We start from the raw sequence: 57,671 nt of genomic DNA, 5'->3' as shown, positions 1-57,671 counted from the left end.
ACCGGCGTCGCGCCGGTGAGAGCGACGGAATTGCCTGTGGCGGCGAAAGTGAAGGAGGGGACGATGACCTCGTCGCCCGCCCCCACGCCGCAGGCGAGAAGGCCCAGGTGCAGGCCGGCCGTTCCCGAATTGACGGCGACCGTCGGGCGCCCCGCCACGAAGTGCTCGGAGAATTCCTTCTCGAAGGCGGCCACCTCCGGACCCTGCGCCACCATGCCGCTGCGCAGCACGCGGTCGACAGCCGCACGCTCTTCGTCGCCGATGAGGGGCTTCGCGGGGGGAATGAACTCTGTCACTTCTCGGCCTTCCTGAGTGTGCCATGCGACTCGATGTACCGTTCGCCGGTGGACGGACACACCCACTCGCCGGAGTCCGATTCGCTGAGGGGCACGCCCGCGGTGCCGACCCAGCCGATTCGTCGCGCCGGAACGCCTGCCACCAGCGCGTGGGCAGGGACATCCTTGACGACCACAGCACCGGCGGCGACGGTGGCCCACTCGCCGATCTGCACCGGAGCGACACACGTTGCACGCGCGCCGATCGATGCACCGCGCCCGATCGTGACACCGACCGGCTTCCAGTCGTGAGCGCTCTTGAGCGAGCCGTCGGAATTGATCGCGCGCGGGTAGGTGTCATTCGTGAGGACGACCGCGGGCCCGATGAAGACGCCGTCGGCGAGTACGGCCGGCTCGTAGACCAAGGCGTAATTCTGGACCTTGCAGTTGTCGCCCATCACCACGCCGGTGCCGATGTACGCGCCCCGTCCGACGATGCAGTTCTCGCCCAGCCGTGCGCCCTCGCGAACTTGGGCCAGGTGCCAGATCGAGGTGCCGTCCCCGAGAACCACGTCTGCCGCGACGTCGGCGCTCGAAACAATGCGGACTGAGTGAGGGGCAGGAGACGCCGGTGACACGTCCCCAAGTCTAGTCGGGGGCCCCTCCAGCCGATGGCCACGGGGAGGTCACCACTTCAGCTCCCGCGCCGGGTAGCGCAGGCCGGCGCCCACGCCGCGCAGAGCGGCGCCGATCTTCTTGCCACGGTCGCGCTCCGCGACCAGCAGCTTCGTCCACGCCTTGACGGTGAACCAGACGTCCTCCCAGAACCAGCGGCCGATCCCGTACCTGCGGATGACGATGACCCGGTTGCGAGCCGCGTAGAAATGGCGCATCGGCGAGTAGTTGGCGAGGTAGACGGGTTGACCGAAGAGTCGCACCGGGTCGGAGTCCCCGAAGCGATGATCGAGGATCGCATCGAAGACCTTGAGATTGCGGAAGCCGCGCTTGCGTGCGCGGAGGCAGATCTCGTGGTCGACATAGTCGATGAACAGCGGCTCGTCGTGCAGTCCGACGGCCTGGATCAGCGCACGGGAGAAGAGCGACCCCGAGCTGATCAAGACATCAGTGTCCTTCGCGCCCAGGCCCGTTTCGCGCCTATAGACGATGCCGGTCGCCCGAGACCGGAGCGCCGGCGCGATGACACCCGCCGTCGGTCCCGCCATCTTGTGGGCACCGAGGAGGCGGTCGAGCATGCCGTCCGTCACGGTGCTGTCCTGGTCGAAGATCCAGGCGAAGGCGAAGCCTTCGTCCATCGCCGCGCGCATTCCGGCATTGAATCCGGCCGCCACCCCCACGTTGCCGTGCTGATCGAGGATCGAGATAGCCGAGTCATCCTGGAGCGACGCCAGCACGGCATCCGTGTCAGGTCCCGGCGAGTTGTTCACGACGAAAACCCTGTCGACCTGGTCTCGCAGTGCGCGGATGTTCGCGACGACGTCCTCGTCGGGGCGGTACGCCAAGACCACTGCGGCGACATCCCCGCGCCGACTTTCATCCATCCCGGTATCCTCCCAGACGAATCTGCGAGTCCGTCCAGGGGGCGGGCGTCAACCCTGTCGACCCGACCGTCCGACCGGTTCCGACAGATCGGATTCCCCGACTTGTGGCGCCTCGTCGGGGAAGACCCAGCGGTCATAGGTGAAGTAACGGAACAGGGTCGCCAGGGCCTGACCGACCAGCGTTCCCGAGATGTTGTCCGCGACGATCCCCTCGAACCCGAGAACGTAGCGGGAGAAAGCGAGACAGCCGAGCTGGATGCCGATCGCCGCGATGTTGAGCAGCACGAAGATCACATACCGCGAGAACCGGCGCTCGATGTGGCGTGAGGAGAACGTCCAGTAGCGATTGCCCACATAAGTGACGACGGTCGCGACGAGAATGGCGATGGTCTTGGCGACCAACGGGAGGTCGTACAACGGCCCGCGCGTCGCGGTGAAGCCGAATGCGAGCAGATTGAAGGTGAGCGCATCCACCAGGAACGCGATCCCGCCGACGACCAGGAAGGCCCCGCCTCGGCGCAGGTGGCCGGAGAGCTCGGAACTGCCGACCATCGTCCCCCTCTTCCGCGCGGGCGCCCCGCAACCGGCTCATGATACCTTGGAACCCGCCTCGGAGCCTGGTCGAGCCTGGGCGGGGCCGTTTCCGAAGGAGCCATACGTGTCCACCCAGGCACCCGCCATTGCCGCGATCGTCCCCTGCCACAACGAGGAGCTGGCGATCGCGAAAGTGATCTCGGATCTGCGTGCCGCAGTCCCTGAGATGACCATCTACGTGTACGACAACGCCAGCACCGACCGCACCGTCGACGTGGCGCGCGAAGCCGGCGCGGTGATCCGCCACGAGCACACCAAGGGCAAGGGCAACGTCGTTCGACGCGCTTTCGCCGACGTCGAGGCGGACATCTATGTGCTGATCGACGGCGACGACACGTACGCCACAGCGGACCTTCCCGCGATGATCGAGATGCTCTGGGAAGGCCCGTACGACCACGTCCTCGGAGTGCGCCGCGAGGACGAGTCGGGCGCGTACCGACCCGGACACGAACTCGGCAACAAGGGCTTCAACTGGTTCGTGAGCAGCGTGTTCAAGTCTCCCGTGAGCGACATGCTCAGCGGCTACCGCGTCTTCTCACGGCGATTCGTCAAGAGCTTCCCCGCGCTGTCCCGCGAGTTCGAGATCGAGACCGAGCTCACCATCCATGCCATGAGCCTCAGGGTCCCTCAGGTCGAAGTCCCAGTGGGATTCAAAGATCGCCCGGCCGGGAGCGAGAGCAAGCTGCGGACGTACCACGACGGGTTCCGGATCCTGTCGCTCATCCTCGGACTCATCCGCCACGAGCGGCCGATGATGTTCTACGGGATCGTCGGCGTCGTGCTCGCGGCGATCGGCGTGCTGCTCGGCATACCGGTGGTCATCGACTTCATCAACACCGGATTGGTACCTCGCCTGCCCACCGCCGTCCTCACGGTCGGCGTCGTGATCGTGGCATTCATGGCCTGGATGATCGGGCTCATCCTCGACGGCGTTCTGAAGTCCCGCCGCGAGATCAGTCGCCTGAACTACCTCACCTACCCGGCACCGCGCCTGCACGGGCTCGACGTCGCATGAGCGGCGACGCCTCGGATTCTCCCTCGTCCACGGCTGAGGTGCCTCAGTCCGACTTTCGGCGCTGGTGGGCGGTGTGGCGGCCCCGCGCCGTCTTCCTGGGACCCATCGTCGTCTATCTGATCCTGGTGCTGCTCGGGGTGACCAACTCGAACATCGGGATCGACAGTCTGCGACAGGACCCCGCGCAGCCGAATGGGCTCCAGATCGGGTCCTCGCAGGCCGTGCGGGGCGACGAGTACGGCACCGAGTCTCCGATCTGGCTCGGCGAGCTCGCCCGCAGCGGCGAGGATGCGATCACGCCGCTGAGCTCGTCCAACGACTTCTTCGCGCAGCTCCCCGACGGGGTCGTCTCGGCGATCGTCTTCCTCGACGGCACCGCTTTCCGTCTCGGCGACTGGATCCCCCATCAGATGCTGTTCGCGGCGAAGTGGTGGCTTCCGACCCTGATGCTGTTCCTCGGGCTCCCCGTCTGGTTCCGCCAGATCACCGGTCGCCTGAGGTGGGGATACCTCGCCGCCGTCCTGACGGTCGTCGCGCCGGCGAGTATGTGGTGGTCCGGACGGCCCGTCAACACGCTGGGCTTCGTCGCCGCAGGATGCGCTCTGGCGATCTACGGCGCCGCCGCGATCGGCCGGCGCGCGTGGATCAAGGCGGCAGTCGCGATCGTGGTGGCCGGGATCGTTCTCGCCCGCTTTCCCACCTACTATCAGCCCCTCGCCATCGTGATCGGCATCCCCATCGTCGTCGCGACGGCCGCTTTCCTGCTCTGGCAGCCGACCGGCTGGCGACACAAGCTGGTCAGCCTTGGCGCCATCGGGCTGTCGGGCGCCTTCTGGACGGGCCTGCTGTTCTGGGAGAGCCGAGAGGCGATCGCGGCAGGGCTGTCCACCGTCTACCCCGGCGACCGCAAGAGCACGGGCGAGACGATGGACATCGGCCTCGTATTCGGTGCCACCAACCTCGGCCCGCTGAAGCTCGTCGGCAGCACCGCCGCAGCCCCTCAATCGGAGTTCGTGACCTCGTTCACTGTGCTGCTTCTTGTGCTCGCCGTGCTGTTCGCGGCAGGCAGATGGAGAGGCGGACGCCTTCACGCCGCAGCGATCATTCCCATCATCGCCTTCGCGGCCTTCTGGCTGAGCTGGGCGACCATCAACTGGGGCACGCTCGGCGCGTCGATTCCCTTGGCGAACCGGGTGCCGAACTCGCGTGCTGCGCAGGGCGTGGGCTTCCTGGCCGTCATCGCCTTCTGCTTGTTCATGTCGCAATGGCGGCCTCGACGTCGCATCGCACCGCCGCTGATGGCGGGCGTCCTCACAGCCTTCGTGTCTGCGTATGCGGGCTCGCAGCTGCAGAGTGGTCTTCTTCCCGGTTTGACGGTCTGGATGGTGTGGGGGAGCGCATTGCTCACCGGCGCGATCGTGTTCCTCATCGTGCGGTGGCCACACAAGTGGTGGTCGTTGACGGCAATGGGCGCGGCCGCCCTCGCCATGACCCTCACGGCCGCGCCGATCCTGTTCGGCTTGGGAGACCTGCGGGCGAGCGACACCGCGCAGAAGTTCATGACCTGGGGCGAGGAGGCGCGCTCCGACGGAACTGTCTGGGCCTCGGACTCCCAATACGTGGACTCGCTCATGATGGCGACGGGCACTCCTTCGCTGAGCACACGCCAGCAGGTCGGACCCGATTTCGAGGCGTGGAAGCGTCTGGATCCGGACGCGGATGCCGCAGGCTGGTGGAACCGCGGAGGACTGCACATCACCTTCGACTGGACCGCCGATGATGAGGTCACCATCAGCCAGCCCGTGGCAGACGTTGTGATCATCCATGGTTCGCCGTGCGCCGTCGCGGAGCTGATGCCGGAACTCACACACGTCGCGTCGAGTCATCCGCTCGACGACGCCTGCCTCACGCCGTCCGACGAGTTCAAGTGGTCGGGTGAGGATTTCACCGTCTACGAGATCGCACCGCGCTGATCATCGGAGCGGCTGGCACCCTGTTGCTCAGTTCCCGCCGGTCGTCTCGACGACGGTCACTCGGGCTGCCACCGTGCCCATGGTGGTCCGGTCACCGCGCACCGTGAGCATCGCACCCTGCATGAGCCCATGACTGCTCGGCTCGCTGACGCCGGCGGCGTTGGCGTTGACGAAATACTGGCCGGGACCGAAATGCACCTCGGCGATATGCAGATCGACGGTCGTGGGCCCGGCGATCGGCGCGAGCCGAGTGCTCAGGATGTCGGTGTTCGAGGCGAGCACCATCTGTCCGAGCGGTGTGTCGACGCTGAAGCCGATCTCCCAGCGCTCGATGGGCCGCAGAGCATCGACGTGCACGCGGATGACGACGGGGTCGCCCTCATCGATCTCGGTCGTGGCTTCGCCGTCCGATCCGATGAGCTCGATGCTCTTCACCTGGATCGGGTGGATCGTCTGGCCGGATGGTTTCTCGCCCGCCAGCCGCCCGGCGAGGACGTCGCGCAGCGCTCCGATCGCGTCGTTCGGTTCGCCATCGAACACGACCTTGCCGCCGCTCAGCACGACGCCTCGGTCGCAGAGCTCCGCGACCTGCTGAGCGGAGTGGCTGACGAGGATGATCGTGCGTCCCTCTTCGCGGAACTGGGTGATCCGCTCCATGCACTTGCGCTGGAAGGCTTCGTCACCGACCGCCAGCACCTCGTCGACGAGCAGGAGATCGGGATCGGTGTGCACAGCCACCGCGAACGCGAGCCGGACGTACATCCCGGATGAGTAGAACTTCACCGCGGTGTCGATGAAGTCGCCGATGCCGCTGAACGCGACGATGTCATCGAATCGCTCGTCCACCTGCGCACGGCTGAGGCCGAGGATCGAGGCGTTGAGGTAGACGTTCTCACGTCCGCTCAGATCGGGGTGGAACCCGGCACCGAGTTCGAGGAGCGCTGCCATTCGCCCGCGACTCTGCACCGTCCCCGAAGACGGCGACACGATTCCGCCGATGAGCTTCAGCAGCGTGCTCTTGCCGGAGCCATTGGCCCCCATGAGGCCGACGGTGGTCCCGGCCTCGATCGACAGGGTCACGCCGTCGACGGCGTAGAAGTCCTGACGGTGCGCCTTTCCGAGCCGCCCGAGGTGGACGATCCGGTCCTTGAGGCTGTTGTCTTTGCGCACACGGAAGTACTTCGTCACGCCGTCGAGACGGACGATGTCGGGCCGTGGTTCGGTGGCGTCGAGCGCACCGATCGTGTCGGTCATCAGAGCTCCTGCGCGAAATTGCCTTGAAGGCGAGTGAAGATACGCTGGGCGACGGCCAGCAGGATGACGCCCACGACGCCGGCGATCAGCATGCGAAGGCCGAGGTTCGGCGGATAGTCGGCCAGCGTGCCCGCACCCCAGAATGCCCGGTGGAAGCCCAGCACACCGATTGTGATCGGGTTGGCCGCATAGACCTCCAGCACCCAAGAGGGCAGCGAGAGGCGCGCGATCGCGTCAGTGACCATCTGCCACGAGTAGACGATCGGTGAGGCCCACATCGCGAGCATCATGACGACCTCGGTGAGGTATTGAATGTCGCGAAGATACACATTGAGCGCGGCGAGGAGCAGGCCGATGGCGACACCATAGACGAGGATCAGCCCGACCGATGGGAAGAACCACAGCATCTCGGCGGGGGCGGGCAGCGCCTGCATCACGACGGCTGCGAGGATCAGGATGCCGAGCTGGACGATGAACATGAAGCCCGCGCCGCCGATACTCGCGAGCGGGAAGATCTCGCGGGGAAGATAGATCTTCTTCACGAGGCCCGCGTTCCCGATGATCGATCCCGTCGCCCCGAACACCATGTCGCTGAAGAACACGAAAAGAGTCAGACCGGAAAACAGGTAGATCGCGAAGTCATCGATCCCCTGGGCCGCCCGGAGGAACTGACCCAGCACGATGTAATACATCAGGAACTGGATGAGCGGCCTGATCACGGTCCAGAGGAACCCCAGGAAGCTGTCGCGGTAGCGCGCCTGCAGGTCGCGGCGCACAAGGAGGTTCAGCAGCTCACGACGGGCGAGGATCTCCCGCAGCTTGCCGCCGCCCTTGCTCATGCGCATTCCGTCGGAATCGACGGTGATGAACGGCTCGGCGGCGAGCCGGGCGAAACGTGGGGAGGTATCCAAAGGCTTACTCAAATCTCAAACGATCAATGCACTCTATATCGGCGGGAGCGCTGCTCAGCGTCCAGCCAGCCGGCCGACGGCGCGGCGCGCCGTGGCCCGTGGGTGCCGAAGGCGTCGCCACCATCGGCCGATCGTGCGGTCCGGCTCGAGCGCGCGCCTGATGCGGGCACCCGTCCCCGGGTGGTGGAGGCGCATGTAGATCCGCGCGAAGTCCCGAAGCCGCCCGTGCCCGACGTACCCCGCGAGTTTGAGGAACTCGATCTGCTCGTAAGTTGCACCGGGAATCGTCGCCGAGAGCTCATCGAAATTGAACTCGAACGCCGTCTGGCTGATCGCGAAGTGCTCGGTCGTCAGCACGGTGCGGGTGTGATACCCGAGCTCGGCCGCCGCGTAGGACGGGACCCGTTCCAAAACGTGCGCGAGTCCGCCATCGCGGTATGCCTCGGCTCCCCCGAAGTCCTCGTACCGCCACTCGTGCTCAACGAGCAGTCGCAGCGCCTCCGGCCGGGCGATGTACATGGAACCGTAGGGCGCGAGGGGCGAGATCTCGTCGAGCGGCACGCGGATGCCGAGCTTCGCCGCGAGCACTTCGAAGGCGGGCTTGTTCGACCACCATCCGCGTCCCATCGTGGGGTAGCCGATGTGGATCGTCGGTGGATATACGAGTCCGAGGCCAGGCTCTTTCTGGAAGAGCGCGAGCACGTTCGCGGTGTACCCCGGGCTGTCGAGGAGGTTCTCGAACTGCTGCGACTTGAAGTGCCGCCCGACGTTGAAGCCGTCCTGAGGGGTCTTCTTGGAGTGAAGTTTGACCACCAGGTCGTATTCCCCGCCGAGCAGCACATCGCGGCACGCGATGAGGAACGCGCTCTGGTCGCGCCCATCGTTGGAGGGCAGGATGCGGACCTCGACGCTCCCCCTTCGACTCGGGCGCGCCGCGATCAGCTCGCGGATCGCCTCAGCCTTCCGCGAATCCGGGGTGGTCACGACCAGGTCGTACGGCCCTGGAAGGGTGTCCGCGAGATCGAGCATCTCGTCGGTCATGTCCTCATAGAAGATGTGCGCCACGACGACTGTGCGGAAGGGCCGGGACGGGTCGTACGACACATCCACGTCGGGCAGCACCTCGAGCATCCCCGCATCCGCGTTGAGGTCTCGCGGCGGAACGTTTCGGGCGAGGTTCCGCCAGATCACATCGAGCGGATACCCATACGAGGCGGCCTTGTCGAGCACCCAGCGACCGACGACTGCTTTGTGATCCATGTAGGGCGGCCACTGGAAGAAGACCCGGCGTTTCAAGACAGGGCAGCCGTCGTCGAGCAGACGCTCGGCGTTGAGCAGCGACGGGTTGCTCGTGTCGTAATCACGGCAGCCGAACGCGACGTCGTGGGTGTAGCCGGCGTCGGCGAACGTCTCGGTGAACACCGTCTCGTGCTTGAGCACCGCGTCGAAATACCCCGGCATCGCCGGAAGATCCCGCCAATACGACGCCCACACGTCCGACAGGAACATCTCCCGCCGCACCGCAATCCAGAACGACTGCAGGTGATACGCCAGCACACCCTTATGCGTGAACGGATTCGGCTCTTCCCGCGCATGATCGGTCATGCCCCAGAAATGGACCGGCCGCTCCCCCATCCGCTCGAACACCGGACCATACGGACGCACCGGACCGAACCACGTGTCATTCGTCAGAACGACCTCATCGAACTCCGCCAGCCCCGCACCCACATGATCCAGCGCATCCTTATGCGCCCAGATATCGAACCCGACATTGTCCCGCACCAGGATCTCGTCGCACACCGGCTCCAGCTTCGCCCGGCCCGCATCCGACAACGACCCGTTCACCACCACCAGAATCCGCGACGCATCACCACGCAGCCCCGCCAACGCCACCGGAATGAAATCATCCACCCCGCCACGCCGGTCGAACACCACATAGATCACCAGCCGGCGACCACCCACCGGAAACACACCCGCAGGCACCACAGCACCGGGACTCGCCATCGACGCACCTCTCACCTCAGCCGCCTCGCTGCGGGATCGAACGCTCCCGGGTGCAGAGGCAGAGTCTGCGGTACGGACACGACGGTCGAGCCTAGCCCGCACGCCCGCCGTGACCCTGGGCGAGTGCCTTGAGGAGGTAGGCGCCGTACCCGCTCTTGACGAGAGGTTCGGCGAGCGCCCGCAGCTCGTCGTCCGTCAGGAACCCCATCCGCCATGCCACTTCTTCGGGGCACCCGATGGAAAGACCCTGCCGCTTCTCAACGGTGCGGATGAAGTCGGTCGCCTCGCTCAGCGAGTCGAAGGTACCGGTGTCGAGCCACGCCGTTCCCCGGGGAAGCAGCTCGACCTTCAGGTTTCCTCGCTCGAGGTAGACCTTGTTGATGTCCGTGATCTCCAGCTCCCCGCGCGGCGAGGGCTCGAGTTCCTTCGCGATCTCGACGACATCGTTGTCGTAGAAGTAGAGACCGGGCACCGCGTAGTTGCTCTTCGGCTCGGCGGGCTTCTCTTCGAGCGACACGACGCTGCCGTCGGCATCGAACTCCACCACGCCATACGCCGCGGGGTCGTTCACCCAGTAGCCGAAGACCACGCCCCCCGAGAGGTTCGTGTACTGCCTCAGCCGCGTCCCCATCCCCTGTCCATAGAAGATGTTGTCGCCGAGGACGAGAGCCGCGGAGTCCGACCCGATGTGCTCCTCACCGAGGATGAAGGCCTGCGCCAGGCCATCCGGTGACGGCTGGGTCTTGTACGTCAGCGAGACGCCGAAGCGCGACCCGTCGCCGAGCAGCCTCTGGAACTGGTCCGAGTCCTGCGGGGTGGTGATGATCAGGATGTCGCGGATGCCGGCAAGGATGAGCGTCGAGAGCGGGTAGTAGATCATCGGCTTGTCGTACACCGGGACGAGCTGCTTCGAGATGCCGAGGGTGATCGGGTGCAGCCGGGAGCCGGTCCCGCCTGCCAGGATGATGCCGCGCATGCCTCTAGTCTCCGGTATGCGGCCGGATGCGACAAACGGGCCGCAGGTCGGCGGCCGGTATCCTGGAAGGATGCGCAGACTCCTCGTGACCGGGGGTGCCGGCTTCATCGGCTCCAACTTCGTCCATCACGTCATCGACCACACCGACGACCATGTGACCGTCCTCGACAAGCTGACGTACGCCGGCAATCGTGCCTCGCTGGACGGTCTGCCTGAGGACCGTTTCGAGTTCGTCAAGGGGGACATCGGCGACGCGGCCCTCGTCGACGACCTCTTCGCGCAGGCCGACGCCGTGGTGCACTACGCGGCGGAGTCGCACAACGACAACTCGCTCAACGACCCGCGGCCCTTCCTCGACACGAACATCGTCGGCACCTACACACTGCTGGAGGCCGCGCGAAAGCACGGCACGCGCTTCCACCACATCTCCACCGACGAGGTGTACGGCGACCTCGAGCTCGACGATCCCGCGCGGTTCACGGAGAACACGCCGTACAACCCCTCTTCGCCTTACTCCTCGACGAAGGCGGGGTCGGACCTGCTCGTGCGCGCCTGGGTGCGCTCGTTCGGCGTGCAGGCGACCATCTCGAACTGCTCCAACAACTACGGGCCCTACCAGCACGTCGAGAAGTTCATCCCGCGGCAGATCACCAACGTGATCCGCGGCATCCGTCCGAAGCTCTACGGGGCCGGCGAGAACGTGCGCGACTGGATTCACGCCGACGACCACTCCTCGGCAGTTCTGACGATCCTCGACAGCGGCCGGATCGGCGAGACCTATCTCATCGGCGCCGACGGTGAGAAGAGCAACAAGGACGTCGTGGAGCTGATCCTCGAGACGATGGGGCAGCCGAAAGACGCCTACGATCACGTCACCGACCGTGCCGGGCACGACCTCCGCTATGCGATCGACTCGTCGAGGCTGCGCCGCGAGCTCGGCTGGGCACCGCGGTTCCAGGACTTCGAGGCCGGCATCGCAGCGACGATCGACTGGTACCGCGCCAACGAGGACTGGTGGGCCCCCGCGAAGGACGCCACAGAGGCGTTCTACGCATCGAAGGGTCAGTGATGATCGAGTTCGGCAAGGCGCTCGGCAGCACAGAGACGCCGATCCCCGGACTGGTCGTGTGGGACCTCCCGGTGCACGGCGACAGCCGCGGCTGGTTCAAGGAGAATTGGCAGCGCGCGAAGATGACGGCGGCTGGGCTGCCCGACTTCGCCCCCGTGCAGAACAACATCTCGTTCAACGATGCCGTCGGAACGACCCGGGGTATCCACGCGGAGCCGTGGGACAAGTTCGTCTCCGTCGCTGCCGGGCGCATCTTCGGCGCCTGGGTCGATCTGCGCGAAGGCCCGACGTTCGGCGCCGTTTACACCACCGAACTCGATCCGTCCCGCGCGATCTTCGTGCCGCGGGGCGTCGGAAATGCCTATCAGACGCTCGAACCCGACACCGCGTACGTGTACCTCGTCAACGACCACTGGTCGCCAGAGGCCGCCTACACGTTCCTCAACCTCGCGGACGAGGCATCCGCCGTCGAGTGGCCGATTCCGCTCGACACAGTGGAGATCTCACCCAAGGACCTCGCCCATCCGCGGCTGGAGGACGTCATTCCAGTGGCGCCCCGAAAGACGCTCGTCATCGGATCGAACGGACAGCTCGGCCAGGCCCTGCGTGCCGAATTCGGCGATGCGCCGCACCTGGAGTATGCGACCCGCGCCGACCTCGACCTCGCATCCCCTGACCTGCCGACGGCACGTCGATGGCGCGACTACGGCACGATCGTCAACGCCGCCGCCTACACCGCCGTCGACCTTGCCGAGACTCCCGAGGGGCGGCGGGATGCCTGGCTCGCCAACGTGACGGGCGTCGCGACCCTTTCCGGGATCGCCGCGCAGAACGGCATCACCCTCGTGCACGTCTCGAGCGACTATGTCTTCGACGGGTCACTCGACCGCCCGTACCGCGAGGGCGACGCCTTCGCTCCACTGGGCGTCTACGGACAGACGAAGGCAGCCGGTGATGCCGTCATCGCGACGGTCCCCCGCCACTACGTCGTTCGCACGTCCTGGGTCATCGGCGAGGGGAAGAACTTCGTTCGCACGATGGCGTCGCTGGCCGAACGTGGCATCGACCCCAGCGTCGTCGATGACCAGGTCGGCCGCCTCACCTTCACCGAGGACATCGCGCGTGGCATCCGGCATCTGCTGGACAGTGGCGCGGAGTACGGCACGTACAACCTCACGGGTGCGGGCGATCCCACGACCTGGGCGGACATCGCTCGGCGTGTCTACGAGCTGACCGGGCATGATCCGGCGCGCGTCACGGGCGTCCCGACGGACGAGTACTTCGCGTCCGCCGCAGGCCCGGTCGCCGCGAGACCACGCAACAGCGTGCTAGACCTGTCGAAGATCGAGCGGGCCGGCTTCGCCCCGCGTGACCCTCAAGAAGTGCTGATCGGCTACCTGGCGTAGGAGGAACGGGCCTCGTCAGGGGACCGTCACGTCTCGACAGCCCAGCCAGGTGTTGCCGCCTGCACCGGTGTTGATCGGATAGACGCACACGCGGTGCGCGCCTGACGACATCGGGATGAACTCCACGAATCCGTGCTTGTCGCCATAGCCGCTGTAGACGGCTGCGACATCGGCTCGGCTCTTGTCCGCGGTGTAGGCACCGCCCGTCGAATCGACGTAGATGTGCACGCTGATGGATGCCGTGGTGTCCTGGTCGATGGCCCACCCCGAGACCGTTGCGCCACCGGCCGCGGCCGTCGCCGCTTCGAAATTGCCGATCGGAGCGCGACCCAGGTCCGGCATTCCACCGACGTCGACCGTCCGGCATCCGAGGAAGGTGTGCCCACCCGCACCGGTATTGATCGCGTAGGCGCACACACTGCTGCGTCCGGCAGGCAGTGTCAGCTGCTCCGCGAACCCATGGTTCGCGCCGTAGCCGGCGTACACGGCTCCGACGTCGTTGCGTGGCTTGTCCGCCGTATAGGCCTTGCCGACGCTCCCGACGTAGATGTGCACGGGAATCGACGAGGTGGTGTCGGGATCCAATGCCCACCCGGACGCGTTGGCCACGTTGCCGTCGACCGTCAGGCCCTCGAAGTTTCCGACCGGAGCACGACCGAGGTCGACCGACCCCGGCACGATCACGGTTCGGCAGGCGAGCGCAACGTTGCCCCCGGGCCCGCTATTGATGCCGTAGGCGCACACCGAGTGGGACCCGGGTGAAGCGGGGACGGTCGTGGCGAAGCCGTGCGCCTCGCCGTAGGCCGGGTACCGCGCGGCGATATCCGGCCGGGCGCCATCCGCCGCGAGGCCGACACCCGTGGAGTCGACATAGACGTGGACCGCTGCGGGCGACACGGTGTCGGGATCAATGGCCCACCCGGTGACCTGCACGCCGCCGTCGACGCCGACGGCGGTCTCCAGTTCGCCAGTCGGCGAACCGCTCATCGCCGTGACGGAACGGCAGCCGAGCAGGACGTTGCCTCCGAATCCGACATTGATGGCATAGATGCAGACGGAGACCGAACCCGAACCGCTCGCGGGGAAGCTGGCCGAGAACCCGTGCTTCGTCCCCAGCCCGGGGTACGCGGCGGCGACGTCGGCACGGTCGATGTCGCCCGCGATCGCATAACCCGCAGAGCCGACGTAGACGTGCACCGCGAGCGGGTCGGACGTGTTCGGATCCGCGACCCAGCCGCTGACGGCGAACTGCCCCGGACGGGCCTCAACGAGTTCGATGTTTCCGAAGGGGCTCTGGGAAGTGCCGAACCAGTCCGTGAAGTAGTTGTAGAAGTTGCGATTGCCATACGCCGAGCAGCCGTCTCCCTCGCCGGTCCCCGCGCGCAGCGCGGCGGCGTTCGGCTGGTACGGCGTGTAGTAGTAGAGGTTCGCCGTGGCCTGGTTCTGGATGAGGACGGGCGAGGACCCGCAGTCGACGTTCGGGTGGTAGCGGACGTTCCAGGTCTTTCCCGGTGCGAACCACGTGAAGTACTGGCTTGTCCCCGGCGGGTTTCCGTAACGCTTCAGCTGCCACGCAGCACCGTAGACCTGGTTGAAGAAGCCGTAGTAGCGCGTGTCGCATGCTGCCGTGTCAGGGCAGCCCTGCCCCATGGCGATCGTGTAGCGCCAGTCGCTCGGCCAGGTGTGGGTGACCAGTCCCTGCTCCTTCTGGAGCATCACGACGAGCACCTGCGGATTGATCCCGCAGGCCTGGGCGACCTTGAAGATGATTGTCGACGCGCGCTCGCGCACACCGCCGGAGTACGCCCCGCACATCGCATCCGCCGTCGTCGTGCGCGACGTGTCGTACCAATCCTTGAGGCAGGTGTACCCCGACTGACAGGTCGGCACCTTGGACTGGAGGAACGCCTGGATCTGATCGGACGACATCGTGTTCTGGTTGTAGAACACTGCGTCGCTGATGATGTTGCCGGCTTGGAATTGCGAGAGGTCTGCGGCCTTGACGACGGAATCAGCCGCCTGGCCCGTTTGCACGGACTCCACGGCAGCCGCCGAGCGGTCCCGAACCACCGCCTGCGCCGTCCCGCCCGCTAGCAGTCCGAGCGTGACGATGACCGTTGTCAGCCAGGCCAAGGGCGCCGCGACGCGCGCGTGCGGACGCCGGGCTCGCATCGTCGCCATGTCACCAGTGTCGTCGAATCCACGGATGATCTCGATGTGATCTCCGGCGACACGCCGGGCCGAGCCCTCAAAGGTCCGCGTGCAGTCCCCACACCCGGTCGGCGGCTGCACGCCACGAGAATGCCCGCCCGCGATCGCCCGCGAGCACCGCGAGGCGATCCGCGGCTGAGGTCGAGCCGAGCGCCTGCACCAGCGCATCGCCGAGGGCCGCGGCATCCGCTTCGATGAGCAGACCGCCCTCGAAGATGACCTCCGCGTGCACCGCGGACTGCGCGGCGATCACGGGGACGCCGGCGGAGAGCGCCTCGACGACCCGCCAGGGGAAGGCCGAGCGCACGGACGGCGCGAGCAGCGCCACGGCTGCGCCGAGCACCGCCCCCCGATCAGGGCCGTCCAGCGCACCGCGCACGTGCAGACTGCGCTGCGGGATGCCGGCGGCCGAGGCGAGGTCGGCGATCGCGGGTTCTTCGCCCTCCTGCGCGTCGATCACGACGACCGGCACCTCGAGTCCGGACCGAGCGATCGCGGCGAAGCCGAGCGCCAGACCGTCGGATTCAGCGGTGCCGCCGGAGAGCAGCACGAACCCTTCCGGGACGTCGAGCACCCGGCGGCGCCCCACCTCATCGGACGGCACGGCGAATCCGGTTGGCGCGGCGCCTGCGATGACCCGCACCCGGTCGCCCAGCTTGGCGAAATCCGCGAGACGTTCGGCCATCGAGTGCGTGGGCGCGACGACGGCGTCGGCGAACTTCGCGGCGCGCTTGAGCATGGCGCGGTGCCAGCCGACGACCGAGCGCGGCAGTTCGGCGGGCGCCTCCCATGGACGCAGGTCCCAGACGGTGACGACGGTCTGATCGTGGTCGTGGACGCGGTCATGCTTGATCAGCGGGGCGAACAGCGACGGCGAGTGGATCATGCCGCCGCCGATTCCGGTGGCGACACCGAGCTGAAGGGCCGCCGACAGCTCGCGCCTCGGCAGAGCGACCTTGTGCAGGCGCGCGATTCCGGAAAGCTGCGCGGCCACCTCGTCGACACGACCCGACGAGACGCCCGGGATGACGCCCTCGACCTCGCAGCCCTGCGGCGCACTGAGGATGAGGGCGCGGGTGAGCTCGCGCGAGACCATCTCGAGATCGGCGTCGGCGGGCGCGGCCAGCTGGTCGAGCACGACGCGCAGTGTCGCGACCACGTCAGCCCTCCGGCGTGGGGGTGGGTGGGTGCAGCGCCTGCTGCACGAGCTGATGGACGTACGCGAAGTCGGGGTCCTGGTCGTCGACGCCGCCTTCGGGTGTCAGCTCGATCGTGGTGACCGGCTGCTCCTTCGCCTTCAGCGCGAGCTCCGCGAAGTACGGGAGCATCGACTGCGGCAGATCGGTCCGGACGAGGTCGGCGCCCGCCGCAGCGACCTGGTTGAAGTGGGTGAGGACGTTCGTCGGGGTGAACTGCTTCAGGATCGCCTCCTGAAGCTGGCGCTGCCGCTTCATGCGGTCCCAGTCGCTCGTGGTGTACCGCGAGCGCGCGAACCACTGGGCGGTGTCGCCGTCCATGTGCTGCGCCCCGGCCTCGATCCAGCCGCTCGCCCACTCCTCGGCCGGCTGGCCCTCGTACGCGGGACCGCCGCCTTCCGGAAGCCGCTGCTCGACCGTGACATCGACACCGCCGAGTGCGTCGACGAGATCGGCGAAGCCCTTCATATCGAGGAACACGTAGTACGGGATCTGGATGCCGAGCACGCCCTCTGCGGCGTCCTTGGTCGCCTCGACACCAGGTGTCGAGCCGTGGGCTTCGGCATCCGGATAGAACTCGGATCCGTCGCGGCAGACCTCCAGCTCGGTGTTGAGCTGGTTGATCGCGCTCGTCCAACCGCAGGTCGCGCTGGCCGTGCCGGTGTGGCCGTCGGGGTAGAGGGCCAGCATCGGGCTGTCCGCGGAGAACGGCACGTGCGGCATGTCGCGCGGGATGCCGGTGATCGTGACGGAGCCGGTCTCGGCGTTGACCGAGACCACCGAGATGCTGTCGAACCGCATCGAATCACGGCCGGCGCCGCTGTCGGCTCCCAGCAGCAGGATGTTGTAGTAGCCGTCGGAAGGCTCGACCGCCGGACCGCTCGCGCCGAAGATCGAACCCAGCGTTTCCCGCGTGGTGCCGGCCAGCTGCGCCGCGTACGCCGCGCCTCCGCTCGCCACCACGAGGAGCGCCACCGCAAGCCCCGCGATGCCGACTCGAGCGCCAGGTCCGGTGCGCACGAGCCGGACGAGCCGGAGCGTGTCGACGGTGAGGACGATCCAGAGCACGGCGTAGGCGATCAAGACGCCTTGGGCCACCAGCAGGAAGAACCAGTTGGTCGCGAGCGTCACGAGCGCCGGTCTCCACAGGACCGCGGTCAGGATGCCGAGGACGATGACCAGCCACATCGCGAGCGTGGCACCCAGGCCGAACCGGCCGAGCCTGCGGTTGCCCGCAAGCACCTGCGCGGAGCCCGGGAGCAGGAAGTTGAGGCCGACCAGCCACCATCCGCGTGCGGTCATCACCGCTCGCGAGGTCTTGTCGGGATAGCGCAGCGGCTGCTCCTCGACGAGGCCGCGCGGTGCGGACGCCGGCGTCGCCCGAGGCGGGCTCAGGACGCTCACAGCGATTCCTTCAGGCGTTGGTTCTTCGCCTCCACCTGCTGCTCGAGCTCTCGAGCGTAGGCCTCGACGAGATCGCCGATCGCGGCATCCGTCGTCCCGAGAATCCGCGCGGCGAGCAGGCCTGCGTTCTTCGCACCGTTGATCGACACGGTCGCCACCGGGATGCCCGCGGGCATCTGCACGATGCTCAGCAGGGAGTCGAGGCCCTCGAGCGTCGCCAGCTGCACCGGAACCCCGATGATCGGCAGCGCGGTGACCGAGGCGAGCATGCCGGGCAGGTGGGCGGCGCCGCCGGCTCCGGCGATGATCACCTGGAGGCCGCGACCCCGCGCTTCGCGGCCGTAGCGGATCAGTTTGTCGGGCGTGCGGTGGGCCGAGACGACCTCGACCTCATGCGCGATGCCGAAGTCGGTGAGGACCTGCGACGCGTCGCYCATCACGCGCCAGTCCGAGTCGGAGCCCATGACGACGCCGACCAGGGGCGCGTCTGAAGAATGCAGCGGCCGGGTCACCCGTCAAGGCTAGGGGTCGTGCCTGGAAGAACCCCGCAACGGCGCGGGTCAGTCCAGGAAGAAGGATGCCGCGGCCCGGGCCTGGTAGGTCACGTCGTCGAGGTCGCTGCCCACACTGTTGACGTGCCCGACCTTGCGCCCGGGTCGGGGCGCCTTGCCGTACGTGTGCACCTTCGCGGAAGGGTGCGCGGCCATCGCCGCGGTGAAGCGCTGGTCGAGCGATCCTTCCGCCGGTCCGCCGAGGATGTTGACCATGACCGACCACGCCGCGAGCGGCGCGGGGTCGCCGAGGGGCAGATCGAGCACGGCCCGGACGTGCTGCTCGAATTGGCTGGTGACGGCGCCGTCCTGGCTCCAGTGCCCGCTGTTGTGCGGGCGCATCGCGAGCTCATTGACCAGGAGCCGCTCGTCGGTGGTCTCGAAGAGCTCGACGGCCAGCATCCCGGTGACGCCCAGACCCTCCGCGATCGCCGTGCCGATCTCGGCGGCGACCCGCACGAGCCGCTCACTCGAGTGCGGCGCGGGCGCGATGACCTCGGCGCAGACGCCGTCGCGCTGGACGGTCTCGACGACCGGGTAGACCCGCATCTCGCCGGAGGGGCGGCGCGCGACCTGCTGGGCGAGCTCGCGGGAGAAGTCCACGAGCTCCTCGACGAGCAGCGCTCCGCCGCGAGCGTCCTCGGCGAGCGCGGCGAACCAGTCGTCGGCCTCTGTCGCGGCAGAGACCACGCGCACGCCCTTGCCGTCGTAGCCGCCGCGCGGCGTCTTCACGACAGCGCGCCCGCCGTGGGCATCGAGGAAGAGCTGCAGCTCATCCGCCGAGGACACGGCCGCCCAGTCGGGCTGCGGCATCCCGAGCTCCTGCAGGCGCGCGCGCATGACGAGCTTGTCCTGCGCGAAGCGCAGCGCGTCCGGGCCAGGGTGCACCGCGATACCGGCGTCGACGAGGGCTGTGAGCACCGCCTGCGGCACGTGCTCGTGGTCGAAGGTGACGACGTCCACCTCGCGGGCGAACGCCAGCACCGTGGCGAGGTCGCGGTAGTCGCCGACGGCGGATGCGGCGAGGGATGCCGACATCCCCGGCTCCTCGGCGAGCACCTGCACCTCGACGCCGAGCTCCACCGCCGGAGCGATCATCATCCGGGCCAGCTGCCCTCCGCCGACCACTCCGACACGCAGCGCCATGGCGCTCCTTCCCTCGCCTCCATCATCCCATCGCGCCGACGCGCCCCACCCCGCCGCCGGGAAGGGCTGGGTCAAGGCTCGGTGGAAGGCGGGGGCAGAAGGGGCTGGGCGTCGCGGTGGGCGAGGATCTGATTCACCTCGACCTGATCGACGAGGCACTCGTGGACGAGATCCACGCTGGGGATGTTCGCCAGTCGCATGGGTTCGTCGACCCCGTTGGAGAGGGTCAGCGTCCCGGTGCGCCACATCCGCTGCACCGGACCGCGCTTGATCTCGATCGAGTAGCCGCGCACATGGGTGAGCTCGCGCCGCCGCGCGGAGAGGATCCCGGAGCGCTCGATGACGCGGCGGGTCGTGATCGTGTACGTGCGAGACCACCACGACAGGAACGGCAGCAGCACCAGCAGGAAGACCACGAGCGCCGCCGCCGCGAACAGCATCCAGTTCTCCAGCGGCTCCGGCAGGTTCCCGTAGAAGTACCCGGCGGCGCCGGCGACCACCACGAGGACCGCGGCCGACCAGCCGAGACGTCGAGCGTGGCTGCGGAAGCGGGCGACGCTCAGCTCGGGCGTGGGCACGCCGGGGGCCGGAGTCAGGGGGCGTCCCCCGAACGTCGTCGGCTGGGTCACATCACCATTGTGGTGCGCTGACGAACCTGGCGGGCCCGCCACGCGCGAGGTCAGCGCACGTGAACGACATCGCCAGCCGAGACGAAGGTCACCTTCTCACCGGATCGCACCACCAGGCGTCCATCCGGATCGATCCGCTCGGCGCGCCCGGCGAGCCGCGTTCCGTCCGGGAGCGACACCGTCACATCGCTTCCGATGGTGGTGCACAGCTCCTCGACGGTCTTCAGCAGACCTGCCGCTGCGGCGTCCCCGTCCGCTTCGGCGAGCGCCGCCAGCAGCTCGTCGAGCGCGGTGAGGTAACCGGCGAGCAGCCGGTCCTCGTCGCATTCGAGACCGACGGCCGGGAACGAGACCGCCGTCTCGACCGGCAGGTCCGCGGCCGTCATCCGCGTGTTGACCCCGGCGCCGATGACGACGGTGTCGGGTCGTCCTGGTACGACCTCGGCGAGGATCCCGCATACCTTGCCTGCGTCCAGCAGCACGTCGTTCGGCCACTTCAGCCCGGCCGAGTGTCCGGTGGCCAGCACCTGCTCCCCCACGGCCCGCGTCATGGCGGCGCCCGCGAGCAGGGGGACCCACCCGCGCGCTGCCGCCGGAACTCCGCCGACCTCCACCAGCACCGACACCGCGAGCGCGGTCCCGGGCGGCGCCGTCCAGGTCCGGTCCAGCCGCCCTCGGCCGGCTCGCTGGTCGTGGGTCAGCAGTGCGGAGAGGTGCGGCCAGGCCGCGGCATCCGCGGTGGCCGCGGCGACGAGGTCGGCGTTCGTGGAGCCGGTCGTGGACACGATCTGCAGGCGCGGGGCGATGGCGGCGGCGAGCGGATAGCCCTCGTCCGGGGCGCCAGGAGTGGACATGGCCACACGCTACCGTCGCACCGGGCGTGGCACACGGCGCCCGCAGTCGACAGCGGATGCCGCGAGCCCTTGTGGGAACCCTCCAAGCGCCACCGAACCCCCGCCGATAAGGTTGAACGCGTGACCGATCAGCCCGACCTCTTCACGACCGCCGGCAAGATCGCCGACCTGCGTGCGCGCTACCAGGAAGCCGTCGTCGACGCCGAGGCCGCCGCGCGGCAGAAGCAGGGCGCGAAAGGCAAGCTCACCGCTCGCCAGCGCGTCGAGCTGCTGGTCGACACCGGGTCGTTCACCGAGATCGACGAATATGTCCGCCACCGCACTACCGCGTTCGGCATGGACAAGTCCCGCCCCTACGGCGACTCCGTCGTCACCGGAGTCGGCACGATCCACGGCCGAACGGTTGCCGTGTACGCGCAGGACTTCTCGACCTTCGGCGGATCGCTCGGCGAGGTGGCCGGCGAGAAGATCATCAAGATCATGGAGCATGCGCTCCGCAACGGAATGCCGTGCGTCGGCATGCTCGACTCCGGCGGCGCGCGCATCCAGGAGGGCGTGGTCGCACTCGGCAAGTACGGCGAGATCTTCCGCCTGAACACCGCGGCATCCGGGGTCATCCCGCAGATCTCGATCATCATGGGACCGGCGGCCGGCGGCGCGGTCTACTCCCCCGCGCTCACCGACTTCGTGGTGATGGTCGACAAGACCAGCCAGATGTTCGTCACCGGGCCCGACGTGATCAAGACCGTCACCGGCGAAGACGTCGGCATGGAGGAGCTCGGCGGCGCCTACACGCACAACACCCGCTCCGGCGTCGCGCACTACCTGGCCGACGACGAGGACGATGCGATCGACTACGTCCGCACGATGCTCGGCTTCCTTCCCGACAACAACATGGCAGAGCTCCCGGTCTACGAGACCGAGTTCGAGTGGGAGACGACGGATGCCGATCGCACGCTGAACACGATCATCCCGGATTCCGCGAATCAGCCATACGACATCCACACCGTGATCGGGCACATCGTCGACTCCGCCGAGTTCCTCGAGGTGCAGCCGCTGTTCGCGCCCAACATCGTGATCGGGTTCGGCCGCGTCGAGGGCCGCACCGTGGGCATCATCGCCAACCAGCCGTCGCAGATGGCGGGCACGCTGAACATCGAAGCCGGCGAGAAGGCCAGCCGGTTCGTCCGGTTCTGCGACGCGTTCTCCATCCCGATCGTGACCCTCGTCGACGTGCCCGGGTACCTGCCCGGCACCGACCAGGAGTGGACCGGGGTCATCCGCCGCGGCGCGAAGCTCCTCTACGCGTACGCGGAGGCGACCGTCCCGCTCGTGACGGTGATCCTGCGCAAGGCCTACGGCGGCGCCTACATCGTCATGGGCTCCAAGCAGCTCGGCGCCGACATCAACCTCGCGTGGCCGACGGCCGAGATCGCCGTGATGGGCGGGCAGGGCGCGGTGAACATCCTCTACCGCGGCGAGCTCAAGCGTGCCGAAGAAGCCGGCGAAGACGTCGCAGCCGTGCGCACCCGCCTCGCGAACGAGTACACCTACAACGTCGCTTCGCCCTTCCTCGCTGCCGAGCGCGGCGAGCTCGACGGCATCATCGAGCCGGCGCAGACCCGGGTGTCGATCGCTAAGGCGCTCCGGGCTCTCCGCGGCAAGCGCGCCAGCATGCCGCCGAAGAAGCACGGGAACATCCCCCTGTGAACACGCCGGCGGACCCCATCGACGGTGCGACCGAGGCGGAGCACGTCCGGATCGATGTGCTCCGAGGTGCCCCCGCCGAGCACGAGCTCGCGGCGCTCATCGCGGTGATGACCGAGGCGTACGACACCGAAGCCGCATCCGCCGTCGCCGAGGATGCGCCGGGCCGTTCGGCGTGGGCCGTGTCGCAGCGCGGGCTGCGCACCCCGTTCGACCGCGAAGTCGGCTGGAGCCGCTTCGGCGTCTGACCGTTCGCACGGTGCCGGAATAAGTTCGCCACGGGCCCAAATCGGCCCTCGTGTCCCCCGAAATACCTACAGACGCGCGCGCGCCCTGCTTGGATACTAGGACTGCTGGAACGCTTTGCGTTCGGCTGACCTGTCCGCTTCATGCGGGTCCGGGTTCGGCCATGTGGACGGTTTTCGGGTAACTGTCCGCACAGGCGGGGGGCCAGCGATATCGCGGCTCCCCGCCTCTTCTGTTTCCGCCCCCCGCCCCGGTTCCCCTCCCCCACCGGGACGGGGGGCGAGATGCTCGTGGCGCGTCGACGTCAGCCGCTGCCTTCCGCGAGAGACTCCGCAGCGCGGGGGATCTCGCGCCAGAGCTCCACGGCATCCTCATCCGACAGACCGGGCCCCTCGGCGGATCGCCCGACGACCGTCACCGCCACGCGGTCATGGGGCGAGGTCCTGATGTAGAGCCGATCCGACCGCGCATCGCGCAGAGTCGTGACGAGCTGGGCGCGGATGTGGTCGAGGGATGCCTCGTCCACGTCTTCCAGACCCCCCTCGTCGAGCACCGTGACGGTCGCGCCGCGCCCGCGGGCGGCCGCGAGCTCGGCGCGCACAGCGTCATCGAGCAGCCGAGGTCCGCGCATCTCGTCGCGCAGGGCCCCTTCCGCGACGCGCGCTTCGAGCCTTCCGGGCGGGTCGAGATCTGCGCCCGTCACGACGGCGCGGGTGAGGATCGGGCCGGCGATCACCAGCGCACGCTGGATCTGAACCCGGCGCTCCCGCTGCCGGACCGCCTGCGACGCCTGCCATGCAGACGCCGCCCGCTGCAGCTGCGCCAGCCGGCTCGTGTCCCGGGCAGCGCGATCCATCGAGAGCACCAGCAGCTGTGCCACCGCAACCCACATGATCGACCCCACCAGCCCGAGCGACAGGGCCGCGGGCGCTCCCATCCACAGGAACGAGGCAACGGTGAGGATCGCGATGCCCGACCAGGCCACCCAGACGCGGCGCCGCGCCATGACGATCGCCATCAGCGCGCCGATCCCCCCGAGATACCAGGTCGCATACGGCGCAGTGCGGGCATCATCGCCGACGCCGAGCGCCACGCTGGTCGGGACGAGAACCGCGACGGCCAGCGCCAGCACGCACGCCCAGACCGGGAGCACCGTCGGCCCGTGCACCCCGGTCGGCGGCGGATCAGCGCGTGAACCGGAGGCCCCAAGGCCCGGCTCCCAGAAGATGCAGAGCCAGGTGGTCAGGAGATAGAGAACCAGCGCCGTGATGAGCACGAAGGGATAGGGCACCGGTTCGGTCCACCACAGGCCCCGCGCCGCGAGGTAGGCGGTGAACGCGACCGCGAGGCCCACCAGCACACCGCGAACGCTGATCATGCGACCGGCTCCCGCCACTCCAGGCGCACCAGGGTGCCCCGCTCGCCGGATGCGATCCTGGTGGTGCCGCCGACGGCGGCGACGCGCGCCACGATCGACGCACGGATGCCGAGCCGGTCGTCGGGCATGCCTTCGAGGTTGAAGCCGCTGCCGGTGTCGCGCACCTCGATCCGCACGCGGGTGGGTCGGGCGTCCGCACGCAGCACGACGGCGAGACCGCGCCCGTCGGCGTGCTGAACGGCGTTCGCGATCGCCTGCAGCGAAGCGAGCGTGAGTGCCCGCACGACACGGCCGGGGACGAGCGGCGTCGAGCGGTCGATCGTGTGCTCCACCTGGATGTCCACCCCGAGCTCCCGCGCACCGGCCTCGATCGCCTCGGGGATCGACCCCGCCTCGCGCGGCTCGTCGGAGCCTTCCGCGGCATCCATCCCGGTGTTCGCGAGCCGTGTGAGTGCCTCTCGCGCCATGCCGACGGCAAGGGTCCGTTCCCGGGGGGTGTGCGATCGCTCCGCCGCGATGAGGGCTGCGAGCACGCTGTCGTGCATGAGCGCGGCGACGGCGATCCGCTCCTGCTCGGCCGCATCCGCCGCCGCCGCGGCGGCGTAGGAGTCGACCGCCCGGGCCCGTGTCTCATCCACATTCGCCGCGATCCCCCGGAACAGCCACGCGAGGGTCAGCAGCAGGCCGCCGAGGATCAGCGCGAACGACACATCCAGCGAGACGGGGATCCAGAACTCCGGGGCGAAGCCGCCCTGCACCAGCCGGACCACGCCGAACAGGAGCGGGATGAGTACCGTCCAGGCGACCTGGAGGGCGAGCGGGAACGCGAGCACGGCGGCGACCGTCGCGACGTTCACGAGGTACCAGATCCAGGGCTCGGTGGTGGCGTCGGGCGTCGAGCCGGCCGTTGCGATCGGCCACAGGATCAGGGTGATCGGGTAGATCATCGCGAACATCCCCGCGAACAGGTGCACACCGCGGCCGATGGCGCACGCGAGCAGCATCAGAGTGAGCGGCACGAAGGTCGCGATCATCAGGGCGAGGTGCCAGCCGGGGGTCGCCTCGGTGGAACCCAGCGACGCCACCAGGGCCTGGACGCCGAGGACGAGCGATCCGAGGCCGGCCGCCAGTCCGATCGTCCGCTCGATCCGACGACGGGTGAACGACCCGAGTCCGAGCCTCGTCTCGCGCGCGGGAGCGATGTGCCCCCACGCCGCGTCGAGCACCGAGGCATCGGCCTCAGAGGTCACCGGGGCTCCCGCTCATCGGCGTCTGCGACAGGAGGCCGTCCTCCATCGCGCGGCGGAGCAGGTCGACCTTGGTCGGGGCGGGCCGTCCGACGTCGATGTACTTGACGCGGACGCGCGTGATGTTCTCCTTGGCCGTGGAGTAGGCGATGCCGAGCCGTTCGGCGACGACCTTGAGCGGGAGTCCTGCCGCGTACAGCCGCAGGACATCGCGCTCCCGCGCGGACAGCGCCGCGTTGGCGAAGGCGCGGTCGCCCTCCACCGCACTGGCCCACTCGACGTTGTTGAGCGGCTCGCCACGTGCCACGGAGTGGATCGCCGCGATGACGTCGCCGATCGGCGATGCCTTGCTGATCACCCCCGCCGCCCCGGCCGCGAGGGCCTCCCGAACGACTGCCGGCCGATCGGCGACGCTGTAGATGATGACGCTCGAGCCGTCGGCGGTGAGCCGGTGGACGTTCTCAGTGACGGTCGTGCCGTCACCGAGGGTCAGGTCGAGCACCACGACATCCGCAGGAGACGTCGACCGGAACGCCCGCCAGTCCAGGTATGCGGGTACGGAGGCACCCGAGAACACGACCACGAGGGAGCCGTCGCGCTGGCACGCCGCCTGCAGCCCGAGCCTCACCGACTCGTGGTCGTCGATGAATGCGACGCGCGTCATGGTGCTCAGGTTAGCGGTGCGGCACGGTTCGGGTGAGGGTTGCGATCGCCTCGATGTGATGCGAGTTGGGGAAGAGGTCGACCGCGTCGATCCGCGTCGTGTCGTACCCGAAAGCCTGGAACACGGCCAGGTCGCGGGCGAGGGCCACCGGGTCGCACGCGACGTACACGACAGTCTGCGGCCCGAGCCCCGCGACCGACTCGACGACCTCGCGGCCGGCGCCCGATCGCGGCGGGTCGAGCACGATGGCACCGCGCGAGAGTCGCTCTCGGTCCACGGCGGATATTTCGGTGGAAAGTGCCGCGAGCCAGCGATCCACGCGCGCGGTCACCGCACGCGCGCCGACCCATTCGGCGAGGTTCTCCCCCGCGTGCTCGGTCGCGCGCGGATCCGACTCGACACTCGTGACGCGGGTCGCAGAGCCGCCGAGATCTCCGAGGGCCGCCGCGAACAGGCCGACCCCCCCATAGAGGTCGAGATGCCAGGCATCCGGATCGATTCCGCCCTCGCCGCCTGGTGCATGGGTGAGCGCCGTCGTGACGAGCGAGCTGAGGGACTGCGCGGCCAGCCGGTGCACCTGCCAGAAGCCGCCCGCGTCGACGCGGAAGGAGCGGTCGCCGACACGCTCGAGGATGACTTCACGGGCGGGCCCGGTTTCGGCAGGGCCGGGCCGCTGGTGCCGATCGCCGCGGCGGGGCCGATGGCGGGCATCCGGGCGCGGGATCGCGCGCACGCGTCCGTCGGATGGCTCGACGAGGTCGACGCGGCCCGGCCGTCCGCCGGCCAGCTGCAGGGCAGCCCGTTCGACGGCGGGCGTCGCGAGGGGGTGCTCGGTGACCGGGATGACGCGGTGGCTGCGCGCGGCGTAGGGCCCGATCCGGCCCTCGTCGTCGACGTGCAGGCTGAGCCGGGTGCGCCAGGCGGTGCCGTCCGTCGTCTCGGCGGCGTAGTCGGCGGCGAACCCGAGCGGGCGGGCCGGCTGGACCTCGACCGGCAGATCGATGCCGCCCATGCGCTGCAGGGCGTCGGCGACGACCTTCTCCTTGAGTGCGCGCTGATGCGCGAGCTCGATGTGCCCGAAGTCGGCGCCACCCGGTCGGAGCCCAGGGGGCGTTCCGATGTCGGCTTCACGCCAGACGTGCGGGCGACGGTGCGGTGAGGCATCCAGGATCTCGAGCGCCTCGCCGCGCAGGAAGCGGCGCGTATCGGCGGCCGCCCCGCTCGCGGGCTCGGTCAGGCGCACGCGCACCGTCTCGCCCGGAATGGCGTCGGGCACGAAGACGACTCGCCCCTCGTGCCGGCCCACGAACACGCCGCCATGGGCGACATCGGTGATCTCGAGATCGATCAGTGCTCCGGCATCCACTCCCCGACTCTGCCACACCCCGCCGCCCGCTACCGTGGTGGTCATGCGCGTGATGCTCGCCTCGACCTCGCCCGCCCGGCTCATGCTGCTGCGGCAGGCCGGCATCGAGCCCGAGACGAGCGCCCCCGACGTCGACGAGGACGCCGTCATCGCGGCGGTCGAAGCGGCCGAGGGCCGCACCCTCGAGCCCACGGAGCACGTGCTGCTCCTCGCCCGCCGCAAGGCTGCGGACGTCGCCGCGCGGATCGCCGCAGAACAGCCGGACTTCGACGGGCTCGTCATCGGCGGCGACTCGATGTTCGAGCTCGATGGCCAGATCCTCGGCAAGCCGCACACCCCCGAGGTCGCGATCGCCCGCTGGCGGGCGATGCGCGGGCGCACCGGGGTGCTCCATTCCGGGCATGCGCTGTACCGGCTCCGTCCGACGGCCGACCCGCAGGAGGCGCATGCGGTGGCCGAGGCATCCGTCTCGTTCGCCGCGGACGTGACGGATGCCGAAATCGACGCGTACGTCGCGTCCGGCGAGCCGCTGCACGTCGCGGGGGCGTTCACGATCGACAGCCTCGGCGGGCCCTTCATCGATCGCGTCGAGGGAGACCCGTCCACAGTGGTCGGGATGTCGCTCTCGACCGTGCGCCGGCTCGCCGCGGAGCTCGGTGTGGACTGGCCCACCTTGTGGACGCGCTCGTAGACTCCCCCACACGTTTGCATACGTTTCTTGTGTCAGTCGCCCAAATTGGGGCCCCAAGCGCTGGGTAGGCTGGCACTCATGCCACAGATCGCCAAGGTGCTCGTAGCCAACCGAGGCGAGATCGCCGTCCGGGTCATTCGCGCCGCCCGCGACAGCGGAAGGGCCTCGGTGGCCGTCTACGCCGACCAGGACCGCGACGCCCTGCACGCCCGGCTCGCCGACGAGGCGTACGCCCTCGAGGGCAGCACGAGCGCGGAAACCTACCTGTCGATCGAGAAGATCCTCTCGATCGCCCGCCGCTCCGGCGCGGACGCCGTGCACCCCGGCTATGGATTCCTCGCCGAGAACGCCGCCTTCGCGCGCGCGGTGATCGGTGCGGGACTCGTCTGGATCGGCCCGACCCCCGAAGCCATCGAGGCCCTCGGCGACAAGGTCACCGCCCGTCACGTCGCCGAGAAGGTCGGCGCGCCGCTCGCGCCGGGCACGCCAGGTCCGGTGTCAGGAGCCGAGGACGTGCTCGCCTTCGTCGCCGAGCACGGGCTGCCGATCGCGATCAAGGCCGCCTACGGCGGCGGCGGGCGTGGCCTCAAGGTCGCCAGGACCGCCGAGGAGATCCCCGAGCTGTTCGAGTCCGCCACTCGCGAGGCGGTCACCGCGTTCGGCCGCGGCGAGTGCTTCGTCGAGAAGTACCTCGACAAGCCGCGACACGTCGAGACGCAGTGCCTCGCGGATGCCGCGGGCAACGTCGTCGTCATCTCGACGCGCGACTGCTCGCTGCAGCGCCGCCACCAGAAGCTCGTCGAGGAGGCGCCGGCGCCGTTCCTCACCGAGGCGCAGAACGACATCCTCTATTCGGCCTCCAAGGCGATCCTGCGCGAAGTGGGCTACGTCGGAGCGGGCACCTGCGAGTTCCTGATCGGAGCCGACGGGACGATCTCGTTCCTCGAGGTGAACACCCGCCTGCAGGTCGAGCACCCCGTGTCCGAAGAGGTCACCGGAATCGACCTCGTGCGCGAGCAGTTCCGCCTCGCCGAAGGCGAGGAGATCGGCTACGGCGATCCCGAACCGGTCGGCCACTCCATCGAGTTCCGCATCAACGGCGAGGACCCTGGGCGTGGCTTCCTGCCCCAGCCCGGTCCGATCAAGGTCTTCAAGACCTTCGGCGGACCAGGCATCCGCCTTGACTCCGGCGTCACCGCCGGCGACAGCGTCAGCGGCGCCTTCGACTCGCTGCTGGGCAAGATCATCGTCACCGGCCGCGACCGCGCCGAGGCACTCGAGCGTGCGCGGCGCGCCCTCGACGAGTTCGAGGTCGGCGGCCTTCCGACCGTGCTCCCGTTCCACCGCAAGGTGGTGCGCGACCCGGCCTTCACCGCCGAGAACGGCACCTTCGGAATCTTCACCCGGTGGATCGAGACCGAGTTCGTCAACGACATCCCGCCGTGGGACGGCGAGCTCGACGGTCCCAAGCACCCTGAGGCCCGGCACACCGTCGTCGTCGAGGTCGGTGGCAAGCGCCTCGAGGTGAGCCTCCCCGACCGGGTGGTCGTCGGCTCCGCCACGGCCGGGCGTCCCGCCGCGGTGCCGCCGTCACGCCGCTCGCACTCGCCGAGCGTCGTCGCCGGGGCATCCGGAGACGCGGTCAAGTCGCCGATGCAGGCGACGATCGTGAAGGTCGCCGTCGAGGACGGCCAGCAGGTCGTCAAGGGCGACCTCGTGGTGGTGCTCGAGGCGATGAAGATGGAGCAGCCCATCCAGGCGCACAAGGACGGCGTGATCGGGTCGATCAACGCGAGCCCCGGCACCACGGTGCCGTCAGGTCACCAGCTGCTGACGATCTCCTGACGCTGCGGGACGGATGCCGCGACATCCGCTCGCCCGCCTTCGCGGTATGCGACCCGAGCCTCAGGCTCCGGGGTCGGCGGTGCGATCGACCACGTGCATCGCCTTGGCCGCGTCTGAGATGCTGCCGGAGACCGACGGGTAGACCGTGAACACCCGAGAGAACTGGTCGACGGTCAGCCGGCGCTCGACGGCGATCGCGATGGGGTAGATGAGCTCCGAGGCGCGGGGGGCGACGATGACGCCGCCGATCACCGTGCCATCGCCCTCGCGGGCGAGCAGCTTCACGAAGCCGTCCTTGACCCCCATCATCTTCGCGCGCGGGTTCGCGGCGAGCGGGAGCTTGTGGACCACTCCGTTGATGAGCCCGGCGGCGATGTCGGTCTCCTGCCAGCCGACCGTCGCGATCTCGGGGGCCGTGAAGATGTTCGCGGTGATGCGCCGGTGGTCGATCGGGATCACGACATCGCCGAGAGCGTGGAAGATCGCCGTGCGGCCCTGCATCGAGGCGACCGACGCGAGCGGCACGAACGTCGTGCAGTCCCCCGCCGCATAGATGTTCGGCACCGACGTGCGCGCGACGCGATTGACCTGGATGTGGCCGGATTCGGTCATCTGCACGTCCGCCTCCGCGAGGCCGATGCCCGCGGTGTTGGGAACCGAGCCGACGGCCATCAGGCAGTGGCTGCCCTCGACAGTGCGCCCATCGGCGAGGGTGACGAGCACCCCGTCGCCGATGCGCTCCACCTTGTCGGCGCGCGACTTGGAGAGCACCGTCATCCCGCCGCGCTTGAAGACCTTCTCGAGCACGGCCGCGGCATCCGCGTCCTCGCCGGGGAGCACGCGCTCGCGGCTGGAGACCAGCGTCACCTTCGCGCCGAGGTTCATATAGGCAGAGGCGAACTCGGCTCCGGTGACTCCCGAGCCCACGACGATCAGGTGCTCGGGCAGCGCGGGCATCTCGTAGAGCTGGGTCCAGGTGAGGATCCGCTTGCCGTCGGGCTTGGCGCTCGGCAGCTCGCGCGGCGAAGCGCCCACCGACACGACGAGCGTGTCGGCCTCGATGCGATCGAAGTCGGTGCCGCCGGGACCTGTGGAGACGACGACCGCGCCCGGTCCCTCGAGCCGGCCGTGTCCGGAGATGATCCGCACGCCGGCCTCGACCAGCGACGCGCGCATGTCGTCGGACTGCTGGCGGGCCAGCGACAGCAGCCGCTTGTTGACCGCCGCGAGGTTGATCGCGATCTCGGGGGTGAGCGGCTTGCCGTCGTGGCTGTGCGCGAACAGCTGAACGCCGAGCTCGCTCGCTCCGGCGATCGCGACAGCGGCGTCCGCGGTCGCGATCAGCGACTTGGACGGCACGACATCGGTGATCACGGCGGACCCGCCGACGCCGGCGCGCTCCACGAGAGTGACTTCGGCACCCAGCTGAGCGGCGGCCAGAGCCGCTTCATATCCGCCGGGCCCGCCGCCGATGATCGCGACACTCTGCGTGCGTTCGAAGCTCAGGGACATGCGTCCCATTCTCACAGTCGCAGACGCGGGCCGCGGCATCCGGCACCCGCCCGGCTAGCCCCGCACGCTCGGGATTCCTAGAGTGGGGTCATGTCAGCGAGCAACGACCACCCTCTCGACGACCCGACCGCAGACCCGTTCGCCGTCGCCGCGGATGCCGCCGCCGACATCGCGCGGATCACCGGCGTCGACCGTCACGACATCGCACTCACGCTCGGCAGCGGATGGGCTCAGTCCGCTGAGCTCATCGGCGAGACGACCGCGACGATCGACGCGAGCGAGGTGACGGGCTTCAGCCGTCCCGCCCTGGAGGGACACGGCGGGACGCTGCGCAGTGTGCTGACCCCCCGTGGCAAGCGGGTCCTCATCATCGGCGCGCGCACTCACTACTACGAGGGCCACGGGGTGCGCCGGGTCGTGCACAGCGTGCGCACCGCGGCGGCGACCGGCGTCCGCACGATGGTGCTCACCAACGGCGCGGGCGGCATCCGCCATACCTGGCGTCCCGGTCAGCCGGTGCTCATCAGCGACCACATCAACTTCACCGGCGCCTCGCCGCTCGAGGGCGCGACCTTCATCGACCTGACCGACCTGTATTCGCTGCGGCTGCGTGATCTCGCCCGCTCGATCGACCCGACGCTCGACGAGGGTGTGTACTGCCAGTTCAGCGGGCCGCAGTACGAGACCCCGGCCGAAGTGCAGATGGCCAAGGTCGTCGGCGGCCACATCTGCGGCATGTCGACGGCGCTGGAGGCGATCGCGGCAAGGCAGGCCGGCATGGAGATCCTCGGCTTCTCGCTCATCACGAACATGGCCGCGGGCATCCAGAAGACCCCGCTCAGCCACCAGGAGGTCATCGAGGCCGGCCGCGAGGCCGAGCCGGTCATCTCCTCCCTCCTGGCGAAAGTGATCGGAGCACTGTGAGCGAGCTCATCGAACGAGCCCAGGCCTGGCTCGCCCAGGACCCCGACGGTGAGACGCGGGCGGAGCTCGAAGAGCTCATCGAGCGCGCCCAGGAGGAGGATGCCGAGGCCACCGCAGACCTCGAAGACCGCTTCGCCGGCCGCCTCGCCTTCGGCACCGCTGGGCTCCGCGGACGCCTGGGCGCCGGCAGCAACCGGATGAACCGCGTGCTGGTCGCGCAGGCTGCCGCCGGGCTCGCCGCCTACCTGCTCGAGCGGCACTCCAGTGGGGAGGCCGACGAGGTCCTCGGCGGCGGCCCGAGCGTTGTCATCGGCTACGACGGCCGCCGCAACTCCCGCGTCTTCGCGCAGGACTCCGCCGAGCTGTTCGCAGGCGCGGGCGTGCGCGCGATCCTGCTTCCGCGCCTGCTGCCGACACCCGTGCTCGCCTTCGCGGTGCGCCACCTCGGCGCCGATGCGGGAGTGATGGTCACCGCCAGCCACAACCCGCCCGACGACAACGGCTACAAGGTCTATCTCGGCGGCGCCGACGACGGCGCCCAGATCGTGCCGCCGGCCGACGGCGAGATCGCCGCGCACATCCAGCGCATCGCGGACGACGGCGATGTGTCACGGCTGCCGCGGTCGCTCGGATTCGTGACCGCACCGGAGTCCGTCGTCGATGCGTATGTCGACGCGACCGCAGCGGTGGCGCCCGCGCCGCCGGGCGCCGAAGGCCTGCACTGGATCTACACGGCGATGCACGGCGTCGGCTGGGAGACGCTGTCGCGGATCGTCGAGGTGGCGGGCTACCCCGCCCCGGTGGTCGTCGACGAGCAGATCGAGCCCGACGGCGGGTTCCCGACGGTCGCCTTCCCGAACCCGGAAGAGCCCGGCGCGATGGACCTGGCCTTCGAGGCAGCGCGCTCCGCGGGTGCCGAACTGGTCATCGCCAACGACCCCGACGCCGACCGGCTCGCCGTTGCACTGCCCGACGACCAGGTCGAAGGGGGCTGGCGCCGGCTCACCGGCAACGAGATCGGCCTCCTGCTCGGCTGGCGCGCCGCACGCCTGGCACAGGCCCTTCGAGAGGCTCAGGAACCGGAATTCGAAGGCGCCGGCGCGTCGCTGGCCTGCTCGCTCGTCTCGTCCCCGGGCCTGCAGACCGTCGCGGAGCACTACGGCCTGGACTTCCACGCGACGCTCACGGGGTTCAAGTGGATCTCCCGCGCCCCTGGCCTGGTCTTCGGATTCGAGGAGGCCCTGGGCTACCTCGTGAATCCGGAGACGGTCCGCGACAAGGACGGGCTGTCCGCGACGGTCGCGATGCTCGGCATGGTCGCCGAGGCCCGCGGCCGCGGGGCCACCCTCCGGGACCTGCTGCGCGAGTTCGACGAGACGTTCGGCTCATTCGCGAGCGACCAGATCTCGATCCGGGTCGATGATCTCGCCGTCATCGGGCAGATGATGTCCGCTCTGCGCGCCCACCGCCCGGCCGAGGTCGGCGGGGTCGAGGTCACCCAGATCGACGATCTGCTCGACGGCGACTCGGAGTTCCCGCCGAGCGATGTGCTGCGCCTCTGGCTCGCGGACGGGTCGCGGCTCATCGTGCGCCCGAGCGGCACCGAACCGAAGCTGAAGCTGTACCTCGACGTCCGCGGTGACTCCGCCGAGCACGCACGGGCCAAGATCGAATCGCTCGGCGCCGGCGCGAGGGCAATGCTCGACGCCGCCTCGTGAGCAGATCCAACTCGAGATATATCGCGAAACACACGGCTCCGGTGCTACAGTCCGAATTCACGATATATCGCGAGTTTGGACGAGGGTGTGCACAGAATGATCGACGAAACAGGGAATGCCGCGGCTGAGGCATCCGATCGCCCGCGCTGGCTGCGGGACACTGTGCTGTTCCTGGGCGGGCAGACCGTCAGCCTGCTCGGGTCGATGCTCGTGCAGTACGCGGTCTTCTGGTACCTCACGATCGAATACAAGTCCGGCAGCATCATGGCGCTGGCCGCGATCTTCGGGTTCCTCCCCCAGGCGCTCGTCTCGGTCTTCGGCGGAGTCTGGGCCGACCGGCACAACCGCAAACTGCTGATCATCGGCGCGGATGCCGCGATCGCCGTCTCGACCCTCGCCCTCGCGCTCGTGATGATGTCGGGCTACGACGCCGTGTGGCTCATCTTCCTCACGATGGCGGTGCGCTCGGCGGGGGCGGGGATCCAGATGCCCGCGGTCTCGGCGATCATCCCCCAGATCGTGCCCACCCGGCATCTCATCCGGGTGAACGGCCTCAACGGATCCATCCAGTCGACGATGGCCCTCGTCGCCCCCGCAGCAGCCGGAGCGATCTACGCCTGGGCATCGGCGACCCTCAGCAGCGCTGTCGGCGCCCTCATCCCCATCTTCTTCATCGATGTCGTGACCGCGGCGATCGGGATCGGGCTCATCGCGCTCATTCCGGTCACCGCCGTGCGGCGCACCGGCGACGTCCAGCCCGGCTACTTCGCCGATCTCGCCGACGGTGTGCGCTATGTCGCGCACCACGCCTTCGTCCGCTGGCTGCTTCTGCTGTTCGCGATCGTCTTCCTGCTCACGGTTGCGCCATCGAACCTCACGCCGCTCATGGCGGTGCGCTCGTTCGACGCCGGCGCGCAGCAGAACGTCGTCAACCTCGCCGTGCTGGAGATCATGTTCAGCGTCGGGATGATCCTGGGCGGCGTGCTCGTCGCGACCGTCTACGCGAAGCGCAGCCGGATCGGGCTGATCATCACGTCCTCCCTCCTGTTCGGCGCCCTCTCGATCGGGCTCGGGCTGTCCCCGAACATCTGGGTGTTCTTCGGCTTCATGTTCCTCGTCGGCATCATGGTCCCGTTCTTCTCGACCTCGTCGATGACGCTCCTCCAGGAGACGGTCGAGCCTGAGCGCCAAGGTCGGGTCTTCGGCTTCGTCGGCATCGTCATGGCCGTGGCGATGCCGCTCGGGATGGCGATCCTGGGCCCACTCGCCGACCAGGTGCCCATCGAGTGGCTCCTCGTCGGAGCCGGCGTGCTCACCTTCGTCGTGGTCGGCGCCGCGGTGGGCCTCCCCGCCGGGCGAAGGGCGGTCGCGGCGGCGCAGGCGGCCTCCCAGATCACCGGCCACGACGCCGCCGCCGCGGCAGCGGTCGTCGAAGCCACCATGCATCGCCCGGATTCGCCCTAGGCTCGGATCGTGCTGCTGACCGTCCCGCTCACCCTCGAGAACGCCTGGGTGCGGCTCGAGCCCCTCGACGCCGAGCATGCTCCTGAACTCGCCGAAGCAGCGCAGGGACTCGAGCACGCCTGGTACACCTCCGTCCCGACCCCCGAGGGCGTGCCCGACGAGATCGAACGCCGGCTGACGTGGCAGTCCGAGGGCCACATGAACGCCTGGGTCATCCGGCGGCTCGACACCGGTCGCCTGGCCGGCATGACGACGTTCTGCAACATCGACCAGGCCAACCGCCATGTCGAGATCGGCCACACCTGGATCTCGCCGACCGCGCAGCGCACCGCCGTGAACTCCGCAGCCAAGCTCCTGCTGCTCACCCATGCGTTCGAGACGTGCGACGCGATCGCCGTCGAGCTGCGCACGCACTGGCACAACCGGCAGTCCCGCGCCGCCATCGCGCGTCTCGGCGCCAAGCAGGACGGCGTGCTGCGCAATCACCGGCTCGGTCCGGACGGGACCATCCGCGACACCGTGGTGTTCTCGATCCTCCCCGGCGAGTGGCCCGCTGCCAAGCTCGGACTCGAAGAGCGGCTCGCCCAGGGCTGACGCCCTCGTGACTCCACTCCGCGCCGCGCCTCCGCCAACAGTTCCGCGGCGCGCGGGACAGTGGTCCTTGTCCGCCTCCAGGCTTTTCACAAGAATGAGCACAAGGGCGCGGCCGACGCGACGCGTCGATGACGCCAGACAGCGGATGCCGCGCAGCGACGCACGTTCCCGAGAGGAATCGAACAATGGCCCCACTCACCCGCACGGTGCGGATCGGCTCGGCTCATGGTCTGCATGCCCGCCCAGCGAAGCTGTTCGCGCAGGCTGCGAAAGATGCCGGCATCCCGATCACCGTCGCCAAGGCTTCGGGCACCCCGGTCAACGCGGCGAGCATCCTGGGGGTCATCTCGCTCGGCGCGGAGAAGGGCGACTACGTGGTGCTCTCCGCCGACGGCGAAGGCGCCGAGGCAGCGCTCGACACCCTGGCAGACCTCCTTTCCACCGACCACGACGCGGAGTAGAACATGGCTGAATTGCGAGGAGTCGGGATCGGTCTCGGCGTCGCCCAGGGGCCGGTGGCCCGGATGTCCGAGCCCCTGCCGGCACCCGATGACGCGGCGAGCGCGCTGAGCATCGCTGACGAGACCGCACGCGTACGCGAGGCGGTCGGCGCCGTGGCGCGCGAGCTCGAGCAGCGCGGCGCGCAGGCAGGCGGGGCGGCACAGGACGTGCTCGAAGCGCAGGCGATGATGGCCGAGGACCCCTCACTCGAGTCCGAGATCGACAGCAGGATCGCGCGGGGAAGCACTGCCGAGTACGCCGTGTTCGACGCCTTCGCCTCCTTCCGCGACCAGCTCGTCGCCATGGGCGGCTACCTCGGCGAGCGCGCTGCCGACCTGGACGACGTCGCCCAGCGCGTGATCGCCCGGCTGCGCGGCGTGCCGGCTCCTGGCGTGCCCGATCCGGGGCATCCCTTCGTCCTCGTCGCCAAGGATCTGGCTCCCGCCGACACGGCGCTGCTCGACCTCGACAAGGTTCTCGCGCTCATCACCACCGACGGCGGTCCCACCTCGCACACCGCGATCCTCGCCAGGGAGAAGTCGATCGTCGCGATCGTCGGGGCGGTGGACGCGAAGGGCCTGATCGACGGCGAGACCGTGATCGTGGATGCCGCGGCCGGCGTCGTCACGACGCAGCCCACCGGCGAGGAGCTCGAGCGGGCGCAGACCCGCGCCGAGGAGCGCGCGCACGCCGCGGCAGCACCCATCACCGACGGCGCACTCGCCGACGGCACCCCGATCCCGCTGCTGGCCAACCTCGGAAAGCCGGAAGGCGCCGCCGACGCGGTGTCGCTCGGGGCTGAGGGCGTTGGTCTGTTCCGGACCGAGTTCCTCTTCCTGAGCTCCACACAGGCACCGACCGTCGAGCAGCAGCGCGAGTCGTACCGGCAGCTGCTCTCGGCGTTCCCCGGCAAGAAAGTCGTCGTGCGCGTGCTCGACGCCGGCGCCGACAAGCCGCTCGCGTTCCTCAACGACGCGCACGAGGAGAATCCGGCCCTCGGGCTCCGCGGCATCCGTGCCCTGCAGGCGAGCGAGGACATCCTCCGCGAGCAGCTGACCGCGCTTGCCGAGGCGGATGCCCTGACTCGGAAGAGCCCGGAAGGCGGGGCGGACCTCTGGGTGATGGCGCCGATGGTCGCGACGGTCGAGGAGACCGAGTACTTCGTCGCCATCGCCAAGGACTATGGCATCAAAACCGCCGGCGTCATGGTGGAGGTGCCGTCGTCCGCGCTGCTGGCCGATCGGATTCTCGGCATCGCCGACTTCGCTTCGATCGGCACGAACGACCTCACCCAGTACACGCTCGCCGCCGACCGGCTGCTCGGGTCGGTGGCGGCCTTCCAGGATCCGTGGCATCCCGCCGTGCTCCGGCTCATCGGGGAGGTCGGCGCCGCCGGCGAGGCGAATGGCAAGCCGGTGGGGATCTGCGGTGAAGCCGCAGCCGATCCGCTCCTGGCCGTCGTCCTGGTGGGCCTCGGCGCGAAGAGCCTGTCGATGGCGCCGACGGCGCTCGCCGACGTGCGTGCGTCGCTTCTGCAGTACTCCCTCGACGATGCGCGAGTCATCGCCGAGGCTGCCCTCGCCGCGAACAGCGCGGCAACCGCCCGAAGTGCGGCTCAATCGGCCGCGGCCCGATTGTAAGGAGACCCAGTCATGACAACGGCGTCGACACCCACCACAGGAGCCAAGCAGGCGCAGGTTCACGTCCAGCGCTTCGGCACGTTCCTCTCCGGCATGATCATGCCGAACATCCCCGCGCTCATCGCGTKGGGCATCTTCACGGCGTTCTTCATCGACGTCGGCTGGACTCCGAACGAGGCCCTCGCGACGATCGTCGGGCCGTTCATCCACTACCTGCTCCCGCTGATCATCGCCTACACGGGCGGCAGCATGGTCTACAACATCCGTGGTGGCGTCGTGGGGTCGATCGCGACCATGGGCGCGATCGCGGGGTCGGACTACATCGTCAAGCAGTTCAACGACGGGCTCGCGGAAGGCGCCGCCCAGCTGCCGCAGGTGCATATGTTCATCGGCGCCATGATCCTCGGCCCCCTCGCCGCCTACACGATGAAGTGGCTCGACTCGCTCTGGGAGGGCAAGATCAAGGCGGGCTTCGAGATGCTCGTCAACATGTTCTCCGCCGGCATCTGGGGCTTCGTGATGGCGATCGTCGGGTTCTATCCGGTGGCGCTGATCGTCAACTGGATCATGGCGGCGCTCGGTCGCGGGGTCGAGTGGCTGGTCGACATGAACCTGCTGCCGCTGACCAGCATCCTGATCGAGCCGGCGAAGGTGTTCTTCCTCAACAACGCCATCAACCACGGTGTGCTGACACCGCTCGGTCTCGCGCAGGCCGCGGAAGAAGGCTCCTCGATCCTGTTCCTCCTCGAGGCCAACCCCGGCCCCGGCGTGGGGCTGCTCTTGGCGTTCACCTTCTTCGGAATCGGTGCGGCGCGCGCCTCCGCCCCCGGTGCGGCGATCATCCAGTTCTTCGGCGGCATCCACGAGGTGTACTTCCCGTACGCGCTGATGAAGCCGATCCTGATCCTCGCCCTCATCGCGGGCGGTGCGACCGGAGTCACGACGAACATGCTGCTGGGCGGCGCGCTGCGCGCGCCGGCTGCGCCGGGAAGCATCTTCGCGATCCTCCTGCAGACGGCGAACGGGTCGTATTTCGCGGTCATCCTCTCCGTGATCCTGTCGGCGACGGTCACCTTCCTCATCGCCGGACTCATCCTCCGCGCCTCGCGGAAGCGCGACCTCGAGTCGATGGCGATCACGGATGACGCCTTCGGCGCGGCCATCACGCAGACCGAGGCGGCCAAGGGCAAGAGCTCGGACGCCCTGTCGAACCTGCGCGGCGGAGCTGCGACCCAGGCCGACGGTGCCGGTGGGCCGGCGACCGCGACGGCGCGCGAGATCAAGAGCATCGTGTTCGCGTGCGACGCCGGCATGGGGTCGTCCGCGATGGGTGCGAGCGTGCTGCGCAACAAGATCAAGAAGGCGGGCGTCGAGGGCGTCACCGTGGTCAACAAGGCCATCGCGAACCTCGACGGCACGGCCGACCTGGTCATCACGCAGAACCAGCTCACCGAGCGGGCTCGGCAGCAGTCGCCGAACTCGGTCCACGTGTCCGTCGACAACTTCATGAACTCGCCTCGGTACGACGAAGTCGTAGAACTCGTCGTCGACCAGCACAAGGACGGTGCGTAGGCGTTGAAACGGCTGCGGGGCCGGGACGGCGCGACGCCCCCGGTCCCGTGGCTTCTGCTGAAGTTCCACTGGATCCCTGTTCCACTGACGTCCGCGGCACCCCGTGGACGCGAAAGGCGGCAAGCATGACACGCGAGGTTCTGACGATCGGTCAGATTCGAATCCACCCCGGTGGCTCGACGAAGCTCGACGCGATGAAGGAGGCCGCCGACATCCTCGAGGCGGCCGGCGCAGTCACGAACGAATACTTCGACGCGATGCAGCAGCGCGAACTGACCGTGTCGACCTATATGGGCGCCGAACTCGCGATCCCGCACGGGACGAATGAGATGAAGGCGACGATCCTGGATTCTGCGCTCTCGTTCGTCCGCTACGACGGCGGAGTGGACTGGGACGGTGAGCCGGTGACGTTCGTCGTCGGGATCGCGGGGAAGGGTGACGAGCATCTCGAGATCCTGTCGCAGATCGCCATCCTCTTCTCGGATGAAGACGACGTGGCCCGGCTCAAGGCCGCTTCGACCGCCGAGGAGCTCTTCGGCATCCTGAGCGCCGTCAACGAGTCATGAAGGCCGTCCACTTCGGCGCGGGCAACATCGGGCGGGGGTTCGTCGGCCTCCTCCTGCATGAGGGCGGCTACGACCTCGTGTTCTCGGATGTCGCGGCCCCGCTCGTCGATGCGATCAACGCGGTCGACTCGTACACCGTGCACGAGGTGGGCGCCGGCGGCACCGACAAGGTGGTCACGGGCTTCCGCGCCGTCAACAGCGCCACCCACCCAGAGGTCGTCGTCGACGAGATCGCGACCGCGAACATCGTCACGACCGCCGTGGGCCCCACGATCCTGAAGTTCGTCGCCCCGCACATCGTGGCGGGTCTCGCCCTGCGCGACCCGGCGTCCCCACCGCTGCAGATCATGGCCTGCGAGAACGCAATCAACGCCACCGACCTGCTCCGCGACGAGGTCGTCGCCCTCGCCGGCGATGCGTGGATCGCCCTGGAGTCGCGTGCGGTCTTCGCCAACACCGCGGTGGATCGGATCGTGCCCGGTCAGCCCGAAGGCGGCGGCGTGGACGTGACGGTGGAGCCGTTCTTCGAGTGGGCGATCGAGCGTCCGCCGTTCGGCGACGACCCGCCGGCCATCCCCGGTGCGCATTTCGTGGACGACCTCGCCCCCTACATCGAGCGCAAGCTCTTCACCGTCAACACCGGTCACGCCACGACCGCGTACTTCGGCGCGCAGGCCGGCGTCGAGCGCATCTCGGATGCCCTCGCCGACCCGGCAATCGCCGCGCGCGTCGCCGCGGCGCTGGAGGAGACCTCCGCCCTGCTCGCGGTCAAGCACGGCCTCGACCCTGACGATCTCGCGACCTACCGCGCGACCATCGTGAACCGGTTCCGCAATCCCGCCCTCCCCGACACGGTGTGGCGGGTCGGTCGACAGCCGCTGCGCAAGCTCTCCCGTCACGAGCGGTTCGTCGGCCCCGCTGCTGAAGCGGCCGAGCGGGGTCTCGGGACGACCGGCCTCGTCGCCGCGATGGGCGCGGCGCTCGCCTTCGACGACGCCGAGGACGAGCAGTCGGTGCAGCTGCAATCACTGCTGCGGCAACAGGATGCCGCCGCCTTCACCGCCTCGGTCACCGGCCTCGAGCCGGGGCATCCGCTCTTCGCGCAGATCCAGGAGGTCGTCGCGGCTCGCCAGGCCGAGCTGTAACGCCCTGCGGCGGTTGCTCAGGGTGGGTCGACCTAGACTGATCGACGATGAACACGCCTGCCGAAACCAAGCGCCCTCGCCGCCGTCTCCGCCGCATCCTGGCCTGGATCTTCGGGGTCATCGGCGGGCTCATCCTGATCGCCATCGTCGGCATCGTGATCTGGAGCCAGGTCGGTGTGTCTCAGGCGGAGCCCGAGCCGCTGGCCGCGGTCAAGGCCGACGACCGCATCGTCATCACCGATGACTCGGCCGGCATCGTGCTCGCTCCCGCCGAAGGTGCCGGCGACGTCGGACTGGTGTTCGTCCCGGGCGGCAAGGTCGACTCATGGGCCTACGCCGCGAAGCTGTCCGACCTCGTGGCCGAGGACGGCATCACCGTCGTCATCACCAAACCCTGGCTGAACCTCGCGTTCTTCGACCTGCGGCCCCTCGACGCCTTCACCAGCCTCGCCCCCGACATCGACACGTGGATGATCGGCGGCCACTCCCTCGGCGGCGTCCGCTCGTGCATGCTCGCCTCGGATGCCGACGCCCTGGTGCTGTTCGGCTCGTACTGCTCGACTGATCTGACCGCCTCAGGGCTGCCGGTGCTGAGCATCGGCGGCAGCGAGGACGGCCTCTCCACCCCGGACAAGATCGCCGATGCCAGTGACCTCCTCCCCCAAGACGCCGAGCTCGACCAGATCGAGGGCGCCAGCCACTCCTCCTTCGGCGACTACGGTCCGCAGGCCGGCGACGGCACCCCGACGATCTCCGACGCGGACATGACGGCGCAGCTGACCGAGTTGGTCGGCTCCCTCGCGGCATCCCTCCCGTGAGTCGGCACCGCTACGCGATCATCGGTGCGGGTCCCTCCGGCCTCGCCGCGGCGCGGGCGCTGCAGCAGGCCGATATCGCCTTCGACGGCTTCGAAGCCGCGCAAGGTGTCGGCGGGCTCTGGGACATCGACAATCCCCGCTCCACCATGTACGAATCGGCGCACCTCATCTCGTCGCGCACGACGACCGAGTTCACCGAGTTCCCGATGGTCTCCATGGTCGACTACCCGGGCCACCGCACCCTCCTGCAGTACTTCCGTGACTTCGCCGAGCGCTTCGGGCTGACCGACGCCTACCGCTTCGAGACCCGGGTCACCGGCGTGGAGAAGACCGACGACGGCGGATGGATGCTGCGCGCCGACGCGCCCGATGGTCCGATCGAGGCGCGCTACGACGGCGTGATCCTCGCCAACGGCACACTCGCCGAGCCGAACATCCCCACGTTCCAGGGCGACTTCACTGGCGAACTGCTGCACACGAGCGCGTACAAGCGCCCGTCGCAGCTCACCGGCAAGCGGGTGCTCATCATCGGGGCGGGCAACTCGGGCTGCGACATCGCCGTGGATGCCGTGCACCACGCGGCATCCGTCGACATGAGCGTGCGACGCGGGTACTACTTCGTTCCCAGGTATCTGTTCGGACGCCCCTCTGACACCCTCAACCAGGGCAAGCCCCTGCCCGCACGGATCAAGCAGTTCATCGACACCCGGGTGCTGCGGGCATTCACCGGCGACCCCGTGCGGTTCGGGTTCCCGAAGCCCGACTACAAGATCTACGAGTCCCACCCGATCGTGAACACGCTGATCCTGAACCATCTCGGCCAGGGCGACCTTCAGGTGCGGCCAGACGTCGACCGGTTCGACGGCACGACCGTGCACTTCCGCGACGGGTCTGCGAGCGAGTACGACCTGGTGCTGCTGGCCACCGGCTACACGCTGGACTACCCGTTCGTCGAGCGCGGCGAGCTCAACTGGTCGGGGATGGCACCCGAGCTCTTCCTCAACATCTTTCCCCCGTCGTTCAACGGGCTCTACGTGATGGGCATGCTCGAGGCGTCCGGAATCGGCTGGCAGGGCCGGTACGAGCAGGCCGACCTGCTCGCGGCCTATCTCGCGCGGCTCGAGCGTGACCCGCAGGGCGCCGCCGCATTCCGTGCTCGGGTGACCGGTGAGCCCTGGCCCGACCTCACCGGGGGCTACAAGTACCTCGGACTCGAACGCATGGCGTACTACGTCAACAAGGACGCCTACCGCGGCGCCGTCCGCGCGGAGGCCAAGGCGCTGCGGAGCCCAGCCGTCGCGAGCCCGGCAGCCGCGCAGCGCTGAGCCGCGGCATCCGCTCCTACCGCTCGAAGCCCTCGCTGATGAGGTCGATGAGCTCCTCGCGCTCCTCGACCGGGAGGAACGAGCCGGCGGCGGCGTTGAGCTGGAAGGTCTCGAGATCATCGAGGTCGTACTCGAAGGTCTCGGCCAGCAGGGCGAGCTCGCGGGTGAGCGAGGTGCGGCTCATGGTGCGGTTGTCGACATTCACCGTCACGCAGAAGCCGAGCTGGTAGAGCAGATCGAACGGGTGGTCTTCGAGCGTGGTGCCCCAGCGCTCGATCGCTCCGGTCTGCAGGTTCGACGACGGTGAGAGCTCGAGCGGGATCTCGCGGTCGCGCACCCAGCGGGCCAGATCGCCGAACTTCACGAGCACCTCTTCGCCGGAACGCTGGACGACCTCGAGGTCTTCGGCGATGCGCACCCCGTGGCCGAGACGCAGCGCGTGGCCGTCCAGCAGAGCGGAGCGGATCGACTCCAGCCCGGCTGCCTCGCCGGCGTGCACCGTGACCGGGAAGAACTCCGAGGCGAGATAGTCGAACGCGGCACGATGGTTCGACGGCGGGAACCCGTCTTCCGGACCCGCGATGTCGAACCCGACAGCGCCGCGATTGCGGTACTCGACCGCGAGGCGGGCGATCTCGAGGGATCGGTCGGTGTGTCGCATCGCTGTGATGAGCTGGCCGACACGGATGTCGCGACCCGCGCGGTCCGCGGCATCCTCGCCCTCGTCGATGCCGGCCTGCACAGCCTCGACGGCTTCCTCGAGGGACAGGCCGCGAGTCAGGTGCTGCTCGGGGGCCCAGCGCACCTCGCCATAGACCACGCCATCGATCGCGAGGTCCTCGACGAACTCCCGCGCGACCCGGCGGAGACCATCGGCGGTCTGCATGACCGCGGTCGTCAGATCGAAGGTCTTGAGGTATTCCACGAGCGACCCGGAGTCGCTCTTCTCCGCGAACCAGCCCGCGAGGCCCTCAGCGTCGGTGTCGGGCACATCGAGGCCGATCTCGCCGCCGAGCTCGATGATGGTCGCCGGGCGCACACCCCCGTCGAGGTGGTCGTGCAGTGACACCTTCGGCAGGCTCCGGATCGAGACTCCCTCGATAACGGCATCGCCGTGCTGGTCGATGGGCATGTCGGACTCCTCAGTGGCGGGGGTGGTGATCAGGCGGAGATGCGCTCGAGCACAAGCGGGGCGGATGCCGGAGCTTCGGCACCGATCGCCCAGGCATCCGCCAGGGCGTCCAGGGCGCGTTCGAACCTGGTTCCATCATGCCCGAGCAAAGTGAACAGCGGCTGACCCGCAGTGACGGCGTCCCCCGGCTTCACGTGCAGATCGATGCCCGCTTCGTGGATCACCGGATCCTGCGCCCGTGCCCGGCCGGCGCCGAGCCGCCAGGCGGCGACGCCGAACGGCAGCGCGTCCATCCTGGTCACGACACCCGCGACGTCGGCCGTGACGGTGTGGGTCTCGCGCGGCGTCGGGAGCGCGGCATCCGGATCCCCGTCCTGCGCGCGGATCATCGCCCGCCAGACGTCCATCGCACGGCCGTCGCGCAGCGCCGCCTCGACGTCCGCGTCGGGCTGCCCGGCAAGCGTGAGCATCTCGCGCGCGAGGGCCACCGTGAGCTCGACGATGTCGGCCGGCCCGCCACCTGCCAGCACCTCGACGGACTCGCGCACCTCGTTGGCATTGCCGATCGCGAGCCCCAGCGGGGTGTTCATGTCGGTGAGCAGAGCCGTCGTCGCGACGCCCGAATCGGTGCCGAGCGCGACCATCGTGCGGGCGAGCTCGCGGGCTCGATCCACGTCGCGCATGAACGCGCCGGAGCCGAACTTGACGTCCAGCACGAGCGAGTCGGTGCCCTCGGCGATCTTCTTCGACATGATGCTGGATGCGATGAGGGGAATCGCCTCGACGGTTCCGGTGACGTCGCGCAGGGCGTAGAGCTTTTTGTCGGCAGGGGCGAGGCCCGAGCCGGCCGCACACACGACCGCGCCGACATCGCGCAGCTGCGCGAACATCTCGTCGTTGGAGATGGCTGCGCGCCAGCCCGGGATGGACTCCAGCTTGTCGAGCGTTCCGCCGGTGTGCCCGAGACCGCGGCCGGAGAGCTGCGGCACGGCGACCCCGAAGGCCGCGACGAGCGGCGCCAGCGGGAGAGTGATCTTGTCGCCGACCCCGCCGGTGGAGTGCTTGTCGACGGTCGGCTTGCCGAGGCCGGCGAAGCTCATCCGCTCGCCCGAGGCGATCATGGCGTCGGTCATCACGCGGATCTCATCGCGCCCCATGCCGTTCAGGAGCACCGCCATGGCGAAGGCGGCCATCTGCGCATCGGCGACGTAGCCCCGGGTGTAGGCATCCACCATCCAGCGCAGCTCCGCCTCGGGAACCGCTCCCCCGTCGCGCTTGGCCCGGATCACATCGACGGCGTCGAAGGCCTCCACAGCATCCGGTCCCTGAGCCTGTCGAAGGGTCATCGGGAGCCCTCTTCGAGATCGCGCGGTCCGAAGGCGTCCGGCAGCACCTCATCGATGGTGCGGATGCCGGACACGGTCTCCAGGAGCATTCCGGGCAGTGCGTGCTCGTACAGGAGCTGCCGGCAGCGTCCGCACGGCATGATCGTCTCGCCGTCGTTGTTCACGCAGACGAAGGCGACCAGCCGCCCCCCGCCGGACATGTGCAGGTCGGAGACGAGCCCGCACTCGGCGCAGAGGGTGACGCCGTACGAGGCGTTCTCCACATTGCAGCCACGGACGATCCGTCCGTCCGACACCAGCGCCGCCGCACCCACCCGGTAGCGCGAGTACGGCGCGTACGCCCGCTGCATCGCCTCGGTCGCGACCGCTCTCAGTTCGTCCCAGTCGATGTCGGTCACGAAGTCATCCCTTGATATACGGCTTGCCATCTGCGGCCGGAGCCCGCGACTTTCCGACCACCCCCGCCACGACGAAGATCGTCACGAGGTACGGGAGCATCAGCATGAACTCGCTGGGCACCGGCGAGCCGATGACGCTCAGGGTGTTCTGCAGGTTCGAGGCGAAGCCGAACAGCAGCGCAGCGAGGGTCGCCTTGATCGGATCCCACTGCCCGAAGATCACCGCGGCGAGGGCGATGAAGCCCGCTCCGGCCGTCATCTCCTTGTTGAACGCGATGCCGTTGCCGATCGTGAACACGGTGCCGCCCAGGCCGGCGATCGCGCCCGCGAGCAGGACGTTCCAGAACCGGGTGGCGTTCACGTTGATGCCGACCGTGTCCGCCGCCTGCGGGTGCTCGCCGACGGAGCGAAGCCGCAGGCCCCACCGGGTGTGGAACATGCCGATGTACACCGCCGCGACGGCGATGTACATGATGTAGACGATGATCGTCTGCCGGAACAGGACCGGCCCGACGATCGGAATCTCACTCAGGATCGGGATGGGGACCCGCTCGAAGCGCGGGGGTGTGTTCAGCGTCGCGGCATTGGGGGCGAGCACCTGCGAGTACAGGAAGCTCGTGAGCCCCGTGACGAGGACGTTGAGGACCACTCCGACGATCACCTGGTCGACGAGGTACTTGAGCGCGAACGCCGACAGCACTGCCGCGACGAGCATGCCGGCGACCATCGCCGCGAGTAGCCCGAGGAACGGCTGGCCGGTGATCGTCGCGACGACCGCAGCGGTGAATGCGCCCGCGAGCAGCTGACCTTCGATCGCGATGTTCACCACGCCGGCGCGCTCGCCGATCACGCCGCACAGTGCGCCGTAGATGAGCGGCACCGCCAGCGCGAGCGATCCGGCGAGCAGGCTCGGCACCGGGATCGTTGCCCCTGCGGCGGCCCACGTCAGGAAGCCGACCACGAACACCACGAGATAGACGATGACGATCCACAGCGGCGACTTCCCGCCCGCACGCACGAAGTACGCCGATGCCAGGGCGAGGAGGATCAGGATGCCGCAGCACACCCACGCCGTCGGCATGACGGGCACGACCAGATCGGGGAGCTGGATCGCATCGGAGTCGGTCGAGAGCCGGAAGGTCGTGCTGCCGGAGCGCGGCGCCGCGAGGAGCAGGATCACGTAGAGCACGGCGAAGATCGCCATGGCGACCGGCGCCTTCCAGCTGCGGACGATCGTCGTCTCGGGCAGGTCGTCTGCGGTGGAGACCGCCACGGAGGTCACTTGGCCACCCCCTCGAGGTCTGCTTGTGCTGCGACTTCGGCCTTGAGCGCCTTCTCGCGTGCCTTCTCGGCCCGGCGGCGATCGCGCTCCGGCGATGGCAGGAAGAAGATCGTGCGGATCAGCGGCGGCGCAGCGATGAACAGGACGATGAGCGACTGCACGACCGCGATGATCTCGATCGGGATCTGCTCCGCCGCCTGCATCGCGAAGCCACCGGCTTTGAAGCCGCCGAACAGGATGCCGGCCGCGAAGGTTCCCCAGGCGGTCGAGCGCCCGAGCAGCGCCACGGTGATGCCGTCGAAGCCGATGCCCGCATCGATGTCAGCGCTGAACCCCGTGGTCACCGTCCCGAGGATCTGGTTGACGCCGGCCAAGCCGAGCAGCGCGCCGGAGATCAGCATCCCGTAGATGTACATGTTCTTGACGTTGATGCCGGCCACCCGGGCTGCGTTCGGATTCTCACCGACGGCGCGGAACTTGAAGCCGAGGCTCGAGCGATTCAGGATCCAGGCGACCAGTAACGTGGCGGCGATGACGAGGATGAATCCGAAGTGCAGGTTGAACTGCGGCCCGAGCAGCTCGGGGAAGACCGCCGTCTCCTTCATCGGGGGGGTCTTGGGGTTGTTCGACCCCGGAGCCTGCAGCAGACCGGGGGTGCGCAGCATCCACGAGATCAGGTAGAAGGCGACGTAGTTGAGCATGATCGTCACGATGACTTCGTGCGCCCCGGTGCGCGCCTTGAGGAACCCGGCGATGCCGCCCCAGAGCGCGCCGCCGAGGAGGCCGGCCAGCACAGCGAGGATCATGTGCAGCGGGAAGGGGAGATCGAACGCGAACCCGACGTAGCCCGCGGCGGCGCAGGCGATGAGCATCTGCCCCCGGCCGCCGATGTTGAACATGCCGATGCGGAAAGCCAGCGCGACGCCGAGACCGGCGGCGATCAGCGGCGTCGCGAACGTGAGGGTCTCGGTGAGCGGCTTGATCGCCCKGGCGAAGGTCGGGGCGCCGAAGTTGTAGATCGCACCCTGGAAGAGCGCGCTGTACGCGCCGAAGACGGCGTCCCAGGCCGCGGCGATGGTGTCCATCGGCCGCGCGAAGAAGTACTTCGCAGCCGCCTGCACCTCCTCATCGGTGACGGCGATGAGGATGCCGCCGATCGCGAGCGCGAGCACCACCGCCAGCACGGAGATGAGGGCGTTCCCCTGGGTGATCTTGACGAAGGTGGCGTGCCATTTCGACGGCGGTGCCGGTGCGGCGGCCTCCTGGGTGGCGCTCATGCCGCGACTCCCTCTCCGGCGGGTGACTCGCCTGCCATCATCAGTCCGAGCACATCGCGCGGCGTATCGCCTGGCACGATGCCCACGATGCGGCCGCGATACATCACCATGATCCGATCGGCGAGCGCCGCGACCTCGTCGAGCTCCGTGGAGACGACGATCACGGGAACACCGGCGTCCCGGGTCTCGACGATCCGCTTGTGGATGAACTCGATAGAGCCGACATCCACGCCGCGCGTCGGCTGAGCGGCGACGAGGAGGGAGAGGTTCCGGCTGAGTTCTCGTGCGAGCACGACCTTCTGCTGGTTGCCGCCGGAGAGTGTGCCGACGGGGGCCTGGATACCGGGGCCGCGCACGTCGTACTCGGCGAACTTCTCCTTCGCAAACGCCTCGAGGGTGCGTCGCTGCACGTTCCACGCCTTCACGAAGGGCTCGCCGCTCGAGCGATCGAGCATGAGGTTCTCGGCGATCGTGAACGCGCCCACGAGGCCATCCTCGGTGCGGTCCTCGGGCACGAAGCCGACGCCCTGTTCGAGGATGTGACGAACGCTCCGCCCGACGATCTCCTGGTCATTGAGCAGGGCGGATCCGCGCACCTGGGGCTGGAGGCCGAGCAGAGCTTCGGTGAGCTCGGTCTGGCCGTTGCCCTGCACTCCTGCGACGGCGAGGATCTCCCCTCCCCGCACCTCGAAGCTCACGTCGTTCACGACGAGCTGGCCGATCGGGTCGATGACGCTGAGGTTCTCGACGACGAGGGCGCGGTCATTGCGCTGTGGCGGGTCCTTGTGGACGGTCAGTTCGACCGCGCGACCGACCATCATCGAGGCGAGCTCGGCGTTCGAGGCCTGCGGGGAAGCTTCGCCCACGACCTTGCCGAGCCGGATGACGGTGATCTTGTCGGCGACCTCCCGCACTTCGCGGAGCTTGTGGGTGATGAAGACGATGGAGGCGCCATCGGCCTTGAGCTGCCGCATGATCTCCATGAGCTCATCGGTCTCCTGCGGCGTGAGCACCGCGGTGGGCTCATCGAAGACGAGCACCTTCGCGTCGCGCGACAGCGCCTTGATGATCTCGACCCGCTGCTGCACGCCGACCGGCAGATCTTCGACCAGCGCATCGGGGTCGACGTGGAAGCCGAACCGTGCGGAGATCTCACGGACGCGTTCGCGGGCGACCTTCAGATCGAGCAGTCCCCCGGCCTTCGTCGACTCGTGGCCGAGCATGACGTTCTCCGCGACGGTGAACACGGGGATCAGCATGAAGTGCTGATGGACCATGCCGATGCCCGCGCGCATCGCGTCGCCGGGGCCGCGGAAGTTCTGGACGTGGTCGTCGAGGAGGATCACGCCCTCGTCCGCGGTGTAGAGCCCGTAGACCACGTTCATCAGGGTGGACTTGCCCGCCCCGTTCTCACCGAGCAGGCAGTGGATCTCCCCCGGTTCGACGACGAGATCGATGTTCTCATTGGCGGTGAGGCTGCCGAACCTTTTGGTGATTCCGCGCAGTTCGAGCTTCATGTTGCCGATCCTAGTGAGCCGGGTGTGTGTCGCACGAGAACCCGCGCCCGCTCGTGCGGCGTACGCGGAGACAGAAGTGGGGAGGCCGGCAAGCCGACCTCCCCACTGGTGAGCGGACTCAGCCCGCGAGGTACGACTCGACGGGGATCGACCCGTCGATGATGCCTGCCGTGATGGTGTCGAGCTCGCCCTGGAGGTCAGCCGAGACCTTGCTCTCGAAGTCGTGGAACGGGGCGAGGCCCACGGCCTCGTTCTCGAGCGTGCCGAGGAACGGGGTGGGGTCGAACTCACCGACGCCTGCCTTCAGGACGGCGTCGCTGACGCCGACGTCGATCAGCTTGCGGATCGACGTGAGGAGCAGTTCGGCGACGCTCGGGTCGGTCTCGTACACGTCCGCGTCGACGCCGATGAGGGCGATCTCACGGCCTGAGCTGCGGATGACCGAAGCGGCGCTCTGGTAGATCGGACCGCCGACGGGCAGCAGCACGTCCACGCCCTGGTCGACGAGGCCCTGCGCCGCGTTGATGGCGTCCTGGTTGGCGTCGAAGCCGCCCGTGAACACGCCGTCCTTCGCCGCACGATCCCAGCCGAGGACGGCGACGGTGTCGCCCTTCTCGGAGTTCCAGTAGTCGACGCCCTGGGCGAAGCCGTCCATGAAGATCGAGACGGTCGGGAAGTTCATCCCGCCGAAGGTGCCGACCTTCTTGGCCGTCGAGTACGACGCCGATGCATAGCCGGCGAGGAATGCCGCCTGGGCGGTGTCGAAGAGGATCGGCTTGATGTTCGGCGCGTCCGGCGTGCCATCGAAGTCGTTGTCGATCGGGTCATCGATCGAGACGAAGTCGATGTCGGGGTTGGCGGTCGCCGCCTCGAGAGCGGCGGACGCGAGCGCGAAGCCGACAGTCACGATGAGCGTGCAGTTCTGGTCGATCAGGCTCGTGATGTTCGGAGCGAAGTCGGTCTCGGAGCTCGACTCGACGGCGAGGAATTCGACGCCGAGTTCTTTGGCGGCGCTCTCCAGGCCTTCGTAGCCCAGCTGGTTGAACGACTTGTCGTCGAAGCCGCCGGCGTCGGAGACCATGCAGGGCTTGAAGCCCTCGACGACGTTGGACGTCGCTTCCTCGGTGGGCTCAGTCGCTTCGGGTGCGGACGCACAGCCTGCGAGCGCGATCAACATGCTTGCGGCCACAAGGCCGCCCAGCACGCGCTTAGGGGTGGAAATGGTCAACTCAACCTCCACGGAAGTAGACCCGCGTACCTCGCGAGTGCAGTTCGAAGTTACCTACTGTGACGAGGATGTTGCATTCCGATAGGCCACGATGCGGCCAATGGTTACAAAGACGCAACAGAACAGTCGCAATAGCTCGCCATCTGCGCAGAGGACGCTCGCCTGGGATGGGTCACCGGCGCCTCGATCCGCCTCAGAGCACGTCGCCGCGACCGGTCAGCTTGAGCGCGTCGACCACGCCCTTGACCCGCTGCGCGTGCTCGCTCGTGGTGACCAGGAGCGCGTCATCCGTGTCGACGATCACGATGTCCTTCACGCCGATGACACTGATGATGCGCTGCGTCTGGCTGACCACGATGCCGCTGGACGCGTCGGCGAGGATCCGCGCGTTCTCGCCGAGGATCGCCAGATTCTCTTTGCGGCCGTGCGAATTGAGCTTCGCGAGACTCGCGAAGTCTCCGACGTCGTCCCAGTCGAAGTGGCCGGGGATGACGGCCAGGCGCCCCTTCTCCGCGGCGGGTTCGGCGACGGCGTAGTCGATCGCGATCTTCGTGATCGAGGGCCACACCCGGTCCACGACCGGACCGCGCCTGTCGCGGTCGTCCCAGGCCTCGGCCAGATCCATGAGCCCGGCATAGAGATGGGGCTGGTTCTCGGCGATCTCGCCGAGAAGGACGTCGGCGCGGGTGATGAACATGCCGGCGTTCCACAGGTAGGAGCGATCGGCGAAGTACCCCTTGGCCGTCTCGAGGTCGGGCTTCTCCACGAAACGGTCCACCAGCGCGGCCTCGGGGGCTCCGGCGACGACCAGTTCGCCGCCCTTCTGGATGTAGCCGAAGCCGACGGACGGCTCGGTAGGGGGGATGCCGATCGTGCAGATATAGCCCTCGCGCGCGACGGCGATCGCCTGGTTGACTGCCCAGTCGAAGACCTGGGTTCCACGGATGACGTGGTCGGCTGCGAAGGACCCGATGATCACATCAGGCTCGCGCCGCACCAGAACCGCCGCAGCGAGACCGATCGCCGCAGCCGAGTCACGGGGCTCGGACTCGAGGAACACGTTCTTGTCCGGGATGCCCGGCAGCTCCCGCTCGACGGCCGCGCGGTGCGCGCGGCCGGTCACCACCGCGACCCGGTCCGGGCCGGCCAGCGGTGCGAGCCGGTCCCAGGTGTCACGCAGCAGGGTTTGCCCTGACCCGGTGAGGTCGTGGAGGAACTTGGGCGCGTCGGCACGCGACAGCGGCCACAGCCTGCTGCCGATGCCTCCAGCGGGGATGACGGCATAGAAGTCTGAAATCGGCTCGGCCATGCGCTCACAGTAGTCCGCGACGATTACCGGGGTGAATCGCCGGGATGTCGAGCGGGTATCGCTGGAATATCTTGACGTCGAGATAGTTCGGTGCCGCTCGCGTCGACGCCCGGCTCCCGACGGGGAATAGGATGAACTCGCGCCATGTGACGCACGGGGACGCATTCCCCTCGGGGCAGAGCCCGCCCCCGCACCGTGTTCGAGCCAGGGAGGACGGCCCGTGTCTGCACCAGCCCGCGTCACACCGTCGATAGCCGAGACCACTTCGCGGACCCCGCGAGGAACCCTCTACCGAGGTCGAGAAGGCATGTGGTCGTGGGTGCTTCACCGCATCACCGGCGTCGCGATCTTCTTCTTCCTCCTCGTGCACGTGCTCGACACGGCACTGATCAGGGTGTCGCCCGAGGCGTACAACGCCGTCATCGGCACCTACAAGAACCCGATCATGGGCCTGGGCGAGGTAGCCCTCGTCGGTGCGATCGCGTACCACGCGTTCAACGGCCTGCGGATCATCCTCGTCGACTTCTGGTCGAAGGGCGCCCGCTTCCAGCGGCAGCTCTGGTGGGGCGTCCTCGCCGTCTGGGTGGTGACGATGGCCGGCTTCACGCCGCGCCACCTGATCAACGTCTTCTCGCAGATGACGGGAGGTCACTGATGACCACCGCCCCCGCCACCCCGATCGCCGACCCGCGCAGCCCGCTGCCCGCGAAGCGCCGCTCCGGCCCGAACCTCGAGAAGTGGGGCTGGATCTACATGCGCGTCTCGGGGGTCATCCTCGTCGTGCTGATCTTCGGCCACCTGTTCGTCAACCTCATGCTCGGTCAGGGCATCCACGGCATCGACTTCGCGTTCGTCGCCGGCAAGTTCGCCACCCCCTTCTGGCAGTGGTGGGACGTCCTGATGCTGTGGCTCGCGCTGATCCACGGCGCGAACGGCATGCGCACGATCGTCAACGACTACATCGGCCACGCCGGCACCCGCCGCGTGCTGGTCTGGGCGCTGTGGCTGGCCGCGGCATTCCTGATCCTGCTCGGCACCCTGGTCGTCTTCACCTTCGACCCGTGCCTGGGCCTGACCGGCGACAGCGTCGACTTCCTCCAGGAAATGTGTGCCTGAGGCCACACGACCGTAGGCAACGAGAGACAAGAGCATCCTTCACGTGAGCACGAACACCACCCAGAACGCCGAGAGCTACGTCAAGGACGGCGTCCACTACCACCAGTTCGATGTCGTCATCGTCGGCGCCGGCGGCGCCGGGATGCGGGCAGCCATCGAGGCCGGGCCCGGCGCCCGGACCGCGGTGATCACCAAGCTCTACCCGACCCGCTCGCACACCGGCGCGGCGCAGGGTGGCATGGCGGCGGCGCTCGCGAACGTCGAAGAGGACTCCTGGGAGTGGCACACCTTCGACACCGTCAAGGGCGGTGACTATCTCGTCGATCAGGATGCCGCGGAGATCCTCGCCAAGGAGGCGATCGACGCCGTCATCGACCTCGAGAACATGGGGCTGCCGTTCAACCGCACGCCCGAGGGGAAGATCGATCAGCGGCGCTTCGGCGGTCACACCGCCGACCACGGCAAGACGCCCGTCCGTCGCGCCTGCTACGCCGCTGACCGCACCGGCCACATGATCCTGCAGACGCTGTTCCAGAACTGCGTCAAGCTCGGCATCAACTTCTTCAACGAGTTCTACGTGCTCGACCTCATCACGGTGAAGGCCGAAGACGGCTCGACCCAGGTGGCCGGCGTCGTCGCGTACGAACTGGCGACCGGCGATCTGCACGTCTTCCAGTCGAAGGCGATCATCTTCGCGACCGGCGGCTTCGGCAAGATCTTCAAGACCACCTCCAACGCACACACCCTCACCGGCGACGGCGTCGGCGTCATCTGGCGCAAGGGTCTGCCGCTCGAGGACATGGAGTTCTTCCAGTTCCACCCGACGGGTCTCGCCGGACTCGGCATCCTGCTCACCGAAGGCGCGCGCGGTGAAGGCGCGATCCTGCGCAACGTGAGCGGCGAGCGCTTCATGGAGCGCTACGCACCCACCATCAAGGACCTCGCCCCCCGCGACATCGTGAGCCGGTGCATGGTGCAGGAGGTCGCGGAGGGCCGCGGCGCCGGCCCCCACCGCGACTACGTGCTGCTGGACTGCACGCACCTCGGAGCCGAGGTCCTCGAGACCAAGCTCCCCGACATCACCGAGTTCGCGCGCACCTACCTCGGTGTCGACCCGGTCGTCGAGCCGGTGCCGGTCATGCCGACGGCGCACTACGCGATGGGCGGCATCCCGACCAACAACGACGCCCAGGTGCTCTCGAGCAACAAGACGATCGTGCCGGGCCTCTACGCCGCCGGCGAATGCGCCTGCGTCTCGGTGCACGGCTCGAACCGCCTCGGCACCAACTCGCTCCTCGACATCAACGTCTTCGGCAAGCGCGCCGGCCGCAACGCGGTCGAGTACGTCAAGACCGCGGACTTCGTCGCACTGCCCGAGGACCCCGCCCGCGAGGTGCGCGAGCTGATCGAGGGGCTGCGCAACAACAACGGCACCGAGCGGATCGCCGTGCTGCGCAAGACGCTGCAGGACGAGATGGACCGCAAGGCCCAGGTGTTCCGCACCGAGGAGTCCCTCACCGAGGTGCTCGCCGTGATCGAAGACCTGCGCTCGCGCTACCTCAACGTGCACGTMGACGACAAGGGCAAGCGGTACAACACCGACCTGCTCGAGGCCGTCGAGCTCGGGTTCCTGCTCGACCTCGCCGAGGTGGTCGTCTACACCGCGCGCAACCGCAAGGAGAGCCGCGGCGGCCACATGCGCGACGACTACCCGAAGCGCGACGACGAGAACTACATGAAGCACACGATGGCGTACCTCAGCGGCGACGCGCACTCGTCGACCGCCGATGACCACATCCGGCTCGACTGGAAACCGGTCGTCATCACCCGGTACCAGCCGATGGAGAGGAAGTACTGATGTCGACTGTCGTCACGACGGATGCCGCGACCCCCGTCAACCGGGAGGCCCCGGAGACCGCCGTGGACACCGGCATCCAATCCTTCCTGGTGACGTTCATCATCCGCCGGTTCGATCCCGAGGTGGACGAAGAGCCGCGCTGGGTGGACTACGACGTCGAGCTGTACTCGACGGACCGGGTGCTCGATGCGCTGCACAAGATCAAGTGGGAGGTCGACGGCTCGCTGTCGTTCCGCCGCTCCTGCGCACACGGGATCTGCGGCTCCGACGCGATGCGCATCAACGGCCGCAACCGCCTCGCCTGCAAGACGCTGATCAAGGATCTCGACATCTCGCAGCCGATCTACGTCGAGGCGATCAAGGGCCTGCCGCTCGAGAAGGACCTCATCGTCGACATGGAGCCGTTCTTCGCGTCGTACCGCGAAGTGCAGCCGTTCCTGATCTCGAATGCGACGCCGACGCCCGGCAAGGAGCGCATCCAGACGATCGCGGACCGCGCGATCTTCGACGACACCACCAAGTGCATCCTGTGCGCGGCGTGCACCTCGTCGTGCCCGGTGTTCTGGACCGACGGGCAGTACTTTGGTCCAGCGGCGGTCGTCAACGCGCACCGCTTCATCTTCGACTCGCGCGATGACGCCGGCGGCGTGCGCCTCGACATCCTCAACGACAAAGAGGGCGTCTGGCGCTGCCGCACGACCTTCAACTGCACCGAGGCCTGTTTCGGGGACGGATGCCGCGGCATCCGTCCCCGCTACTCTGACACCGTGACCGCCTCGCCCGATCCTCGTGACGCGCCGGCCAGACGCGACGCGGCCACGCGGGCGCGCGAGGAGGAGGAGAACCTCCGCAGGCGGTGGGACTCGACGCAGTCTGGGCTCCGGCAGCGGTTCGATGCGCCGATCAGCCGGGCCACCGAGATCACCCAAAAGACGCTCGGCCTGTTCCCCGTCCGCGTGTGGCGGCACTTCCTGCTCCGCAACGGGTTCCTCCTCGCGGCAGGAGTGAGCTATCAGGCGCTCTTCGCGATCTTCGACGACACCACCAAGTGCATCCTGTGCGCGGCGTGCACCTCGTCGTGCCCGGTGTTCTGGACCGACGGGCAGTACTTTGGTCCAGCGGCGGTCGTCAACGCGCACCGCTTCATCTTCGACTCGCGCGATGACGCCGGCGGCGTGCGCCTCGACATCCTCAACGACAAAGAGGGCGTCTGGCGCTGCCGCACGACCTTCAACTGCACCGAGGCCTGCCCCCGCGG

At 68.5% G+C, this 57,671-nt stretch carries 50 protein-coding genes and 2 pseudogenes (1 of these 52 running past the window's edge); 24 read left to right on the top strand and 28 right to left on the bottom strand.

The window, feature by feature from the left end; genetic code table 11:
- The 4 genes from ACXJ3V_RS14395 to ACXJ3V_RS14380 all read right to left on the bottom strand — a co-directional run.
- A protein-coding gene (locus ACXJ3V_RS14395; RefSeq protein WP_457101010.1) for a DegT/DnrJ/EryC1/StrS family aminotransferase crosses the window boundary here: on the bottom strand, positions 1 to 296 show its 5' portion. It extends 802 nt beyond the left edge of the window; the window shows 296 of its 1,098 coding nt (coding positions 1-296); it begins with the start codon at positions 294 to 296; its stop codon lies beyond the left edge, outside the window.
- Complete coding sequence (locus ACXJ3V_RS14390) at positions 293 to 847, bottom strand: acyltransferase (RefSeq protein WP_457101009.1); 555 nt, start codon at positions 845 to 847, stop codon at positions 293 to 295. The genes ACXJ3V_RS14395 and ACXJ3V_RS14390 overlap by 4 nt, the downstream gene beginning before the upstream one ends.
- 114 nt (positions 848 to 961) lie before the next feature.
- Positions 962 to 1,834 (bottom strand): glycosyltransferase family 2 protein, encoded by an 873-nt coding sequence (locus ACXJ3V_RS14385; protein ID WP_457101008.1) that lies wholly within the window; start codon positions 1,832 to 1,834, stop codon positions 962 to 964.
- A 48-nt stretch (positions 1,835 to 1,882) separates the two neighbouring features.
- Positions 1,883 to 2,386 (bottom strand): GtrA family protein, encoded by a 504-nt coding sequence (locus ACXJ3V_RS14380; RefSeq protein WP_457101007.1) that lies wholly within the window; start codon positions 2,384 to 2,386, stop codon positions 1,883 to 1,885.
- A 106-nt stretch (positions 2,387 to 2,492) separates the two neighbouring features.
- Between ACXJ3V_RS14380 and ACXJ3V_RS14375 the strand changes: the two genes are divergently transcribed.
- Together ACXJ3V_RS14375 and ACXJ3V_RS14370 are read left to right on the top strand one after the other, a co-directional pair.
- A complete protein-coding gene (locus ACXJ3V_RS14375; RefSeq protein WP_457101006.1) occupies positions 2,493 to 3,443 on the top strand; it encodes a glycosyltransferase in 951 nt (316 codons plus the stop codon).
- A gap of 38 nt (positions 3,444 to 3,481) precedes the next feature.
- Entirely contained in the window at positions 3,482 to 5,416 is a 1,935-nt protein-coding gene (locus ACXJ3V_RS14370) for a DUF7657 domain-containing protein (RefSeq protein ID WP_457101005.1), read from the top strand.
- A gap of 27 nt (positions 5,417 to 5,443) precedes the next feature.
- On the opposite strand, the gene ACXJ3V_RS14365 is transcribed toward ACXJ3V_RS14370, so the two are convergent.
- From ACXJ3V_RS14365 to rfbA, 4 genes are all read right to left on the bottom strand, one after another.
- Positions 5,444 to 6,670: an ABC transporter ATP-binding protein gene (locus ACXJ3V_RS14365; RefSeq protein WP_457101004.1), complete on the bottom strand. Its 1,227-nt coding sequence runs from the start codon at positions 6,668 to 6,670 to the stop codon at positions 5,444 to 5,446.
- Positions 6,670 to 7,581, bottom strand: a complete 912-nt coding sequence (locus tag ACXJ3V_RS14360) for an ABC transporter permease (RefSeq protein ID WP_457101003.1) — start codon at positions 7,579 to 7,581, stop codon at positions 6,670 to 6,672. The genes ACXJ3V_RS14365 and ACXJ3V_RS14360 overlap by 1 nt, the downstream gene beginning before the upstream one ends.
- A gap of 54 nt (positions 7,582 to 7,635) precedes the next feature.
- The gene (locus ACXJ3V_RS14355) at positions 7,636 to 9,585 is read right to left on the bottom strand and encodes a rhamnan synthesis F family protein (RefSeq protein ID WP_457101002.1); all 1,950 of its coding nucleotides are present in this window, start codon (positions 9,583 to 9,585) and stop codon (positions 7,636 to 7,638) included.
- 91 nt (positions 9,586 to 9,676) lie between these two features.
- Positions 9,677 to 10,561 (bottom strand): glucose-1-phosphate thymidylyltransferase RfbA, encoded by an 885-nt coding sequence (gene rfbA, locus ACXJ3V_RS14350; protein WP_457101001.1) that lies wholly within the window; start codon positions 10,559 to 10,561, stop codon positions 9,677 to 9,679.
- Positions 10,562 to 10,631: 70 nt separating this feature from the next.
- Here rfbA and rfbB point away from each other — a divergent pair, with 70 nt between their 5' ends.
- Together rfbB and ACXJ3V_RS14340 are read left to right on the top strand one after the other, a co-directional pair.
- Complete coding sequence (gene rfbB, locus ACXJ3V_RS14345) at positions 10,632 to 11,630, top strand: dTDP-glucose 4,6-dehydratase (protein WP_457101000.1); 999 nt, start codon at positions 10,632 to 10,634, stop codon at positions 11,628 to 11,630.
- The gene (locus ACXJ3V_RS14340; RefSeq protein ID WP_457100999.1) at positions 11,630 to 13,036 is read left to right on the top strand and encodes a sugar nucleotide-binding protein; all 1,407 of its coding nucleotides are present in this window, start codon (positions 11,630 to 11,632) and stop codon (positions 13,034 to 13,036) included. The genes rfbB and ACXJ3V_RS14340 overlap by 1 nt, the downstream gene beginning before the upstream one ends.
- Before the next feature lie 15 nt (positions 13,037 to 13,051).
- On the opposite strand, the gene ACXJ3V_RS14335 is transcribed toward ACXJ3V_RS14340, so the two are convergent.
- The 7 genes from ACXJ3V_RS14335 to ACXJ3V_RS14305 form a co-directional block, all read right to left on the bottom strand.
- Positions 13,052 to 15,217 carry a hypothetical protein gene (locus tag ACXJ3V_RS14335; protein WP_457100998.1) on the bottom strand — a complete coding sequence of 722 codons (2,166 nt, stop codon included), beginning with the start codon at positions 15,215 to 15,217 and terminating at the stop codon, positions 13,052 to 13,054.
- Positions 15,218 to 15,284: 67 nt separating this feature from the next.
- Positions 15,285 to 16,406, bottom strand: coding sequence for a glycosyltransferase (locus ACXJ3V_RS14330; protein ID WP_457100997.1), 1,122 nt, complete (start codon positions 16,404 to 16,406; stop codon positions 15,285 to 15,287).
- Between the two features lies 1 nt (position 16,407).
- Positions 16,408 to 17,847: an LCP family protein gene (locus ACXJ3V_RS14325; protein ID WP_457100996.1), complete on the bottom strand. Its 1,440-nt coding sequence runs from the start codon at positions 17,845 to 17,847 to the stop codon at positions 16,408 to 16,410.
- Positions 17,844 to 18,311 (bottom strand): 5-(carboxyamino)imidazole ribonucleotide mutase, encoded by a 468-nt coding sequence (gene purE / locus ACXJ3V_RS14320; protein WP_457101055.1) that lies wholly within the window; start codon positions 18,309 to 18,311, stop codon positions 17,844 to 17,846. Before purE ends, ACXJ3V_RS14325 begins: the two co-directional genes overlap by 4 nt.
- A 96-nt stretch (positions 18,312 to 18,407) precedes the next feature.
- Positions 18,408 to 19,544 (bottom strand): 5-(carboxyamino)imidazole ribonucleotide synthase, encoded by a 1,137-nt coding sequence (locus ACXJ3V_RS14315; RefSeq protein WP_457100995.1) that lies wholly within the window; start codon positions 19,542 to 19,544, stop codon positions 18,408 to 18,410.
- 71 nt (positions 19,545 to 19,615) lie between these two features.
- Positions 19,616 to 20,173, bottom strand: a complete 558-nt coding sequence (locus tag ACXJ3V_RS14310) for a PH domain-containing protein (protein WP_457100994.1) — start codon at positions 20,171 to 20,173, stop codon at positions 19,616 to 19,618.
- A gap of 50 nt (positions 20,174 to 20,223) precedes the next feature.
- Positions 20,224 to 21,027 carry a biotin--[acetyl-CoA-carboxylase] ligase gene (locus tag ACXJ3V_RS14305; RefSeq protein WP_457100993.1) on the bottom strand — a complete coding sequence of 268 codons (804 nt, stop codon included), beginning with the start codon at positions 21,025 to 21,027 and terminating at the stop codon, positions 20,224 to 20,226.
- A gap of 120 nt (positions 21,028 to 21,147) precedes the next feature.
- Here ACXJ3V_RS14305 and ACXJ3V_RS14300 point away from each other — a divergent pair, with 120 nt between their 5' ends.
- Both ACXJ3V_RS14300 and ACXJ3V_RS14295 read left to right on the top strand, forming a co-directional pair.
- Complete coding sequence (locus ACXJ3V_RS14300; protein ID WP_457100992.1) at positions 21,148 to 22,737, top strand: acyl-CoA carboxylase subunit beta; 1,590 nt, start codon at positions 21,148 to 21,150, stop codon at positions 22,735 to 22,737.
- Positions 22,734 to 22,982, top strand: coding sequence for an acyl-CoA carboxylase subunit epsilon (locus tag ACXJ3V_RS14295; protein ID WP_457100991.1), 249 nt, complete (start codon positions 22,734 to 22,736; stop codon positions 22,980 to 22,982). The genes ACXJ3V_RS14300 and ACXJ3V_RS14295 overlap by 4 nt, the downstream gene beginning before the upstream one ends.
- Before the next feature lie 302 nt (positions 22,983 to 23,284).
- Here the strand turns inward: ACXJ3V_RS14295 and ACXJ3V_RS14290 are convergent, their stop codons facing one another.
- The 4 genes from ACXJ3V_RS14290 to ACXJ3V_RS14275 are packed head-to-tail and all read right to left on the bottom strand — an operon-like array spanning position 23,285 to position 27,680.
- The gene (locus tag ACXJ3V_RS14290; protein ID WP_457100990.1) at positions 23,285 to 24,358 is read right to left on the bottom strand and encodes a hypothetical protein; all 1,074 of its coding nucleotides are present in this window, start codon (positions 24,356 to 24,358) and stop codon (positions 23,285 to 23,287) included.
- Positions 24,355 to 25,608: a sensor histidine kinase gene (locus tag ACXJ3V_RS14285; protein WP_457100989.1), complete on the bottom strand. Its 1,254-nt coding sequence runs from the start codon at positions 25,606 to 25,608 to the stop codon at positions 24,355 to 24,357. Before ACXJ3V_RS14285 ends, ACXJ3V_RS14290 begins: the two co-directional genes overlap by 4 nt.
- Positions 25,598 to 26,269 carry a response regulator transcription factor gene (locus tag ACXJ3V_RS14280; RefSeq protein ID WP_457100988.1) on the bottom strand — a complete coding sequence of 224 codons (672 nt, stop codon included), beginning with the start codon at positions 26,267 to 26,269 and terminating at the stop codon, positions 25,598 to 25,600. Before ACXJ3V_RS14280 ends, ACXJ3V_RS14285 begins: the two co-directional genes overlap by 11 nt.
- Before the next feature lie 10 nt (positions 26,270 to 26,279).
- Positions 26,280 to 27,680 carry a class I SAM-dependent RNA methyltransferase gene (locus tag ACXJ3V_RS14275; protein WP_457100987.1) on the bottom strand — a complete coding sequence of 467 codons (1,401 nt, stop codon included), beginning with the start codon at positions 27,678 to 27,680 and terminating at the stop codon, positions 26,280 to 26,282.
- Between ACXJ3V_RS14275 and ACXJ3V_RS14270 the strand changes: the two genes are divergently transcribed.
- Together ACXJ3V_RS14270 and ACXJ3V_RS14265 are read left to right on the top strand one after the other, a co-directional pair.
- Positions 27,679 to 28,326, top strand: coding sequence for a Maf family protein (locus ACXJ3V_RS14270; RefSeq protein WP_457100986.1), 648 nt, complete (start codon positions 27,679 to 27,681; stop codon positions 28,324 to 28,326). The two genes, ACXJ3V_RS14275 and ACXJ3V_RS14270, sit on opposite strands and share 2 nt — an antisense overlap.
- A 78-nt stretch (positions 28,327 to 28,404) precedes the next feature.
- Positions 28,405 to 30,171 carry an acetyl/propionyl/methylcrotonyl-CoA carboxylase subunit alpha gene (locus ACXJ3V_RS14265; RefSeq protein WP_457100985.1) on the top strand — a complete coding sequence of 589 codons (1,767 nt, stop codon included), beginning with the start codon at positions 28,405 to 28,407 and terminating at the stop codon, positions 30,169 to 30,171.
- A gap of 60 nt (positions 30,172 to 30,231) precedes the next feature.
- On the opposite strand, the gene ACXJ3V_RS14260 is transcribed toward ACXJ3V_RS14265, so the two are convergent.
- Positions 30,232 to 31,692 (bottom strand): NAD(P)H-quinone dehydrogenase, encoded by a 1,461-nt coding sequence (locus tag ACXJ3V_RS14260; protein WP_457100984.1) that lies wholly within the window; start codon positions 31,690 to 31,692, stop codon positions 30,232 to 30,234.
- Between the two features lie 81 nt (positions 31,693 to 31,773).
- Here ACXJ3V_RS14260 and ACXJ3V_RS14255 point away from each other — a divergent pair, with 81 nt between their 5' ends.
- From ACXJ3V_RS14255 to ACXJ3V_RS14205, 11 genes are all read left to right on the top strand, one after another.
- The gene (locus tag ACXJ3V_RS14255) at positions 31,774 to 32,607 is read left to right on the top strand and encodes a purine-nucleoside phosphorylase (protein WP_457100983.1); all 834 of its coding nucleotides are present in this window, start codon (positions 31,774 to 31,776) and stop codon (positions 32,605 to 32,607) included.
- Positions 32,604 to 34,325 carry a phospho-sugar mutase gene (locus ACXJ3V_RS14250; protein ID WP_457100982.1) on the top strand — a complete coding sequence of 574 codons (1,722 nt, stop codon included), beginning with the start codon at positions 32,604 to 32,606 and terminating at the stop codon, positions 34,323 to 34,325. The genes ACXJ3V_RS14255 and ACXJ3V_RS14250 overlap by 4 nt, the downstream gene beginning before the upstream one ends.
- A 96-nt stretch (positions 34,326 to 34,421) precedes the next feature.
- The gene (locus tag ACXJ3V_RS14245; protein ID WP_457100981.1) at positions 34,422 to 35,789 is read left to right on the top strand and encodes an MFS transporter; all 1,368 of its coding nucleotides are present in this window, start codon (positions 34,422 to 34,424) and stop codon (positions 35,787 to 35,789) included.
- Between the two features lie 9 nt (positions 35,790 to 35,798).
- On the top strand, positions 35,799 to 36,383 hold the full coding sequence (locus ACXJ3V_RS14240) for a GNAT family N-acetyltransferase (protein ID WP_457100980.1): 585 nt from the start codon (positions 35,799 to 35,801) through the stop codon (positions 36,381 to 36,383).
- Positions 36,384 to 36,568: 185 nt separating this feature from the next.
- On the top strand, positions 36,569 to 36,844 hold the full coding sequence (locus tag ACXJ3V_RS14235; RefSeq protein WP_457100979.1) for an HPr family phosphocarrier protein: 276 nt from the start codon (positions 36,569 to 36,571) through the stop codon (positions 36,842 to 36,844).
- Between the two features lie 3 nt (positions 36,845 to 36,847).
- Positions 36,848 to 38,524, top strand: coding sequence for a phosphoenolpyruvate--protein phosphotransferase (gene ptsP, locus ACXJ3V_RS14230; RefSeq protein ID WP_457100978.1), 1,677 nt, complete (start codon positions 36,848 to 36,850; stop codon positions 38,522 to 38,524).
- A 12-nt stretch (positions 38,525 to 38,536) separates the two neighbouring features.
- Entirely contained in the window at positions 38,537 to 40,096 is a 1,560-nt protein-coding gene (locus tag ACXJ3V_RS14225) for a PTS mannitol transporter subunit IICB (protein ID WP_457100977.1), read from the top strand.
- Positions 40,097 to 40,221: 125 nt separating this feature from the next.
- A complete protein-coding gene (locus ACXJ3V_RS14220; protein WP_457100976.1) occupies positions 40,222 to 40,662 on the top strand; it encodes a PTS sugar transporter subunit IIA in 441 nt (146 codons plus the stop codon).
- Positions 40,659 to 41,807, top strand: a complete 1,149-nt coding sequence (locus ACXJ3V_RS14215; RefSeq protein ID WP_457100975.1) for a mannitol-1-phosphate 5-dehydrogenase — start codon at positions 40,659 to 40,661, stop codon at positions 41,805 to 41,807. Before ACXJ3V_RS14220 ends, ACXJ3V_RS14215 begins: the two co-directional genes overlap by 4 nt.
- 47 nt (positions 41,808 to 41,854) lie before the next feature.
- Positions 41,855 to 42,625 (top strand): alpha/beta hydrolase, encoded by a 771-nt coding sequence (locus tag ACXJ3V_RS14210; protein ID WP_457100974.1) that lies wholly within the window; start codon positions 41,855 to 41,857, stop codon positions 42,623 to 42,625.
- Positions 42,622 to 43,950 (top strand): flavin-containing monooxygenase, encoded by a 1,329-nt coding sequence (locus tag ACXJ3V_RS14205; RefSeq protein ID WP_457100973.1) that lies wholly within the window; start codon positions 42,622 to 42,624, stop codon positions 43,948 to 43,950. The genes ACXJ3V_RS14210 and ACXJ3V_RS14205 overlap by 4 nt, the downstream gene beginning before the upstream one ends.
- A 16-nt stretch (positions 43,951 to 43,966) precedes the next feature.
- On the opposite strand, the gene ACXJ3V_RS14200 is transcribed toward ACXJ3V_RS14205, so the two are convergent.
- From ACXJ3V_RS14200 to ACXJ3V_RS14165, 8 genes are all read right to left on the bottom strand, one after another.
- On the bottom strand, positions 43,967 to 45,082 hold the full coding sequence (locus ACXJ3V_RS14200) for an adenosine deaminase (RefSeq protein WP_457100972.1): 1,116 nt from the start codon (positions 45,080 to 45,082) through the stop codon (positions 43,967 to 43,969).
- Between the two features lie 29 nt (positions 45,083 to 45,111).
- The gene (locus ACXJ3V_RS14195; RefSeq protein ID WP_457100971.1) at positions 45,112 to 46,428 is read right to left on the bottom strand and encodes a thymidine phosphorylase; all 1,317 of its coding nucleotides are present in this window, start codon (positions 46,426 to 46,428) and stop codon (positions 45,112 to 45,114) included.
- On the bottom strand, positions 46,425 to 46,826 hold the full coding sequence (locus ACXJ3V_RS14190; protein ID WP_457100970.1) for a cytidine deaminase: 402 nt from the start codon (positions 46,824 to 46,826) through the stop codon (positions 46,425 to 46,427). The genes ACXJ3V_RS14195 and ACXJ3V_RS14190 overlap by 4 nt, the downstream gene beginning before the upstream one ends.
- 4 nt (positions 46,827 to 46,830) lie before the next feature.
- Positions 46,831 to 48,108, bottom strand: a complete 1,278-nt coding sequence (locus ACXJ3V_RS14185; protein WP_457100969.1) for an ABC transporter permease — start codon at positions 48,106 to 48,108, stop codon at positions 46,831 to 46,833.
- Positions 48,105 to 49,385: an ABC transporter permease gene (locus ACXJ3V_RS14180; protein WP_457100968.1), complete on the bottom strand. Its 1,281-nt coding sequence runs from the start codon at positions 49,383 to 49,385 to the stop codon at positions 48,105 to 48,107. Before ACXJ3V_RS14180 ends, ACXJ3V_RS14185 begins: the two co-directional genes overlap by 4 nt.
- Complete coding sequence (locus tag ACXJ3V_RS14175) at positions 49,382 to 50,902, bottom strand: ABC transporter ATP-binding protein (RefSeq protein ID WP_457100967.1); 1,521 nt, start codon at positions 50,900 to 50,902, stop codon at positions 49,382 to 49,384. Before ACXJ3V_RS14175 ends, ACXJ3V_RS14180 begins: the two co-directional genes overlap by 4 nt.
- 118 nt (positions 50,903 to 51,020) lie before the next feature.
- Positions 51,021 to 52,130, bottom strand: a complete 1,110-nt coding sequence (locus ACXJ3V_RS14170; RefSeq protein WP_457100966.1) for a BMP family lipoprotein — start codon at positions 52,128 to 52,130, stop codon at positions 51,021 to 51,023.
- A gap of 193 nt (positions 52,131 to 52,323) precedes the next feature.
- The gene (locus tag ACXJ3V_RS14165; RefSeq protein WP_457100965.1) at positions 52,324 to 53,439 is read right to left on the bottom strand and encodes a mannose-1-phosphate guanylyltransferase; all 1,116 of its coding nucleotides are present in this window, start codon (positions 53,437 to 53,439) and stop codon (positions 52,324 to 52,326) included.
- Positions 53,440 to 53,659: 220 nt separating this feature from the next.
- On the opposite strand from ACXJ3V_RS14165, the gene sdhC reads away from it, so the two are divergent.
- The 5 genes and pseudogenes from sdhC to ACXJ3V_RS14140 all read left to right on the top strand — a co-directional run.
- Positions 53,660 to 54,094, top strand: a complete 435-nt coding sequence (gene sdhC, locus ACXJ3V_RS14160) for a succinate dehydrogenase, cytochrome b556 subunit (RefSeq protein ID WP_457100964.1) — start codon at positions 53,660 to 53,662, stop codon at positions 54,092 to 54,094.
- The gene (locus ACXJ3V_RS14155) at positions 54,094 to 54,555 is read left to right on the top strand and encodes a succinate dehydrogenase hydrophobic membrane anchor subunit (RefSeq protein WP_457100963.1); all 462 of its coding nucleotides are present in this window, start codon (positions 54,094 to 54,096) and stop codon (positions 54,553 to 54,555) included. The genes sdhC and ACXJ3V_RS14155 overlap by 1 nt, the downstream gene beginning before the upstream one ends.
- Before the next feature lie 43 nt (positions 54,556 to 54,598).
- Positions 54,599 to 56,413 carry a succinate dehydrogenase flavoprotein subunit gene (sdhA, locus tag ACXJ3V_RS14150; RefSeq protein WP_457100962.1) on the top strand — a complete coding sequence of 605 codons (1,815 nt, stop codon included), beginning with the start codon at positions 54,599 to 54,601 and terminating at the stop codon, positions 56,411 to 56,413.
- Positions 56,413 to 57,135 (top strand): annotated as a pseudogene (locus ACXJ3V_RS14145) (succinate dehydrogenase iron-sulfur subunit); the annotation flags it as partial. The gene sdhA and the pseudogene ACXJ3V_RS14145, both read left to right, overlap by 1 nt.
- Positions 57,136 to 57,438: 303 nt before the next feature.
- A pseudogene (locus ACXJ3V_RS14140) lies at positions 57,439 to 57,671 on the top strand (4Fe-4S dicluster domain-containing protein); the annotation flags it as partial.

The organism is Microbacterium sp. P5_E9, from assembly GCF_054049175.1.
Note: the sequence above shows the minus strand (reverse complement) of the source record. Positions and strands in the feature narration are given on the sequence as shown.

Coding starts and splice junctions, on each gene's coding strand:
- ACXJ3V_RS14155 (WP_457100963.1), top strand. CDS start 54,094: ATGACCACCGCCCCCGCCACCCCGATCGCCGACCCGCGCAGCCCGCTG.
- ACXJ3V_RS14245 (WP_457100981.1), top strand. CDS start 34,422: ATGATCGACGAAACAGGGAATGCCGCGGCTGAGGCATCCGATCGCCCG.
- ACXJ3V_RS14200 (WP_457100972.1), bottom strand. CDS start 45,082: ATGCCCATCGACCAGCACGGCGATGCCGTTATCGAGGGAGTCTCGATC.
- ACXJ3V_RS14210 (WP_457100974.1), top strand. CDS start 41,855: ATGAACACGCCTGCCGAAACCAAGCGCCCTCGCCGCCGTCTCCGCCGC.
- ACXJ3V_RS14270 (WP_457100986.1), top strand. CDS start 27,679: ATGCGCGTGATGCTCGCCTCGACCTCGCCCGCCCGGCTCATGCTGCTG.
- rfbA (WP_457101001.1), bottom strand. CDS start 10,561: ATGCGCGGCATCATCCTGGCAGGCGGGACCGGCTCCCGGCTGCACCCG.
- ACXJ3V_RS14280 (WP_457100988.1), bottom strand. CDS start 26,269: ATGACGCGCGTCGCATTCATCGACGACCACGAGTCGGTGAGGCTCGGG.
- ACXJ3V_RS14255 (WP_457100983.1), top strand. CDS start 31,774: ATGTCAGCGAGCAACGACCACCCTCTCGACGACCCGACCGCAGACCCG.
- ACXJ3V_RS14220 (WP_457100976.1), top strand. CDS start 40,222: ATGACACGCGAGGTTCTGACGATCGGTCAGATTCGAATCCACCCCGGT.
- ACXJ3V_RS14195 (WP_457100971.1), bottom strand. CDS start 46,428: ATGACCCTTCGACAGGCTCAGGGACCGGATGCTGTGGAGGCCTTCGAC.
- ACXJ3V_RS14335 (WP_457100998.1), bottom strand. CDS start 15,217: ATGGCGACGATGCGAGCCCGGCGTCCGCACGCGCGCGTCGCGGCGCCC.
- ACXJ3V_RS14290 (WP_457100990.1), bottom strand. CDS start 24,358: ATGATCAGCGTTCGCGGTGTGCTGGTGGGCCTCGCGGTCGCGTTCACC.
- ACXJ3V_RS14235 (WP_457100979.1), top strand. CDS start 36,569: ATGGCCCCACTCACCCGCACGGTGCGGATCGGCTCGGCTCATGGTCTG.
- ACXJ3V_RS14175 (WP_457100967.1), bottom strand. CDS start 50,902: ATGAAGCTCGAACTGCGCGGAATCACCAAAAGGTTCGGCAGCCTCACC.
- rfbB (WP_457101000.1), top strand. CDS start 10,632: ATGCGCAGACTCCTCGTGACCGGGGGTGCCGGCTTCATCGGCTCCAAC.
- ACXJ3V_RS14340 (WP_457100999.1), top strand. CDS start 11,630: ATGATCGAGTTCGGCAAGGCGCTCGGCAGCACAGAGACGCCGATCCCC.
- ACXJ3V_RS14165 (WP_457100965.1), bottom strand. CDS start 53,439: ATGGCCGAGCCGATTTCAGACTTCTATGCCGTCATCCCCGCTGGAGGC.
- ACXJ3V_RS14215 (WP_457100975.1), top strand. CDS start 40,659: ATGAAGGCCGTCCACTTCGGCGCGGGCAACATCGGGCGGGGGTTCGTC.
- ACXJ3V_RS14385 (WP_457101008.1), bottom strand. CDS start 1,834: ATGGATGAAAGTCGGCGCGGGGATGTCGCCGCAGTGGTCTTGGCGTAC.
- ACXJ3V_RS14365 (WP_457101004.1), bottom strand. CDS start 6,670: ATGACCGACACGATCGGTGCGCTCGACGCCACCGAACCACGGCCCGAC.
- ACXJ3V_RS14380 (WP_457101007.1), bottom strand. CDS start 2,386: ATGGTCGGCAGTTCCGAGCTCTCCGGCCACCTGCGCCGAGGCGGGGCC.
- ACXJ3V_RS14265 (WP_457100985.1), top strand. CDS start 28,405: ATGCCACAGATCGCCAAGGTGCTCGTAGCCAACCGAGGCGAGATCGCC.
- ACXJ3V_RS14355 (WP_457101002.1), bottom strand. CDS start 9,585: ATGGCGAGTCCCGGTGCTGTGGTGCCTGCGGGTGTGTTTCCGGTGGGT.
- ACXJ3V_RS14305 (WP_457100993.1), bottom strand. CDS start 21,027: ATGTCCACTCCTGGCGCCCCGGACGAGGGCTATCCGCTCGCCGCCGCC.
- ACXJ3V_RS14315 (WP_457100995.1), bottom strand. CDS start 19,544: ATGGCGCTGCGTGTCGGAGTGGTCGGCGGAGGGCAGCTGGCCCGGATG.
- ACXJ3V_RS14260 (WP_457100984.1), bottom strand. CDS start 31,692: ATGGGACGCATGTCCCTGAGCTTCGAACGCACGCAGAGTGTCGCGATC.
- ACXJ3V_RS14275 (WP_457100987.1), bottom strand. CDS start 27,680: ATGACCACCACGGTAGCGGGCGGCGGGGTGTGGCAGAGTCGGGGAGTG.
- ptsP (WP_457100978.1), top strand. CDS start 36,848: ATGGCTGAATTGCGAGGAGTCGGGATCGGTCTCGGCGTCGCCCAGGGG.